Here is a 53,626-nt window from a genome sequence, read left to right as displayed (position 1 = left end):
GTATCGACAGCAATCGCGTGTTGACCCAGGTCGATGGCGTGCGCGTTCCGCAAAGCAACTTCTTCAGCCCGTTCCAGGACGTGCGCAGCAACTACGTCGACCTCGACACCATCAAGCAGGTCGAGATCATTCGCGGGCCGGCGTCTTCGCTATACGGTAGTGATGCCATTGGCGGAGCCGTCAGCTTCCTGACCAAGGACGCCGCCGATTACTTGGAGGAGGGCGACGACGCCTATGCCCGGTTCAAAACCGGCTACGACGGCAGCGATGACAGCTGGCAGCGCAGCGCCACTTTCGCCGGGCGAACCGGCACGGTCGACGGCCTGCTGCACCTGGGGCGCCGCGACGGTCAGTCGACCGACACCTGGGGTGGCAATGGCGGCGTGGGCAGCGCGCGTGAAGAGGCCAACCCACTCGACTACACCACCAAAAACCTGCTGGCCAAGCTCGGCTGGGACTATGCCGATGGCAACCGCTTGCAATTCACCTACGAGCGCTATCAGGACGATGCCGACAGCAACCTGCTGAGCGACATCACTTCGCGGGCGACCTCCGCCAGTCCCGCGATCCGTGGTTCGCAGTCCAAAGACAGCATCGACCGCGACCGCTACAGCCTGGAACACACCCTGAGCCTGGACAGCCTGTTGGCCGACCAGCTGAAATGGCAGCTCAACTATCAGGAAAGCAACAACAACCAGAAAACCCTGCAGCAGCGCCAGACCGTCACCGGCGTCAACCGCGTGCGCACGCGCGACTCGCAGTACGATGAGCGTCTGTGGAGCCTGAACACCCAGGCAGACAAGCAGTTCGTTGTCGGCGATACCCGCCATCACATGATCTACGGTGCCGAAGTCAAACGCATCGAGGCCAGCAACCTGCGCAAAGGCAATGAAGTACGCCTGGACACCGGCGCCAGCGCGCCGGCCACCGAGAACTTCCCGGTCAGCGACTTCCCGGACCCGACCAGCGAATCGCTGGGCCTGTTCGTTCAGGACAATATCGAGATTGGCCGCTGGACTTTGTTGCCGGGCCTGCGCTACGACTACTACCGCCAGACCCCGCACGTCACCGACGAATTCCTCAATGGCCTGCCGTCTGAAACCGACCCGTCGCGCATCACCGACGATCACATCTCGCCAAAATTCGCCGTCACCTACCAGCTGACCGAACATGAAAGCGTTTACGGCCAGTACGCTGCCGGCTTCCGCGCGCCGAGCCCGGTCAATATGTACGGCGAGTTCAGCAACCCGCAGTTCGGTTACCAGCAGATCGGCAACCCGGACCTGAAACCGGAAACCAGCGACAGCTACGAAATCGGCCTGCGGGGTCGCTACGACCAGGGCAGCTTCGGTGTGGCGCTGTTCTACAACAAGTACAAGGACTTCATTGACACCGGTACCGTGCCTGATCCTGACGGCAACGGCTTGCTGACCTTCCAGCCGCGCAACGTGGGCAAGGTCACCATTCGCGGTGCCGAGGCCAAGGGCGACATCAAGCTGGATGCCTTCATGCCGGTCGGTACCCGTGCCCTGGGCTCGATTGCCTATGCCCGTGGCAAGGATGAAGAAACCGGTCAGGCGCTCAACAGCGTTGACCCGCTCAAGGCCGTGATTGGCCTGGGTTACGATGCCCCGAGCGGTGTCTACGGTGGCCAGCTGACCTGGACCCTGGTGCAGGCCAAGGACCGTGTCGACCACACCGACGACGCCGATCTGCTGATCAACCGTCAGTTCGAAACCCCGGGTTACGGCGTGCTTGACCTCAATGCCTGGTGGCAGGTTACCGAGCAGGTGTCGATCAATGGCGGTCTGTTCAACGTCACCGACAAGCAGTACTGGAACTGGGGTGATGTGCAGGGCCGCGATGAAGATGCTGCGGGCCTGGGGCGTCTGACCCAGCCCGGACGTTATGCAGCGGTTAACGTGATCTGGGAAATCTGATCAGATAAAAAAGGCCGCGCTCACCGGTGAGGTGAGCGCGGCCTTTTTTTGTCGGTAGCAATCTGGCGCTAGCCATCAATCGTCGTCGTCATCATCCCGGTCGCGGCGGCGGTCGTTGTCGTAGCCGCGATAGCGGTCATTGTCGCGGTAGCGTTTGTCGTAGTTGCGGTGGTCGCGGTCATTGCGGTCGTCGTCCCAGTCGCGGGAGTAGCGGTGGTCGCGATCCCAGCGGTGATCGTCGCGGTCGTAATCGTGGTAATAGCAGCCGGCACTGGTGGCCAGTACGGCAGTGATTACGGCAAATCGGGTCAGGTGTTTCAGCACTGTGGTTCCTTGATCCGCACAGCGGTAGATAGGGTAATAGCTCAGACTGTGTTTTCTTGATTTTGTTTCAGTACCCGGCCTTCTGTAGGAGCAGGATCCCTGCAGGACCTGTGGGAGCGGGTTTACCCGTGATGAATTTCGGAAACTGGCGACAAAAAAAAGCCCACACGCGGTGGGCCGAAGAAAGTTCTGAAGGGAGCGGACCTACAGTGATGTCCTACAGTTAAGCGAGCGTTAACGCCGGTCAGTCATTGATACGCGGCAGCACGATACGCGCCCGCAAGCCGCCACCCGGTTGATTGCTCAGCTTCAGCTCACCACCTTGCTCACGCACCGCCGTGCGTGCCGAAGGCAAGCCCAGGCCGACGCCACCGGTATTGCGGTTGCGCGAGCTTTCCAGGCGAAAGAACGGCACAAACACCTCTTCCAGTGCGGCCTCCGGTATACCCGGGCCCTGGTCGCACACGTCAATGAACAGGCTGTGGGCATTGCTGCTCAAGCGAACCGCCGGTGGCTGGGCATACTTCACGGCATTGTCGATCAGATTTGTAATCGCACGTTTCAGCCCCAGCGGCCGCCCGAGGTACACCAGGTTCGCCGGACCTTTGAAGTCCACGGCAATCTGCTGGTCGCGATAATCGTCGACCAGGGTCTGCAGCAGCTCGGCCAGGTCGAACGGCGTGGCGGTTTCCAGGTGGGTTTCGTCGCGAAAGAAACCCAGCGCGGCGTTGATCATGGCCTGCATTTCATCGACATCGCGAAACAGCTTGCGCTGTTGCTCGGCATCTTCGATGAACTCGCCACGCAGGCGCATGCGCGTCAGTGGAGCACGCAGGTCGTGGGAAATGGCGGCGAGCATTTGCGTTCGTTCCGCTATGAAATGCTGGATCTGCGCCTGCATGGTGTTGAACGCAGTGATTGCCTGACGCAACTCATGAGGCCCCTCCAGGCGAATCGGCGGGGCGCGCAGGTCGCTGCCAAAGCGCCGTGCGGCGCGGGCAAAACGCTGCAGCGGGCCGGCCAGTTGCCGGGTACCGACCCAGGCCACCAGCAAGGCGGCCAGCAACGCCAGCAGGCCGATGATGGTAAAGCGCATGCCCGAACTCAGGCCCCAGCTGCGGTAAGGCGGAGTGAAATCCAGCCAACTGCCGTCGGCCAGTTGCATGACCAGCTTGTAGTGTGCCGTGGGGCTGTCTTCGGGCCAGTCGGCCGGTTGAAAACCTTCCACCTGGCGCGGGTGGCTTGCCAGTAGACCGCGCAATTCCGGCACCTCGTTCAGGTCAATCGGGGTACCGGGGCCGGGCAGGGCCAGGCTTTCCCGCTGCGTGCTCCAATGCACCTGCAACTGGGGATTGCTCGCTGCCTGCGCCAGGTGCTCGCGTTGATCGATGGGGGCCGCTTCAAGCATCCGGGTGGTGACGGCAATCTGTTCGAGCAAGCCGGTCTGGCTCAAGGGCGGGCGCGCCCAGACGCCCGCCAGCTGCACGAAGGCGATATTCAGCGCCACCGAGATCAGCATGGCGGCAATGATCGTCAGGGCAATGCGCCGGCTGATGCCGTCGCGGCGCAGGTCGAGGCGGATCATGAACGGCTGACCTTGGCGTCGAACAGGTAGCCGCCGTTACGCACCGTGCGGATCAGCGCCGGACGTTTGCTGTCGGGCTCGATCTTGCGGCGCAGACGGCTGACCTGCACGTCGATGCTGCGGTCATAAGCTTCGTGCCCCTGGCCTCGGGCGAGGTCGATCAACTGCTCGCGGGTGAGGATGCGCTGCGGGTGCTCAAGAAAAACCAGCAGCAAATCGAATTCACCGGCCGACAGCGGCACCATCACCCCGTCCGGGGTGCGCAGTTCACGACGGGTGACGTCCAGCTGCCAGTCGTCAAAGTGGATCAACGGCCGGGTCTCTTCACTCAGCGGGCGCTGTTGTTCTCCGGCGCGGCGCTGTACGGCACGCAGGCGGGCCAGCAGCTCGCGGGCATCGAAGGGTTTGCCCAGGTAATCGTCGGCGCCCAGTTCCAGGCCGACGATGCGGTCGCTCAGCTCGTCCATGGCGGTGAGCATGATGATCGGGATGCTGGTACTGCTGCGCAGTTTCTGGCACAGGTGCAGGCCGCTTTCGCCGGGCAGCATCAGGTCGAGAATGATGGTGTCCGGGCGCTGCTGCTCAATGGCCGCCCACATCGCCGTGCCGTTGGCGGCCAGGTCGACTTCATAGCCATGCATGACAAAGAACTTTTTCAGCAGGGCACAAATTTCCACATCGTCATCGACGATCAGCAGTCTGCTCACGATCAGGTCCCGTGGGGCGTGAAAAGGTGCGTATCTAAAACCATTCTGCGGCGCCGGTCATATATTTCAATCACGTAATAAAGCTGCAATCAGGAAACAAAGCGGACATCAGCCAGCAAAGGCCCTGGGCGATCCTGTCGGCCATCCAAACCAAAGGGAATTTTCCATGCCGGCACAACCTCCGATTGACGGCCTCGATTGCAGTCAGTCCCTGACCCTCGAACTGCCTGCCCAGGACCTGTGGCGCAACGCCTTGCTCAATTACCAGGATTCGCGCCTGGGATTGTGCAACGACGGCACCCACATGATCCTCGGTCACTACTTCGAGCGTTACAGCCCGAGCAACAGCCAGTGGATGGAATACACCTACAAGGTGTCGCTGTCCGAGCTGGTGCACTGGATCATGGCCAATGGTCAGCTGCATGTCGAACGTTCCGGCACCCCGCCAAGAGCGTCACAACCACAGCAAGGGAGCGCACAGCATGCGTAAACAACTCATCGCCCCGGTGCTGTGCATGTCGCTGCTGATCGCCGGTTGCAGCCAGAACAAGGTGGCGCCCAAGGACTATTCCGGCTTTTTGCGCAATTACGACCAGCTGAGCGAGCACAAGACCGCCTCCGGTGACTCGGTGTTGCGCTGGATCAGCCCCGACGTGCGCATGGAGCGTTACTCCCAAGTGTATATCGCGCCGAGCCAGTTCTACCCGCAACCCAAGGCTACAGCGCAGATTCCCGACTCAACCTTGAAGGCGGTCACCACCTATTATGATGCTGCGCTCAAGCGCGAACTGGGCAAGGTCTTGAACCTGGTCGAGCAGCCCGGGCCGAATACCTTGATCGTGCGCCCGGCCATTACCTCGGTGGGCGCCCATACCCAGTCACTGCACTACTATGAGTACCTGCCGGTGACCCTGGTGGCCGCCGGAGTCAGCAGCGCCATTGGCATTCGCGACCTGGACAGTGTGATCGCCACCGAGGCGGCGTTCCTCGATGGCGGCAGCCGCGCCGTGGTGGCCGAAGTGGTGCGCAAGGGCACCGGCCTGCCGCTGGAGAACGACGACCAGGTGATGACCGCCGAGAACCTCAAGCTGGTGCTCGACGGCTGGGCCCAGGACTGGCGCAACGCTGCGCAATCGCTCAAGCAGCAGAACGCCGCTGCCTTCACAGGGCAAATATCCACGGCACCATGAATACGCTGACTACCATCACCAGCAAGGTGAAGGGCACGCCGACTTTGATGAAGTCGGCGAAGCGGTACTGCCCGGGGCCCAGCACCAGGGTGTTGACCGGGGACGAGACGGGCGTCATGAACGCCGCCGAGGCCGCCAGGGCGACAATCATCGCGAACGGGTAGGGCGAGGCACCCAGTTGCTCGGCAGTGTTCACGGCCACCGGTGCCATCAATACCGCCGTGGCGGTGTTGGAGATGAACAGGCCGATGATCGCGGTGATGGCAAACAGGCTGGCGAGGATCATATAAGGCCCGGCGCCGCCAAGCGTTTGCACCAACCCGTTGACCGCCAGGGCGATACCGCCGGTTTTCTGCAGGGCCAGAGCAAACGGCAACATGCCGACGATCAGCACCAGGCTCTGCCAGTGGATCGCCCGGTAGGCACTGTTCATGTCGATGCAGCGCCCGGCGCCCATCAGCAGGCAGCCGATCAGGGCGGCAATGACGTTGGGCACCAGGCCACTGATCATCAACCCGACCATCACCGCCAGGCTGATCAGGGCATAAGGCGCCTGGGTCAGAGCGGGGGCGACATTGTCGACTTCGGCGGGCAGGCTCAGTACCAGAAAGTCCCGGGGTTGCGCCTGGAGCTGACGCACCGACTTCCACGGGCCGATCACCAGCAGGGTGTCGCCGAGCTTTAGTTTCTCCTCTACCAGTTGTTCTTCAATGGCGCTCTGACCACGGCGCAAGCCGACCACGTTCAGGTCCCAGCGGGTGCGGAAATTCAGTTCCAGGATGCTTTTGCCGATCAGTTGCGAGCCCGGCACCACGGCGACCTCGGCCATGCCCACGGCGTGGGACTGGTCGATAAAATAGGCCGCCTTGAAGTGCAGGGGCTCCAGCTTCATGCTCTGGCACAGGCTGCGCAGGTCATCGCGCGGGGCGAACAGGTCGAGCAGCAGCACATCGCCCTCGTGCACCGTGGTGCTGGAGTCGGGGCTGATCACCCGGGTGGTGAACTTGTGCTGGCGCTCGATGCCGACCACGTTGGCGCCGTGCACGGTGCGCAGTTTCAGCTCGCTCAGGCTGTGCCCGATCAGCGGCGAGTCCGGGCGCACCCGCAGGCGGCGTTCGCGGCCGGCCAGCTTGTAGTCGATGATCAGGTCGAGCAGGGTGCGGCGGGTTTGCGGGGTGCCGTCCTTGCGCACCTCGCCGCTGAGCCAGTGGCGAGTCAGCAGCATGTAACCGACGCCCAGCACCAGGATCACCAGGCCGAACGGGGTAAAGCTGAAGAAGCTGAAACCGGTCTCGCCGTGGCGCACCAGTTCACTGTGCACCACCACGTTGGGCGGTGTGGCGACCAGGCTGAGCATGCCGCTGATCAAGCCGGCAAAACTGAGCGGCATCATCAGGCGGCTGGGGGACACCTTCATGCGTGCGGCGATGCTCAGCACCACCGGAATGAAAATCGCGACCACCCCGGTCGAGCTCATCACCGAGCCCAGCCCGGCCACACAGACCATCAACAACACCAGCAAACGCACCTCACTGTTACCGGCGCGGTCGGCCATCCATTCACCGATGCGGTAGGCGATGCCGGTGCGCACCAGGCCTTCACCGATCACGAACAGCGCGGCGATCAGCACCACGTTGGGGTCGCTGAAGCCGGCGAGGGCTTCCTGCACGCTGAGAATGCCGGTGAGGGGTAGCGCCACGATCACCAGCAGGGCGACCACATCCATGCGCGGCCGGTTGGCAATGAACAGGGCCACGCTGGTAAACAGCAGGCCCAGCACCCAGAACAGTTCGTCGTTCATGCAATCTTCCTGATACGTGAGTGCACAGAGTCTGGCAGAAAGCACATGACGCTTCATTGATTTGTATGGGCGTGGCTAGTTGAGCTGTTGTAGTAATGCGGCCCCCTGATTCCGTACATTCCCCACCGCCTTGTCGACCCGGTACCAGGCGAACGCTTCCGACGGTTCGCCCAGGTTCAGCAGCATCTGTTCGGCCTCGGCCTTGTCGCACGCCGGGTTCAGCCAGGCCCGGGCCAGGTCCGGTGCGAACACGACAGGGCGGCGGTCATGGATATCCACCATGCCGCCGACGCTGTCGGCGGTGACGATGACAAAGCCGTCGTCGTCGGCCACATCCCATTGGCCGATACCGGCACAGAACGCCGGCAGGCCATCGCGGCGATGAATGTAGTAGGGCTGCTTTTTCGCCTCGCCTTCGTCGACCCACTCGAACCAGCCATCCACCGGCACCAGCAAGCGATGGCCCCAGATCGCCCGGAAGAATGGCGAGTGCGCGACTTTCTCTACCCGCGCATTGATCGGCGGTGCGCGATCGTGCGCCCAGTGCGGGCGCCAGCCCCAGCGTAACCATCGGGCCCGGCCGGGGGTGAACACGGCGACGTTGGTGCTGGGGGCGACATTGAAGTGCGCCAAGGGCTGATCACCGACTTCATTGGCCAGGGCGCCGGGCATGCTCAGGGCGTCGACGAAGTCGTGGATGCCATGGTACTGGCTCAGTCTTCCGCACATGTTGGCACCCTCATTCAGGGCGATTTCAGGTTCTGATACGGTATCAGAGGCTATCTTCGCTGAACGTGATGAAAAAGAACTAACAGGTATCGCCAAAAGTTATTGGTTTATAGCCGATGCTTCTTTGAATATGGCCATGAAGATTTTGTGGCTTTATTCGCATGGAAGCGTACGTATGAGCAAACATATTGTCGTCGTGGGCGGTGGGGTAGGCGGCACCCTGCTGGCCAATCAACTGGTGGTTAAGCTCTACCCGGAGATCCTCGCAGGCCAGGTGCGGATCACCTTGCTGTCCAGCTCGCCGGATCATTTCTACAAGCCGGCGTTCATGTATGTCGCCTTCGACTTGCACTTCAATGAAGAGCTTAAGCGCCCCGAGCGCTCGTTGCTGCGCCCGGAAATCGATTTTCAGGTGCAGGAGGTGACCCGCTTCGATTTCGCCGCACAGACGCTGCACACCCGCTCCGGCAAACGCTTTGGCTATGATTTTCTGGTGATTGCCACCGGTTGCGTGCCGGCGCCGGAGCGTATCGAAGGCTTGCAGCAGGGCGGCGATCATTTCTATCAGTATGCGCCTGCGCGCCAGCTCGCCCAGCGCCTGGCAACCATCCAGAAGGGGCGGATCTTCATCACCGTGACCTTCCCGCAAACCCCCAACGTGCCGCACCAATGTGGTATCGCGCCGGTGGAAACCACCTTGATGCTCGACGACTACCTGCGCCGGCGCGGGGTGCGCGACAAGGTCGAGATCATCTACACCTATCCGACCACCGCCCAGCTGCTACGCAATTGCCTGTTCCTGCAGCGGCCGACGGGGGAAATACTGCCGGGCATTTTCGCCCAGAAAAACATCCGCTTTGAACGCGGGTTCACCCTTGCCAAGGTTGACCCCGAGCAGCGCATTGCCTACTCCGAAGAGGGCCAGGCGCAGCCGTACGACATCCTTATGGCCACGCCGCCGATCCGCGCCGTGGATGCGGTGCTGCAAAGCGGTGCGTCGCAGGCGCCTAACCAGGAAGGCTGGCTGCCAACCAACCACGAGACCTTGCAGGTTTACGGGCTCGATGGCGTCTACGTGATCGGCGACACGGTCGATCTGCCGGTCAGCAAAGCGGGCGGGGCCTGCCATAACCAGGCGCCGGTGATCGTCAACAATATCGCCGGCGAGATTCGCCTGGGCAGAACAGTGGCGGTGTATGACGGCAAGGTGCAAGCCGCCGCACAGATGGGCCTGAATGCGGGGATGCCGTTGACCTACGACTATCAGCGCGATGTGCTGCCCACGCCGCCGACCAAGCTCGGAGGCCTGTTGCGCAACGGTTTCAACCGCGGCCTGTACTGGGCCGTCGCCCGCGGCATGCTGTGACCTGAACTGGCAAGGAGCCGATAGACATGAGTGTGATCGAATCGCCTGTACAGCAGGTCAGCAACCCGGGCCTCGAGGCCCTGTTGAACAAACTGCAACCGTTGCTCGACGGTGGCCGGCTGGACAATCTGGTGGACCTGGCCTCGTTGCTCTCCGACCTGGTGGACCTGCTGGATGCACCTTTGGTGGAAAAGCTCTCGACACAGTTCGAGGAGGCCACGGCGCTGAGCTGGAACCTGGGCAATGCCATCCGCCTGGCCAAAGCCCAGACCCGTGAGCAACCCACACCGCCCAGCCTGATCGGTTTACTGGCGCTGCTACGCGACCCGAATACCCGTCAGGGCTGTGCCTTGGTGCTGCGGGTGCTGAATGCCCTGGGCAAGCAAGGCTGATTAACTGCTGAACTTTATCGCGATCACCCGGTTGAGGCGCGGGTGTTGGCGCGCGGGCAATGGTAAAGTCGGTTTTTTTTCCGACGAGGGTGAGTCATGCGGGTAGTCATGGTGATGGTCGCTGCAGCAGTATTGGCCGGTTGTGCCTCTTCGGCCATGGAGGCGGCACGGGCCAAGGCACCGACCAAGCAGCTCACCTCGAGCAAGCCTGCCGACCGCGTGGCGCAGTGCATCCAGTTTGGCTGGCAGGACGAGTCGGTGTTTGGCGTCGACGCCAGCGGCTACCTGGAGCCAGGCAAGCAGGGCGGCTTTACCGTGTACACCCGCGAAGCCGAGTCGTTCGCCGACATCCAGCCACAAGGTGGCAACACCGCGGTCAGTTACTACGCCCAGCACAACGACAGCGTTGCCCTGCGCCGCATGGCCGCGTTGGCCACCTGCCTGTAATCCGCTAGCGGGGCATGTACCTGAGCTGCCAGCGCCGCGGAATGGTCAGCGAGACCAGCGCCAGCGCAGCAGCCAGCAAGGCGCTGAACAGCAAGGCGGCGATGCCGAAGCGTTGCTCCAGCAGCGCGCCGGCTACCGCGCCAGCGAACATCCCGGCCCAGGGAATCAGTTGCACGCGCCAGCCCTGACGGCGCTCGCCCAGCAGCGCCCGGCCAAGCCCGCGACCAAAGCGCGACAGTGCACCGGTGACGTAGGTCAGGCCGATGGGCAGGCCGTTCACTTCCTCAACCACCGCATTGATCATGCCCATGGCAGTCACCGCGGCGATCAGCGCCGGCAACTGCCAGGCAGCGGGCAGCAAAGCGGCCGACGCCAGCAGCGCAGCAATCAGCGAGAGCAGTGGCCAGGGCCTGCGGCCGCTCAGGCGGGCAACCACCACACCCAGCGCGTTACCCACCACGAAGGCCAGCAACAGCGCGCCGATGCGCAGCACCAGGCTGGTGTCACCTTCACCCAGCGACACGGCCAGGCGCGTGGTGTTGCCGCTCATGAACGAGACGAAATCGCCGGTGGCCATAAAGCCGATGGCATCGGTCATGCCGGCCAGCACCGACAGGGCAGCAACAAAGTACAGCCCGACCTTGCCGCGCAATCTGTTCGTGCGCATGGCCCGGGCTGACGCATATGAAGATCCTGGCAGCATCCCTTGCACTCCCGATCGACAAGGTGGGTATCAGGCGCGTTGCGCCAGCCTGGCCTCGAGTCCGGCGATATGCGCTTGCAGGCGTTCGCGTTCGCCACGCTCGGTGCTGATGTCTTCGAAGACGCTGATCAGGTGTTCCGGCTCACCGTCCTGACGTCGTTGCAGTGACGTACGTGCACGCACCCAAATGTAGCTGCCGTTTTTATGCCGCACGCGTTTTTCGACTTCGTAGCGCTCGGTTTCGCCGGCCAGCATGCGTTGCAGCAACTGTAGGTTGGCCGGCAAGTCGTCGGGGTGGGTGATCTGCTGGAAGGTCATGCCGTAGAGCTCTTCGGCGCGGTAGCCAAGCAGTTCGCAGAGGCTATTGTTGACCCGCTGCCAGGTGCCGTCCGGGTCGATGTAGGCGAGGGCGCCCCAGGCCAGTTCGAAGATGGCGCGAAAGCGTTCTTCGCTGATGCGCAGGGCGTGTTCGGCCACCTGGCGTTCGGTGTTGTCCATGCTGATGCCGACCATTTTCACCGAGCGGCCGACGCTGTCGCGCACCACCGTCGCCCGTGAGGAAATCCAGCGTTGTTCGCCATCTGGGCGGGTGATGCGAAAATCACATTCGCAACCGCTGCCATCGGCCACGGCCTGTGCGTACATGGCCTGCATGTGCGCAACGTCTTCGGCAGGCAGGTGCACCCAGAAATCTTCGTTGCGATGCACGGGCCAGCCGTACACCTGTTCGACGTTTGGCGAGTAGGTGACTTCGTCGCTGATCAGGTTCCATTCCCAGGTGACGATGCGCGCGCCTTCCTGGGCCAGCTTCATGCGCGTTTCGCTTTCCATGATTTCGGCGGTGTAGCGTCGGCGCAGGTCGGTCATCGGCAGCTCCACCACTTGTGGCTGCTGGATGTTCTGCAGGGCTTCTTCGCCGTAGCGCAACCAGATCCAGTTGACCTTGAGAAAGTCCGCCAGTTTGCGCAGGTTGTCGTAATCGATTTCGCCGCCGCGGGTCCATTTGTGCACGGCCGTGCGCGAGATGCCGAGTGCCGTCCCCACCGCTTGCAGGGTCAGCTTGTGGTGCTCGAGCAGTTCCTTGAGGCGGAAGGCGAAGCTGTTTTCCATCATGGGCGCAGGGTGTCCTGATCGGGGCCAAGAGCCTGCCAGTATACATAACCCGTTAACTTTGGGTTGACGGTGGGTGCAACGCAGGTGAGCGCTTTGCGCTCAATCGCAGGCTGTCGCCAGCTCCTACAGGTTGCCTGTAGGAGCCTGCGATCTGGGCAGCAATGCGTTACAGGTCGAGGACCAGGCGCGCCGAACGGGCCCGCGAGACACACAGCATCATGCTCTGCTGCGAGGCCTTTTCTTCATCGCTCAGGTACTGATCAAAGTGTTCCGCTTCACCTTCCAGAATCGCCGTTTCGCAAGTGCCGCACACGCCTTCGCGGCACAGGCACTCGACCTTGGCAGCCTTGGACTTCTCGATGGCCTGAAGAATGGTCATGCCTTCTTCTACCTGCAGTTCGATGCCCGACTGGGCCAGCACCACGGTAAAGGCCGCGCCAGTGACCGGGGTGGCAGCAAATTGCTCCCAGTGCACGCGCTGGTCGGCGATACCGGCTTTGGCGGCAGTGGCGATCACCGCGTCAATCAACGGTTTCGGGCCGCAGACGTACAGGTGCGCATCGTCTGCCAAGGACGCGCAGAGCGCAGCCAGGTCGAGTTTGCGATCCAGGCTGTCGATGTAGAAATGGGTGTTGTCGGCATGCGGGCCGCTGGCCAGCTGCGCCTGGAACGCGCCGTGCTCAGGGGCGCGGAACGCGTAGTGCAGTTCGTAGTCGGTGGCGCCGCCTTCGAGCTCATGCAGCTGTGCCAGGAACGGGGTAATGCCGATACCGCCGGCGATCAGCACGTGGCGACCGGCGCTGGGGTCGAGGGCGAAGAGGTTGTTCGGCGAAGAGATGGTCAACTGCGTACCGACTTCAACCTGCTGGTGCATGAACGCCGAACCGCCCTTGGATTGCTCTTCCAGGCGCACGCCGATCTGGTAGCTGCGGGTGTCGCGCGGGTCGCTCATCAGCGAGTAGGCGTTGCTGAACTGGCTGCCGTCGGCGCCCTGCATCTGCACGATGACATGGCTGCCACCGGTGAAGGCGGGCATCGGTGCACCGTCTTCACGGGCCAGGGTGAAGCGCTTGATCAGCGGCGTGGCCTGTTCCACTTCGGTTACGTGCACGCTGAACATTTCGTATTTGTTGGCCATGGTTCACCTCGACTGCAGGGGCAACGCGGCAGGCCCTGCCGCGTCCCGGAACCGGTGCTCGCTCAGACGGCGAGGCACAGGTATTTGATTTCCAGATAATCCTCGATGCCGTACTTGGAGCCTTCACGGCCCAGGCCCGATTGTTTGATGCCACCGAACGGCGCGACCTCGTTGGAGATCAGCCCGGTGTTGACCCCGACCATGCCGTATTCCAGCTGCTCGGCGACCTTGAACACGCGGGCGATATCGCGGCTGTAGAAGTACGCTGCCAGGCCGTACTGGGTGGCGTTGGCCAGGGCGATGACTTCGTCGTCGCTGGTGAAGCGCACCAGGGCTGCCACCGGGCCGAAGATCTCTTCTTCCAGCAGTTCCATGCCCGGGCCGACGTTGGCCAGCACGGTGGGCTCGAAGAAGGTTCCGCCCAGGGCGTGGGCCTGTCCGCCCAGCACCAGTTCGGCGCCTTTACCCACTGCGTCGTCGATCAGGCTGCGCACCTTGGCCACGGCCTTGTCGGTAATCAGTGGGCCGATCTGCGTGCCGGCGGCAGTGCCATGGCCAACGTCCAGCTGGCGCACACGTTCGACGAAGCGCTCGCTGAACTGCGCGTAGACGCTGTCATGGATATAGAAGCGGTTGACGCACACGCAGGTCTGGCCGGCGTTGCGGTATTTGGCAATCAGCGCGCCTTCGACGGCGGCGTCGATGTCGGCGTCGGCGAAGACAATGAACGGCGCGTTGCCGCCCAGTTCCAGGCTGACTTTCTTGATGGTTTCAGCGCACTGGCCCATCAGCAGGCGGCCGACCGGGGTGGAGCCTGTGAAGCTCAGCTTGCGCACGGCAGGGTGGCCGGTGAACTGTGCGCCGATCGCCGGTGCATCACCGGTGACCACGCTGAACGCGCCGGCCGGTACGCCGGCACGCTCGGCCAGCTCGACCAGGGCGAGGGCACAGAACGGCGTTTCGTTGGCTGGCTTGACCACCATGGTGCAGCCGGCGGCCAGGGCCGGGGCGACTTTGCGGGTGATCATCGCCGCCGGGAAGTTCCACGGGGTGATCGCGGTGCACACGCCGATGCCCTGCTTGATCACCAGCAGGCGTTTGTCGTTGGCCGGGCTCGGGATCACGTCGCCGTACACGCGCTTGCCCTCTTCGGCGAACCACTCGACGAAGGAGGCGGCGTAGCGGATTTCACCCAGGGCTTCGTGCAGCGGCTTGCCCTGTTCGAAGGTCATCAGCCGGGCCAGGTCCTGCTCGTGTTCGAGCAGCAATTCGAACCAGCGGCGCAGAATTTGCGCACGGTCTTTGGCGGTACGGGCGCGCCAGCCGGCCAGGGCTGCTTCGGCCGCTTCGATGGCGCGCTTGGCTTCGGCGCCGCCCATCAGCGGTACGCTGCCGAGCAACGTGCCATCGGCTGGGTCGGTCACCGCGAGGGTGCGGCCATCGTCGGCATTGCACCAGCGCCCGTCGATGTAGGCTTGCTGGCGCAGCAGGGTGTTGTCATTGAGTTGCATGCAAGGCACTCCGAAGATCGCCGCAGGCGGGAGGGCCTGCGGCGAGGGCTATCAGTCGTCGAGGTGGGCGACGGCGATCAGGTTGTGGAAGTGGGCGATGCCGTGCTCGCTCATGCCGCTGCGCTCACGGTCGGCCATGATCCGGCCCTGGCCACGGTAGCCGCGGGACTTCAGGCCTTTCTGCACGCTTTCCACCAGGCGCAGGTCTTCCGGGCGGAACACTTCGCGGTACCAGTCGATCAGCTTCTGCTGTTCTTCGGTGATGTCCTTGTTGAGGAAGTAGATGTCGTAGTGCTGCAGGGTGGTTTCGGCGTCGACCGGGAACTCGTAGATCACGGTCATGAAGTTCGCTCCTGGCGGCACGTTGAACATGGTGCACGGCCACGCCCAGAAACCGGCGAAGGACGGGTCTTTCACGCTCTCGTCAAATTTGAACGACTGCTCCGATGGCTTGGCCAGGCCGTATTGCAGGGTCCAGTTGCCATGCAGGTTATGGCTGTACTGGCCAACGTCCACCGAGTCGGCGAAGCCTGGGTGGGCAGGGGCGCAGTGGTAGCACTCGAGGTAGTTGTCGACGATCGACTTCCAGTTGGCCGGGGTGTCGCTGACAAAACGGGCCGCCAGGTGCAGGTCGTCGATCACGCCGCAGGCTTCGCGCATGCGCTTTTGCAGGCCTGGCAGCTGGTCTTCGACCGAGCCGGCTTCCATGTCCATGTTGATGAAGATGAAGCCTGCGTATTCTTCGACGCGCAGTTGCACCAGGGTGGAATTTTCTTTGTCGAAGTTCACCACGTTGTCGCAGTTGCGCGCGTGGGCCAGCTCGCCGTCGAGCTTGAAGGTCCAGGCGTGGTACGGGCAGGTGATGACGTTCTTGGCCTTGCCGCTGCCGCTGAGCAGCTGGTGGCCACGGTGCGGGCAGACGTTGTAGAAGGCGCGCAGCACGCTGTCGCGGCCACGCACGACGATGATGCTTTCGCCGATCACTTCGCGGGTGATGTAGGCGTTGTTCTCTGCCACTTCACTGCGGTGGCCGACGCAGATCCAGCTGCGTGCGAAGATCGCTTCTTTCTCGTGCTCGAACACTGCAGGCTGGGTGTAGAAGCTGGCAGGGATGGTGAAGGCCTCTTCGGCGTTGGCGCAGAAATCGGCGGGCAGGCGTTTGAAGTCATTCATGATCGGGTCTCACAAGCTCGGTTTTTAGTTGTCAGTTAACGCGTATCTATCAGTTAACAGGTCGGGCAAAAAAAGGTCCTGGCGCCTGCCCTTGCAGGACGCACAGGACTAACGAGGGTTTCGTTCTATTGAGCCGCAACCGGGGCAGGGGCTTCGTTCACGGCCTTGGGTTCTTCCCCGGCCATGCGCGCTGCCTCTTCTTCAATACGGTAGGCCGGCATCTGGCCGTAATCTTCGAACATCCATTTGAAGAAGCCGTAGATCTTCACCAGCAGGATCACCATGAACGGGATCGCGGTCAGCACTACGGCGGTCTTCATGGTCGACAGCGATGCCTTGGCAAACAGCATGGCCAGCGGCACCAGAGTCAGCACCACACACCAGAACAGGCGGTGGGTTGGCGTCGGGTCGTCACCTTCACGCAGGTTGCGGGTGCTGGTGGCGGCTACGGCATAGGCCGCGGCGTCCATGTGCGAGGCACAGAAGATCGCCATGATGAACAGGTACACACCCAGGAACACCTGGCCCCATGGCAGTGCCAGCAGCAGGTGGGTCACGGCCGATTCGCCGCCTTGCTCGCTGAGCATTTTCGGCACGTCCACGGCACCGGTAATGAACTGGTGCATGCTGTAGCTTTCCAGCGCGCCGAAGAAGAACCAGCAACCGAAGCTACCGCCCAGCAGCAGGGCCAGGACCACTTCCTTGATTTGCCGGCCACGCGAAACGCGGGTCACGAACATGGCCACGCCAGGTGCGTAAGACACCCACCACAGCCAGTAGAACACCGTCCAGTTGCGGGTGAAGGCACCGTCGCCCGCCGGGTCGGTGAACAGGCTCATGTGCACGTAGTTCTGGATCATCAGGCCAATCGAGTTGGCCGTGTTGTTGATGGTGAACTGGGTCGGGCCGACCAGCAGCACCACGCCGGCAAACACCAGTGCGCCGATGCAGACCATCTTGCTCAGGCGTTGCAGGCCACCGTCGATACCGATGTAAGAGCTGAGCGAGAACATGATCGCCACGGCGCCAATCACCATCAGTTGCACGGTGAAGGTGTCGGGGGTGCCGGTCAGGTCATGCAGGCCACGGGTCAGGGTCGAGGCGGTGAGGGCAAGGGAAACGGTCAGGGCGCCCATCATGGTCAGCAGGAAGATCAGGTCGACGGTGCGACCGACCGGGCCGGTGGCTTTGAAACCGGTGACGGCTTCAACGATCGAGGCCAGGTTCAGGCCGCTCTTCTTGCGCACGTGGAAATGGTAGGCCATGGCCAGGGAGGCCAGGGCATAGATCGACCAGGCGCTCACACCCCAGTGGAAGAACGAGTAGCTGATGCTGTACTCGAGGGCTTTAGGGGTAGCGGCGGCGATGTTCAGGCCAGGGGTCTGGTAGTAGTAGGCCCACTCCATGACGCCCCAGTAGAGGGTCGAGGAGCCCATACCGGCACAGATAAACATGAACACCCAAGTCGCTGTCGCGTACTCGGGTTTGCCACTGCCCAGGCGGATATTGCCGTACTTGCTGAAGGCCAGGTACAGCACGGCCAGCGAGCTACCGAACACCAATACCTGGACACTGGTACCGAAGGTGCGGGTGGACAGCTCGAACAACTGGTTGGCGGCGCTTTCAGCTTCGCTGGGGAAGGCTGCAAGGCCAATTACGGTGAGTAGCACGGCAATCAAACTCACAGTAATCAGGAACACATCAATCTTTTTATTTTTGTGCGACATCATCGTCTCCTGGACGTTGGCGTACTTATCTATACCCGGCAGGCATTCCGGGGTGTTGCGGTGCTGCTCCTTCCCTGGGTTGTTAACTAAAGGTTAACGTGAATCTTTGGGTTAACAGATTCTGCATTCAATCCACGCCGCTCGCAAGAGGGTGGGGCCGCTTTGTCTGACAATTCTGACAATTGGCCCCACTCAATCAGCCTTTGATCAACGCGGTGATCGCCTGGCCGACCTGCTGGGTCGACTGCTGGCCGCCCATGTCGCGGGTGGTCTGGCCGGCGGCGATGACCTGCTCGATGGCCTTGAGGATGTCATCGTGGGCGGCGCGGTAGCGTGGGTCGGCGCCGTCGTTGCCGAGGAAGTCGAGCATCAGGGCGCCGGACCAGATCATCGCGATCGGGTTGGCGATGTTCTTGCCGAAAATGTCCGGGGCCGAACCGTGTACCGGTTCGAACAGCGACGGGAACTTGCGCTCGGGGTTGAGGTTGGCCGACGGCGCGATGCCGATGGTGCCGGCGCAGGCCGGGCCGAGGTCGGAGAGGATGTCGCCGAACAGGTTCGAGGCCACCACCACGTCGAAGCGGTCGGGCTGCAGTACGAAGCGGGCACAGAGGATATCAATGTGCTGCTTGTCCCAGCTGATTTCCGGATAATTGGCAGCCATGGCGGCGGTGCGCTCGTCCCAGTAAGGCATGCTCACGGCCATGCCGTTGGACTTGGTCGCCGAAGTAACGTGTTTGCGCTCGCGGGTCTGGGCGACGTCGAAGGCGTACTTGAGGATGCGGTCCACACCACGGCGGGTGAACACCGACTCCTGCAGGACGAACTCGTTCTCGGTGCCTTCGAACATGCGACCGCCCAGGGACGAGTATTCACCCTCGGTGTTTTCGCGGATCACCACGAAGTCGATGTCGCCCGGTTCGCGACCGGCCAGCGGGCACGGTACGCCAGGGAACAGGCGCACCGGACGGATGTTCACGTACTGGTCGAAGTCGCGGCGGAACTTGAGCAGCGAGCCCCACAGCGAGATGTGGTCCGGCACCTTGTCTGGCCAGCCGACCGCACCGAAGTACAGCGCGTCAAAATCCTTGAGTTGTTCGAACCAGTCGTCCGGCATCATCTTGCCGTGGGCCAGGTAGTAGTCGCAGCTGGCCCACTCGAAGAATTCGAAGCTGATGTCCAGGCCGTGCTTGCGCGCCGCCGCTTCGACCACGCGGATACCTTCGGGGAGAACTTCGATGCCGATGCCGTCACCCGGGATGGCGGCGATTTTGAAAGTCTTGCTCATGGGGCGCACTCGTTGTCTAGGGAACAGGTGCTGGCCATGCTATAAGGGCTTTATTCAGAGATAATCTCGCCATTCATAGATTCTTAGTGCACGAAACGTGAATAATTTTCCGAGCCTCGACGACCTCAACATCTTTCTCCAGGTGGCCAAGCGCGCCAGTTTTGCGGCGGTGGCCGATGAGCTGGGCATGTCCGCCGCGTTCATCAGCAAGCGCATCCGCGTACTCGAACAAACCCTGGAGGTGCGCCTGCTGCACCGCACCACCCGACGGGTGACAGTGAGCGAGGAGGGTGAGCGGGTGTACCAATGGGCCCAGCAGATTTTCGACGCGGTGCAGCGCATGGGCGACGACATCAGCGCCCAACATCGCGAACCGACGGGCCAGCTGCGCATCGCCAGCAGCCTGGGCCTGGGGCGGCGTTTCGTTGCCCCGGCCCTGTCGGAGCTGGCCGAGCGTTTTCCGCGCCTGGACATCAGGCTGGATGTGCATGACAGGCTGGTCGATCTGATCGAAGAGGGCGTTGACCTCGACATTCGTGTGGGTAACGCGATTGCGCCCAACCTGATCGCCAAGCCCCTGGCCAAAAACCGCCGGGTACTGTGCGCCGCACCGGCGTACCTGGCGCGACGTGGCACGCCCAAAGCGCTGGCCGAGCTGGCCAGCCACGATTGCCTGGTGATCAAGGAACGTGACCATCCGTTCGGCATCTGGCAGCTGGAGGGGCCCCAGGGCGAAGAAAGCGTGCGGGTGACCGGCAACCTGTCGAGCAACCATGGCGAAGTGGCGCACCACTGGTGCCTGGATGGACGGGGGATTCTGCTGCGCTCGTGGTGGGATGTGCACGACAGCCTGGCGGAGGGGCGGCTGGTCCAGGTGCTGGGCGATTACCATCAGCCAGCGGACATCTGGGCGGTATACACCTCGCCCCTGGCCAGTTCAGCCAAGGTGCGGGTGGCGGTGGAGTTTTTCCGTCAGTACTTTGCCGAGCGTTACAGCTTGCCGGCCCTGGGCTGACCCCGGGGCTCAGCCCTGCTGCGTTTTGGCGCGCGGTTTACGCGGGGTTTTCGTCGCTGTCGCGCTGCGCTTGCGTTTCTTTTTCCATGGCGCGCCGCCACGCCCGGCCGGCGTCGCCGGACCGCTGATGGTCAGCTGCAGGCCCGCACAGCGCTCCACTTGCTTGCTCATCCAGGCCGATTGTTTGGCAACGAAAGTTTCAAGGCTCATCTCGCCGCTCTGGACCATGTCCAGCGCCTGTTCCCAGATCGCTGTGGTGCCTGGGTCGGCGATGGCTCGGGGTACGGCATCGATCAGGCTGAAGGCGGCCGGCGTGGCGCTGAGCGCCTTGCCCTGTTTGATCAGGTAGCCGCGATCGAGCAGGCCTTGAATGATGCCGGCACGCGTGGCTTCGGTGCCGATGCCGGTGGTTTCCTTGAGCTTCTGCTTCAGGCGCGGGTCGTCCACCAGCTTGGCGACGTTTTTCATGGCCTTGATCAGGTCGCCTTCGGTAAACGGCTTGGGCGGCTGGGTCCACAGGTCCTTGAGGTTGACCTCGGCCACCTGGCAGTCCTGGCCCTGATGCAAGGCCGGCAGCACCTGGGCAACGGGTGCTTCGCGGCCTTTGCCCGGGGTCAGGGCTTCGGGCAGGGCGCGGCGCCAGCCAGGTTCGACGATCTGCTTGCCGACGGCTCGCAAGGCCTGGCCGGCGCAGTCGAAGTCGGCCTGGGTGCGGTCATACTCGTGATTGGGCAGGAACTGCGCCAGGTAGCGGGCGCGAATCAGGGTATACACCGCCTTGTACTTGGGCGGCAGGCGAGAAGGGTCGCTGGCGGCGGCCGTGGGAATGATGCCGTGGTGGGCGCTGACCTTGGCGTCGTTCCAGGCCCGTGATTTGCGCTGGGCCTGCAGGTGCGGTTGCAGGGGCGCAAGGCCGGAGTCGGCACGCAGCAACGCAGCCAGAGTGCCTGGGGCCTCGGCGTGCTGGCTGACCGGCAGGTAGCCGCAATCGCTGCGTGGGTAGGTAATGAGCTTGTGGGTTTCGTACAGCGCCTGGGCGATGTCGAGGGTTTCCTGGGCGCCCAGGCCGAATTTTTTCGAGCACAGTTCCTGCAAGGTGCCGAGGTCGAAGGGCAACGGTGCCGCTTCGCGTACGCGCTCGGTAGCCACCTTGACCACCTGGGCGCTGTGGGCGTTGCCGATGGCCGCCGCTGCGTCCTGTGCCAGTGCCTGATTAAGGCAGCGGCCCTGGTCGTCGCAGGCATCTTCGCTGGCCCGCCATTGCGCGGTGAACCGGGTGCCGGCGCTGTCGAGCAGTACGTCAATGGCCCAGAACGCCACCGGTACGAAGTTGGCGATGCTGCGGTCGCGGTCGACCACCAGGCGCAAGGTCGGGGTTTGCACCCTGCCCACCGGCAGCACGCCCTGATAACCGGACTGCCGGCCCAGCAAGGTAAAGAGTCGGCTCATGTTCATGCCGATCAGCCAGTCGGCCCGTGAACGGCCCAGGGCCGAGTGATACAGGCTGAAGGTTTCGTTGCCTGGCTTGAGTGCGGCGAGGGCCTTGCGGATCGAGGCATCGTCCAGTGCCGACAGCCACAGGCGCTGGATCGGCCCGCGGTAGCGGCAGTGTTCGACCAGCTCACGGGCGATCATTTCGCCTTCGCGGTCGGCGTCGGTGGCGATCACCAGCTCGCTGGCCTCGCCGAGCAGGCGTTTGACGGCCTTGAACTGGCTGGCGGTTTTCGGCTTGACCAGCATCTTCCATTGGCTCGGAATGATCGGCAGGTCAGCCAGCACCCAGCGCTTGTAGCGGGCATCGTAGCTATCGGGCGGGGCGGTTTCGAGCAAGTGGCCGATGCACCAGGTCACAGTCACATTGCTGCCCACCCAGCAGCCATCACCGCGGCGGTTGGCGCCGAGGACCTTGGCAATATCCTTGGCCTGGGAAGGCTTTTCGCAGAGAAACAGGCGCATGCCGGCGGGGTGTCATTCTATGGCTGGGGTGGGCCATAGCATGCGCAGGATTGACAGGGCTGGCAAGTTTTATCTGTATAGATATACAGCTAATGTTGTCTGCTCAGCCCGCCTTGCGCAAAGTCAGGTTGATTCGCAGACTCCCAAGCACCGGGTGCGCACCTGGCTTGAGCGGCAGCACACCATGAAAACGCAAACGGTCTTCGCCGCCCCACACCAGCACATCGCCGTGGCGCAGGCCGATACGCTGGGTGGGCTCGTTTCGCCGGTGTCCGCCGAGCAGGAACACCGCCGGCAAACCGAGCGATACCGACACGATCGGCTGGCTGAAGTCTTGCTCGTCGCGGTCCTGATGCAGGCTCAGGCGGTTACCGGGGCGATAGCAGTTGACCAGGCAGGCGTCGGGGCTGAAGTCGGCAAACCCCGCCAGGGCTGCCGCGTGTCCGGCCAGGTCGAGCAATACCTCCGGCATTGCCGGCCATGGTCGGTTGCTCAGCGGATCGACCGGGCTGTAGCGGTAACCCTGACGGTCACTGACCCAGCCCAGTGCGCCACAGTTGGTAAGCCCTACGGCCATTTTAAGACCGCCGGGTGTGAGCATATGGCGAAATGGCGCCGAGGCCACCACCTGGCGCAGGGCCGGCAACATCGCCTCAACCTGAGGCAGGGCAAAGCCCGGCAGCAGCACCGCGTGTGGGCCGACCCATTGCGGTTGCTGCGGGCTTTGAGGATCGAACAGGTCCAGTTCGGTTTGCATCGTAAACAGCCATTAATGAAGCGGGCAGGGGAAAGACGCTTTATGATAAGACCCTTTGCCGGGCCCGCGTCACCCTGTACGTTGCGCTTGAACCCCCGCATCGCGGCACTTCAGCGCCCTTGAAAGAAAAAAATAAACTTTTTGAATTCAAGGGGTTGCCAGCTCAATCGAATGAGTCCATAATTGCGTCCATCGAAAACGAGGCAGCTGAAAAGCTTAGCGTTTTCAAGGAGATAGCGGTTTTATCGAGTTGTTTCCTTAAAGAGTTGTATATGTTTGAGATTGCTGTTTAGAGGATCTCGGGCATTTGAGGCCGAGTAGCAAAGTGGTTATGCTCCGGATTGCAAATCCGTCTACGCCGGTTCGATTCCGACCTCGGCCTCCATTATTGAAAGCCCCGCAGATTAACGTCTGCGGGGTTTTTCTTTGCGTGCTCGAAAAGCGCGGAGTTCCAATACTTTCCATATTGACCAACCGTTGAGCCCAGCCATTGCGCTGGGCTTTTTGCATCCGGAGCGCTCAGTGACCTCTAAACCACGCTACCTGACGGCAGGTACTCTTTCGAGTGCGTCGGGCCAAGCAGCTATCGATTTTGAGGCGGGCGCTATTGTCAACAAGTACGCAGCGGCAGGAAGAGTTCGTCAGGGTTACGTGACTCCATATTCATTTTTGCGCACGCGGCATCTGCCGTCGCCTTGGCTGTATAGCTTGGCTTGAGGCGTAATTTTTCCTGGTTGTCGTAGATGTCGAATCCTCCCGGCACCGTGTTGGCGTAGAAGCGAGCGCCTGATCGGAAAGATTCTTCTTCAATCGGAACGGCCGGAATAGTAACGAATCGCTTTTGCATTTTTCGTGCCTCCCCAGGCAGATATAGACTTTAGTAGTAGTCGTCTGTTTCGTAGGCTGCAAGAAAGCATTGAGCGAAGTGACCGGTGGCGTTGAGATGGCGCAGGAGGAGGCGAGCGCCCATGCAAGGTCGTAGGGGCAGAGAAGTTACTTTAAATTCTCTACTAGCCAGCCAGTGCCGTTCCAGGTTGCAGCGAGAATTGAAACACCAATCACGCTTATAAGAACCCGTTTTCCTAACCCTTCATCTTTACTAAAGATGACCAAGGTGCAGCCGATTCCAATAATGGAAAGAAACAGTACCCCTATTACCAAAACTGCCCAGATCATGGTTACTCCTGTATGTTCAATGGTTGCGGCTTGAGCGTGGCCCGCACTGGGAGGCGCGCCAATTTAGCAGACTTCTATCTTTTGGGTCAGGCGGCGAAAGCAGGAGCACCTGCCCAGGTAGCCGGTCTTACCTGTACTGCCGCCTCTACTTTCTGATTTTGAAGGCGTGGGCATTAAGTCGGCAATGGAATTGGCAAAGGCTGATGCTGGATGCTGCCACCAGGCTCGACCAGCTGTGGATGGTCACGTGCAGCTGATTTTTGGCGGTCGGCAGGGCGCCGGGAGAGGGATTGTAATGCTTCGCGATATTTGCGTGACTCCACGCGACCGTTAGTAGCAATACGTACCTCGACGTACCCTGTCTTTCCCTGCTGACAAAAAAACTTCACATTGGAAGATTAGAACTTGGACGCCCTGAAATTTATAAAAGAAAAAGCTAACGTGCTCAAAGAGGGCGCAGGCAAAAAGACAGATGAGCTCATTGAGAAGGCAGCTGAGCTCAGGAAAGAGTACGATGAAAACCAGCGCCGGAAACTGGAAGACTGGGTGTATAAAAAGGAAGAAGAGCTAAAAAACCTTGAGCAATCGCTGAAGGAGCGCGAAAAAATAATCGCCACTAAAGAGCTAAAACTCAAGGCTAAGTTTTTCATCCGCTTCATTGGGGTTATCGCAGTATTATCTGTGCTCGGGGTGGTTGTGCTCTTATATACCATTGTGAAAGATATGCCTCACGGAAATCCCCCATCCCATTTTACGCCGGCCTCCGAACTCGTTGATGATAAGGGCTTGTCGTCCACGTCAACCTCAACCTCACCCTCCACTCCGAGAGAAAGAGACGCGTACAGCACCTTCAGCGACATTGATGCCGATAACCCTAATTTTGACGTTGGAGGCTATTGCTTGGAGAAGGAGAAGCACGGGAACATTACCTTCGAAGAGTGTCTAGGTATTGCAACTGCCAGGATTATCAAAGGAAAAAACTAGGCCGCCGTAGCGCTTACGCGCACACAAGCACGCACGCGCGCTCGAAAAAAACTGATCATTTCTGCATAAAAGGCCTGGTTGAATCTGCTTCCCTCTGCGCGCGCGGCGCCTGGCGGCTATATTCAGTTGGGGCGGGATCAAGGAAGGGGCGCGCTATGGATAAGGCATTTCGAAATGGTGTTTTTGTGGTCGGGGTTATGCTGCTGATGGTCGGGGCCGGTGTAACGCTGAATTTCATTTTGCGAGAAAAAAGTAATGATGCCCCGGTGGTCATCCTTTTGATCATTGGTGCCGTTATGGTTGTAGCAGGCTGGAAACAGAGTCAGAAAGAGTAGTCCGCCCAAGCCTTTTGCTTGGCGGCCCTCGTTCCGCCTGCTGAATAGCGTTACCCTTTTGCCGGGTCGTATCAACACGGAAAGTCATATGCTCAAACGTTCTACCGCACTTGTCGTTGTGACGATGGCGCTGTCTGCATGCCAGCCGAAATGGAAGCCGATGACAGAAGAAGAGGCCAGGCAGCAGCGGGAATTTGCTGAAGCACTTTGGGCCAAAGATAGCGCTAAATATCCCAGCCTCGAAGAATGGCTCAATGATCAGGTCAGCCCCAGTCGTTCAGCAGAGCAAAATGTGGTGAAACTGATGTCTCAATCACTTGAACGCTGCCTGAACGGGCGCGCCGACACGTCTCCAGTCGGCTGCAGCAAGCGCTCGATGCCCATCGTCGACAGCTATTACTTCGACCATTACTACACATCGAGCAAGAAGCCACCGGCGGGCTACCTGACTGTTAGCCATGCTTATTTGAAGTGGACGTCGGCCATGGAAGCGATTGCGCTTCCGGCTTCCCGGGATGTGGTTTCTGAGCGTGCACTGCAAGCGCGTGAGGCAATTCAGCGAGCATCCTTCCCCGGGTTATAAAATCAGTTGATGTTGGCCGGTTCAGCTTGAGCGGCTGTTCCCAGGCGGGCGTCATCCGTCAGGCTATGAAGCTCGGCACGCACAGCTGCAGGAATGGGCACGGACACGTTACTGGACCGCTCGACGTACACATAAACAATATGCGCGACCGCTGAGGCGTGCACATCGTCACCCCGAAACAGTGCCACTTCATAACGCGCACTGCTGTTGCCCAAATGGGATATCCGTACGCCAACTGCAATCCGCCCGGGAAACTCGATAGGGGAGAAGTAGGTGCAGCCTGAGTTCACGATCAGCCCGATCACCGGGCTGCCGGTGATATCCAGCGTGCCGCGGGCTACCAGGAACTCACTGATTGCCGCTTCGCAATAGGAGTAATACACGACGTTATTAACGTGTCCGTAAGGGTCTTGATCACCCCAGCGTGTTGTTACTTCGGTGAAGTACTTGAATTCTGCCCGGCTGGCGGGTGTGGCGCGGTTGCTCATAGTGTTTCCTGAGGGCGGGAGCGAATGCCGGGCCACTTTAGCAGCGGCTATTCCCGCCAGACCCTCTCCAAGAGAGGGGGCGAGTTCGGCTGTTCAGGTTAGTGCGAGGCTATCGACTGCTTTTCCGGTCTCTGGATCGCTCATGGTCGACCGCTGGAAAAGGCCGGTACTCACCAGGTCGTCGATCACAGCGGCAACCACTTGTTTTGTGTCAGGTGTTTTGGCATAGCGCGTGCGAAGCAGGAAGTCCAGAGAGTGGGTTTTTACTTCCGCAAGCCCTTTGTGGATTCCACCAATGACCTTCTCCCGCACACCTTCCTGATTGAACGCATCAACGAGGCGGCCAACATAAAATCCGGCCTGACTTCCGCCATGCGGCAGGTTGATCCATTGCAGGTCCGCAGGCGATTCAGGTACTTCAGTGTTGCGCGCTTCCAAGGCTTTCTCCAATTGATTCATTGTTGAGTTGATTGAGTTGATTGAGTTGATTGAGTGTGGGATATAGGTGGGCTCAACGGACTTGCTGGTGATTTTTTGCAAGTTCGACTGCTGCGGTAATGGCAGCTCGGGCTTGAGGGCTGTTCTTCCAGCAGGTCGAACCTAATGCGGCAGCTGCTTGCCCCAGGATGTCACTGACATTCGACCTGGCAAGTTCCTGCAGCGATTCAATACCCATTTGCTCAAGCCGTGTAATCACCGTCGGCCCTACGCCCTTGAGGGCTAGCAGCGCGGTGCGCTCCTTCGATGGAAATGGCACGTGTGAACTCCTTTTCAACGCAATGATGCTCTGGAAGATAGCCTTAAGTTCAAGTTCGCTTCAACAAGGCCGTTGATGGCTGGCGTGCCACACAAAGTCTGGCCTTTGTGGTGCTGCCGGACTCCTGTTGCTGGTCAAGGGTCAAAATGCCATCATTTGAATGCTCCTGCGGCAGCATGACGGTCCAGTGCTGGCTGACAGACGCGGCGGGCTTAAACCAGGTAATTAAGGAAGCATGATGAGCATCGTAACGGTCAGAACAAAGGAAGAGCTGGCAACAGCCAGGCAGTCAGGCGTAGAGCGGATTGTCGTACAAGGCGAGCTTGCTGAAAAAGTGAAAAGGTCGAAGAAAATTGCGCTGGCCGGCTCAGTCACCCTCGGCACATTAGCCGTTGCGCTTGCCGCCATGCCCCTGACCGGCGGTCTGTCGATGTTCGCCGCGGCGCCGGTTGCCGCACTCACCGGGCTTGAAATTGCCGCCATCATCGCCGCGGCGTCTGTGGGCCTGGCGCTGATCATTGCGCTGTTCAAAGACTATGAAGAAGTTTCCTATGACGCCGGGAAGCTGGTGCTCAAAAAGCGGCAGTCATGATTGCGTGCCAGCTGGGCTACCCCGCAGATTAACGTCTACGGGGCATTTGTAGGGAGCTGCAAAGGCCAGCGTTGTGGGCAGGGTCGAAGTGCCAGGCTAGCTCGGTATCAAGCAAGCTGCATCAGTTTCCGGGACGCAGCTGTGTTCAGCGTTCATGCGCTCGCAGTGAGTAATGGCTTCTTCTTTAACGGGATAGCTGGGTTTAAGCCGGATTTTTTCCTGGTTATCGTAAATGTCGAATCCTCCCGGCACTGTGGTTGCATAGTACCGGGCGCCTGCGCGGAAGGACTCCTGCTCGATTGGCACCGCCGGAACAATAACGAATCTTGGTTGCATTTTTGCGCCTCCCCAGGCAGACATGTAACTATTAGTCATCGATTTGCCTTGCTGCAACCAGGCGATGAGGGAAACGACAGGAGGTAGAAAAAGCCGCGTCATGGCGTGGCGGTACTCATCAGCAGATGATTCTTGTTAAGCATCCAGGTTTTTATTTCAATTGATAATGAAAACTGTTCTCATGGCTTTCACTCTCCTGTAATCTTGCCGGCGCTTTGGCGGCAACCCGCATTGCTGCCTGTTTAACGGCCAGTTGGGGATGGAGATGGAAGACAGAAAAGGGGCTGTTGCAATACTGCAATGGCGCGCAACGTTCCTTGGCGAGGGAGTTTTGCAGGAAGAAGCGTACGACCAGGCATTGATGGCCGCAGACCGTCTGGAGCAATCGGGCGCGGTCAGCGCTGGCGAATGGCTGCAGATGGTGCGTCAGGCCAATGCTGCGTTGTTGCACCAGCCCTGAACGCGACTCAACCCAGCACCCACACCAGCATCGACAGGGCCAACGCCAGCAGCGTGCCCAGCACGGCGGCGTATTCGATCTTCGAATGCTGGGCATGCACACGCACGTCCTCAAGGTACTCGGACTGAGCGGGGGCATGCGCGTAATGACGCAAATCTTCGGTCATGCTCTGCAGGCGAGCATCGACAATGGCCCCGACGGCATAGAATGAAGCGATGTAGCTGGTGAGGACGATCAGCAGATACTTCATGGTGGCTCCCTGGCGTTGACGATTTTGAATCCCTGGCTTATACAAGCGTCCCTTTTGCCAAACGCGCTGCCACAGGTACTGATGATGCATGACGAGCCGGACATTCACGAACCTGAACACGACCACCTGCTCGATCATGAGTTCTATGACCTTGACCCCGCCCAGCAGGACGAAGTCGACCCGCTGTTCGACCCGCAGGACGATGAGTCGGCCGACACCCTGGATGAAATGGATTGGGACGAGGGTGTCGATCCGCTTGACGACTGCTAGGCCGAGCGCCGGTTTATCGGCCGTCCGCCGAGAATCTGCCAGCGCCGGTCACTGACAGCAACAGCAAGCCGCCGCAAATACTCAGGTTCTTGAAAAACTGCACACTGTTGGCGGCGCGGGCCGCCTCATCGGTCATGGTCCAGAACGGGTGGCCAATCAGCGCCGTGCCGATCACGAACAAGGCGAACAGAAACGCCAGTGGCCGGGTGTAGAAGCCGATGATCAGCAAGATGGCGACAAAAAACTCCATGATCACGGCGACTCCGGCTGCCACCGTGGGCATGGGTGCGCCCAGCGAAGCCAGGTAGCTGACGGTACCGTCGAAGCCGGTCAGTTTGCTCCAGCCAGACATGACAAACAGGATCATGAGCAGGATACGCGCCAGCAGGATGATCACATCGCGCTGGTTATCGAACAGGGTATAGCGCATGGCCGCCTTCCTTTGTAATGGGGCCATTTCACCATAGCAGCTGGTTATCGTTTTTGCCCCGACGGACGGCGGCAGGCAATAAAAAAGGCGCCTGCAAGGCGCCTTTCAAGAAGATGGTGCGAGTGGCGGGACTCGAACCCGCAAGGCTCACGCCGGCAGATTTTAAGTCTGCTGTGTATACCAATTCCACCACACTCGCACAGGTTTGAAAGGGTCTGGCGACCGGGCGTGTCGTTGGATCGAAGCCCTGGGGAAAATGAGTTTCCGCCGCAATCAAGCGTGCTTTATAACTCATCGTTATATTTGAGTCAACCGCAGCCAAGGCCTTGTAGCCGCCATGGGCTGCGCCTTTGGGGGCTGCGCCCGGCTATTGAACCGGTGCTTTTCATTGGAAATATCGATCTGCTGGAATTGCCAGGCCCGCGGGCTGTCTATGCTTGAATAAGTCTGCGTATTGCGTGGGGGTTGCATGAGTTCTTCTGATCGCCCGGACACCCTGCAAGCCAGTCCTTATGAGCAGTTGGTGCAGGCTGTGGTGGACTACGCCATCTACATGCTCGACCCTCAAGGGCATATCGTCTCCTGGAACGCAGGTGCGCAGCGCATCAAGGGGTGGCGCGCCGAAGAAGTGATAGGCAAGCATTTCTCACTGTTTTTTACCGACCAGGATCGTATCGAAGGCAGACCGGCCATGCTGCTTGAACGGGCCCTCAGGACCGGCGTTGCCCAGGACGAGGGCTGGCGTGTGCGCAAGGATGGTACGCGTTTCTGGGCCTTGGCAGCACTGGATGTGATCCGTTCGCCAGACGGCGAGATCATCGGCCTGGCGAAGATAACCCGGGATATCACCGACCGTCTCGAAGCTGCTCAGCAACTGGATGCCATGCGCGCGCAACTGTTTCAGGCGCAGAAGCTCGACGCCCTCGGCCAGTTGACGGGGGGCATGGCGCACGACTTCAACAATCTGCTGACCATTATCATCGGTTCGGCGAAGCTGGCCCTTGGCAGTCAGGATTCGCTGCGTGTTCATCGTCTGCTGGAACATATTGTTGATGCCGGTGAGCGCGGCGCGCAGATGACGCAACAGTTGCTCAGCTTTGCCCGGCACAAAGTACTGAAGTCAGGGCGGGTGCAACTGTTAGCGTTGATCGAATCGAGTCGTTTGCTGCTGGCGCACGCACTGCCCAAAGGTGTCGAGTTGCAGGTGCAGCTGGGGGAGGGCTTGCAGGATGTCATCGTGGATGGCGGCCAGTTGCAGATGGTACTGGTGAATCTGATCCTCAATGCCCGTGATGCGCTGGAGGGCGAAGGGGTTATTTGTTTGCAGGCATGCAACTGTCAGCTGGCGGGAGAGGTCGAAGACTTGCACGGTGCGTTTGTACGGCTGGACGTCAGCGATGACGGTCGAGGTATCGCCCCGAGTGTATTGCCGCGGATCTTCGAGCCTTTCTTCACCACCAAGGCATTTGGCAAGGGAACTGGATTGGGGTTGAGTCAGGTCTATGGCTTTATCAAGCAGAGCAATGGCGCCGTTACGGTGGCCAGCGTGCAAGGCGAAGGCACGCGTATGACCTTGTATCTGCCGGTTTTTGAGGCAAACACTGCGGCGTCCAATTGAACGGGTGAGCGTATCGTGGAACAACTCAAGCGCCTTGTAAGCGGTATTGATGGTCTGGATGCATTGCTCAAGGGCGGCTTGATTGCCGGTGCGTCCTATATCGTTCAAGGGCCGCCTGGCTCGGGCAAGACTATTTTGGCCAACCAGTTGGCGTTCAATCATGTCGGGCAGGGCGGGCGGGTGCTGGTCGCTACTTTATTGAGCGAGTCGCACGAACGCCTGTTCCAGTACCTCTCTACCCTGAGCTTTTTTGACCCGAACCGGGTCGGCAATCAGATCCAGTTTGTCAGCGCTTTCGATACGCTCGAGCGTGAAGGCCTGGACCCGGTGGTAAAGCTGCTGCGCGGCGAAATCAGTCGCCACCAGGCAACCTTGCTGATTGTCGATGGCTTGTTGACCGCCAGGTCACGGGCAGATACGCCGCTGGACACGAAAAAATTCATTGCCGATCTACAGGGGCATGCAGCGTTTTCCGGTTGCACGGTGCTGTTTCTTACCAGTTCGCGATTGGACGATGGCAGCCCGGAACACACGATGGTCGATGGCGTGATCGAGCTGGGAGAGGTGCTGGTCGGGAGTCGTTCGGTGCGCCGCATCCAGTTACGCAAGACCCGCGGCAGTGGTGCGTTGTCAGGCCTGCATGACTGCGAAATCACCGAGGATGGCCTGCAGGTGTATCCGCGGCTTGAGTCGCTTTACAGCCACCCCAGTGGCAGCGGCAGTGACGAGCAGGGGCGTGTCAGCAGTGGCATCAAGGTGCTTGATGAGTTGCTCGGTGGCGGCTTGCCTGGCGCTTCGGTAACGCTGGTCATGGGCCCCTCGGGGATCGGCAAGACGTCGCTGGGTGTGAGTTTTCTGGCGGCAGCCACGCCGGAGGCGCCCGGGCTGCATTTCGGCTTTTACGAAACACCGCATCGATTACGTCTCAAAGCCAGTGCTTTGGGACACGATTTTGCTGAAATGGAGCGCCATGGTGCGTTGCACATAGGTTGGCAGCCGACCACCGAAGGCGGGCTGGATGAGGTGGGTGCGCGCCTGCTGAGCCAGGTTCAGGCACACGGTATTCGTCGTGTGCTGATCGACAGCCTGGGGGCCTTCACTCGCCTTGCGAGCAACCCGGCGCGGCTGAACGAGTTTTTCCGGGCTTTGACCGGTGAGCTGCGGGCCCGGGATGTGAGTGTCATGGCCACTTGGGAAATGCGCGATATCTTCGGCTCGGAAATCAATGCACCTGCCCCGGACTTGTCGAGCATTGTCGATAACCTGCTGCTGATGCGCTTTGTCGAGCTGGAGTCGGAACTCAAGCGCCTGCTGTCGATCCTCAAGGTGCGTGACAGTTACTACGATCCGGCGCTGCTGGAATTGATCATCAGCGCGCATGGCATCGACCTGCAAAAAGCCTTCACCCAGGCGACAGCCGTGCTCTCTGGCACCCCGTCGCCGGTGCCGGGCGCGTGAACGTGCAGGTGGTACAGTCATGAGCACGATTCTGGTCGTCGACGATGAATACCTGATCGCCAATATTCTCAGTTATGCCCTGGAGGATGAAGGGTATCAGGTGGAAACGGCCAGCAACGGGCAAAAAGCGCTGGATATTCTCAAAGGCAAGCGCGTGGAGCTGGTCATCACCGACTACATGATGCCGCAGTTGAACGGGGAGGAACTGGCAGTGGAAATCCGCAGGCAGCCCCTGTTGCAGACCCTGCCGGTGATACTGATGAGTGGCGCCCAGGCGCATGAAGGACGAGGCAATCCTGACTTGTTCGTGGCGGTATTCGACAAGCCCTTCGACATTCGCGAGATGATAGCCAAGGTCAAGGAGCTGGTCGGCGCGCCCAAATCATCGTGAGGCCATTGCGGCCGGCCGCGAGGCAGACGAGATCAGGGTCAAGCGCATCCGTGCGACTTGAATCGGCGCGCTTCACTCGTGGTGAGTGTCTCCTTTTTCCGGTGCCGGGCTGCCGGCCTGAATGCGCTTGTAGATCTCTTCGCGGTGCACCTGGACATCTTTAGGCGCGTCGATGCCGATCCTCACTTGCATACCTTTAACGCCCAGAATGGTGACTTTGATGTCATCGTTGATGACGATGCTTTCGCCAACCTTGCGGGTGAGTATCAGCATGTATTTCTCCTTGGTAACGTAAGTTGCTGTGCAAACTGTGCTCGCACTAGCCGGGAACCCGCGCTGCGTGTTCCTCTTTTCCTTCATTAAAGACGTTTTCGGCGGATATTAATTCCCCCGAATTCACAATCTGTGCCGAGCCTTTGGTCACAGGTGCCCCACGGGGCAAATGTACGCTGCGATCCCATGATTTCGGCTCACACACGCAAGCATAGGGGGCTTGAGCGAATATGGGAAATTTCTCTGCATGATAGGGGAATTGGGGCCTGTTGTATCGATCTTCAAGGGCCATCCAGGCTTTTCAGAAACACCGCCAGGCGGACTTCCTCGACGTTCAAGCCCTTGCGTTTACGCGCGCGCGGCAGGGTGGCCAGTTCGCCGCGGGCAAAGCATTCGAGCAAGGCCGGGTGGATATAGCAGCGCCGGCACACGGCGGGCGTGTTGCCCAGGCGCAAGGCGACCTGCTTGACAGTGTCGACGATCTGTCGGCGCGCTTCGGGTTCCGGTTGCCATTGCAGTTTGCGCAGCAGGTTCAACGCCAGCGCACTGCCGGCCCACGTGCGGTAGTCCTTGGCGGTGAAGTCACTGCCGGTCAATTGTTGCAGGTAGGCATTGATATCGGCAGAGCCGACGCTGTGGCGATTGCCTTGTTCGTCCTGATACTGGAACAGGTCCTGGCCGGGCAGGTCCATGCAGCGCTTGATCAGGTTGGCCAGGCGTCGGTTGCGCAGGGTTACCTGGTGCTCGATACCGCTTTTGCCGCGAAACTGAAAGCGTATGGCAATGCCCTGGACCTTGACGTGGCGGTTGCGCAAGGTGGTCAGGCCGAAGGAGTTGTTGTCGCGGGCGTACTGGCGGTTGCCCACGCGGATCAAGGTGGTGTCGAGCAGGCTGACCACCAGGGCCATGATTTTCTCGCGGTCCATGCCCGGGCGTGCCAAGTGGCTTTCCAGCTGACTGCGCAGCTTGGGCAGCAGGCTGGCGAAGGCTTGCATGCGACCGTACTTGTGGCTGTCGCGAAAATCGCGCCAGCCGGGATGATAGCGGTACTGCTTGCGGCCACGGGCATCGCGTCCGGTGGCCTGCACATGGCCTTGCGGGTCGGCGCAGATCCACACATTGGTATAGGCCGGGGGAATGGCCAGGGCCTTGATCCGCTCCAGGGTGACGGGGTCGTTGATTCGCTGGCCGTCAGCATCCAGGTAGACAAAGCGGCCGCGCAGGGTTTTACGGCGCAGGCCCGGCTGGTTGTCATCGACGTAATGCAGGTTGTCGGGAAGGGCGATTTCGTCCATGGCACATATCCGCTGACCGAATCTGTACTATGGACCGCGCGATCAGCCCAGCAGTGCCACCGACTTGATCTGTGCGATCAATTGCTGGCCGCCGTGCAGGCCCAGTTGGTCGGCCGAGTAGCGGGTGATACGCGCCAGCAGCACGCTGCCGGCAGCATCGAGGCTGACCAGCACGTGGGCACTGTTGTCTGCAGCCTGGTGACCGCTGACCGTTACCGGCAGCCGATTGAGGATGCTTGAACTGGCATCTTCGGCCAGGCTCAGGCTGACATCACGCGCCTGGACCTTGAGTCGTAATGGCGTGCCCAGGGCCAAGGGCGCGTGAGCCAAGCGCAGTTCCAGCGTACTGCCTGGCAGTTGCAGGCCCAGTAACTGGTAGTGGCTGTCGTAGCTGCTGACCAGGCCTTCGATGATCACCCCGGCATCATCGCCCTGTGCCAGCGGCAGGTCGAGGCGAGCGAGGGTGGCGGCAATCGGGCCGCTGGCCTGGACATTACCTTGATCCAGCAGGACCAGATGATCCGCCAGGCGCGCCACCTCATCCTGGGCATGGCTGACATAAATCAGCGGTATTTCCAATTCGGCATGAAGACGCTCCAGGTACGGCAGGATCTCGCGCTTGCGCGGTCCGTCGAGGGCCGCCAGCGGTTCGTCCATCAACAGCAGCTGCGGGCTGCTAAGCAAGGCGCGGGCGATGCCTACCCGTTGTGCTTCGCCGCCGGAAAGGGTGGCAGGCTTGCGGTTGAGCAAATGCTCGATACCCAGCAGCTCGCAGGCTTGATCGAGGCTGACCTTGCGCGACTGCGCCGGGATACGCCGCCAGCCGAAGGTCAGGTTGCCTTGCACGGTCAGGTGTGGAAACAGGCTGGCTTCCTGGAACACGTAGCCGATCGGGCGCAGGTGCGGGGCAATGAAATGATTGCGTCGTGAGTCTTGCCAGACCTGCCCGTTGACCTCGATGTAGGCATCGGACGCGCGCTCGAGACCGGCAAGGCAGCGCAGGCAGGTGGTTTTGCCTGAGCCGGAGTGGCCGAACAGGGCGCTGATGCCGCGACCGGGCAATTGCAGGTCGACATCCAGTTTGAAGTCGTTGCGGGTCACCTTCAGCCGGGCATGAATCATTGACTGCACCGCTCAGCTCCAGGCCGATTTGCCCCGGCGGCTGGAGTACAGCGCCAGTAGCACGAGGAAGGAAAACACCAGCATGGCTCCGGCCAGCCAGTGGGCTTGCTGGTACTCCATGGCTTCGACATGATCGAAAATCTGTACCGACACGACGCGGGTTTTGTCGGGGATGTTGCCGCCGATCATCAGTACCACACCGAACTCACCCACGGTATGGGCGAAGCCGAGGATGCTGGCGGTGATGAAACCGGGCCGTGCCAGGGGCAGCACGACATGGACGAAACAGTCCCAGGGGCTGGCCCGCAAGGTGGCGGCCACTTCCAGCGGACGCTCGCCAATGGCAGTGAAGGCGTTTTGCAGCGGTTGCACGACAAAGGGCATGGAGTAGATGACCGAGCCGATCACCAGGCCGGTAAAGCTGAACACCACGGTGCCCAGCCCCAGCGCTTCGGTGGTCTGGCCAATCCAGCCGTTGGGCCCCAGGGCCAGCAACAGGTAGAAGCCGATCACCGTCGGTGGCAGCACCAAGGGCAGTGCCACCACGGCGCCCACCGGCCCGCGCAGCCAGGAGCGCGTGCGCGCAAGCCACCAGGCGATGGGCGTCCCCACCAGCAGTAAAATCAGGGTGGTCAGGCTGGCCAGTTTGAAGGTCAGCCAGATGGCACCCAGGTCGCTGGCGTCCAGTGGCATCAGATTTCGTAGCCGTAGGATTTGATCAGTGCGGTGGCTTTCGGGCCTTTGAGGTATTCGACCAAGGCTTTGGCGGCGGCGTTGTCCTTGCCCTTGTTGAGGATCACGGCATCTTGCTTGATCGGCTCATGCAGGCTGGCGGGCACGATCCAGGCCGAGCCCTCGGTGACTTTGCCATCCTTGTAGATCTGCGACAGGGCGACAAAGCCCAGTTCGGCATTACCGGTGGATACGAACTGGAAGGCCTGGGTGATGTTCTGACCCTCGACGAGTTTGCCTTTGGTGGCGTCGGTCAGCTTGAGTTTGTCCAGCACCTGGGTCGCGGCCAGGCCGTACGGTGCGGCTTTGGGGTTGGCGATGGACAGGTGCTTGAATTCATTTTTCTTTAGCACCTCACCTTTGTCATCGACGTAGCCAGGCTTGGCCGACCACAGGGCCAGGGTGCCGACGGCATAGGTAAAGCGTGAGCCTTTGACGGTATCGCCTTCGCTTTCCAGCTTGGCCGGGGTGCTGTCGTCGGCGGCGAGGAATACTTCGAATGGCGCACCGTTCTTGATTTGCGCGTAGAACTGCCCGGTCGCCCCGTAGGCGGCGACCAGCTTGTGCCCGGTGTCTTTCTCGAAGTCTTTGGCGATGGCCTGGATCGGCGCTGTGAAGTTGGCTGCAACAGCCACCTGAACCTCATCGGCCCAGGCGCTGTTGAAAGTCATGAACGTGGCCAGGGCGGCCAGGGCAAAACGGGGGGCGCACTTACTCATGAAACACAGCTCCATGGGCTGAAGGGAATCGTTGTATACAAGAATATATAGCGATTTCCCGACAAACGGAAAGCGCTGCGTTAACGGCGCAGTTGAGTAAGTGCTTTTTCAGCCAGGCTGCGGGTCAGCTCGCCGGCCGGCAAGGCCCGGGCCAGACGCGCCGCCTGTCCCGACCAGAGGTTGCTGAAATCGCTGCTGCCGTTGGGTTCGCTGATGGCCCGCAGCGGCATCAGGGCGCCGCCGGCCAGCGGAAAACGCGGTGCCAGGTCACTGATGGGGCCGAGTTCACGCATGATCCGGGTGGTAATACCCCGGGCCGGGCGGCCGGTGAACAGGTTGGTCAGTGCAGTTTCGCTGTCCTTGGAGGTCTGCAGGGCCTGGCGATGGGCGGCCGAGACCTTGGCTTCCGGGCACAACAGGTAGGCGGTGCCCAGTTGCACGCCCGACGCACCCAGCGCCAGGGCGGCGACAATGCCGCGGTGGTCGCCAATACCGCCGGCTGCGATTACCGGCACGCTTACGGCATCGACCACCTGCGGCACCAGGGCCAGGGTACCGACCTGGGTGTTGAGGTCGGTGCTCAGGAACATCCCGCGGTGGCCGCCGGCTTCATAGCCCATGGCAATGATGGCATCGCAACCGTGCTGTTCCAGCCAGATGGCCTCGTCGACAGTGGTGGCACTGGACAGCACCTTCGCCCCGGTGGCCTTGACCCGTGCCAGCAAACTCGCCTCGGGCAGGCCGAAGTGGAAGCTGACGACGGCGGGCTTGAAGGCTTCGACCAGGCTGCAGGTGGCGTCGTCGAACGGCGCGCGGTTGGACACCGGCGTTGGCGCATCGAAGTCGGCGCCAAGCTCTGCATAGTAGGGCTTGAGTGCCTGTTTCCAGGCCGCATCGCGGGCCGGGTCAGGTTCAGGCGGCTGGTGGCAGAAAAAGTTGAGGTTGAGCGGGCCGTTGCAGGCCTGTTTGAAGGCCTGCAACTCGGCGCGGATCTGCTCCAGGTTCAAGGTTGCACACGGCAACGACCCGAGGCCGCCGGCATGGCTCACGGCAATGGCCATGGCCGAACCGGTGGAGCCGGCCATGGGCGCTTGAATAATCGGCAGCTCGATCCCCAGCAGGTCGAGAAGGCGGGTGTCTGGCCATTGACTCATCCTGGAACTCCTTGTGCGCAGGCAACCTTTACAGCGCTTTGCTTACCTTGATGTCGGTGATGTTTTTAGCGTCTTCGCCGTGGAGCTTCTGCAGGGCGGCCTGTACTTCTTCGGGCGCGTCGCTGCTCAACTGGGCAAAGTCGAAACGACGCTCACCGTCGATCTTGTACTTGATGACGTACTTGGTGGTCTGGCTCATGGCTTATCTCAGTTTCGACGACGAACGGCGGATGAACTTGATCTTGTGGGTGAAGGTCGGCTTGGTCACGGCCGACAGCGCGCGCGGGCCAACGGTGTCGATGGTGATGTTCCAGAAGCCGGTGCTGGGCACGGTGATCTTCGCCGGGAAGTCGACAAACGCGCCGCCATGATAGGTGTGGCGGCCGCCGTTCTTGAAGCTGCGGAAGTTGGCGTCGTTCATCAGGCGGATGTTGCAGCGCTGGGAACACTCGATGACGACAATGTCGTCTTCGTTGAGGTGTTCGCGCTGGTGTACGAATTTCATGTTGCTCTCCGCAATGGATCTTTGGGCAAATCAAAACGATACCATGATCACAGGTTACACTCCCGCCCTTCGTGCCTGGGCCAAGATAAATCTGCCAATCAAGGGAGCAAAATGGTCTTGGCGCGGTCAGAGTGTTTTTCCGTGGTGGAGGTGTAGCTTGATGAAGTGGGTTGTAGTGGCGTTGGCGGCAACACTGGGCGGGTGTGTCAGCGTGTCGGAGCTTGAGCGCTCGCCAGAAACCTTGAACGTGATTTCCGGCAAGAAGCCCAAGGCATACGCTGATTGCGTACAGAAGCAACTGGCCGAAACCCGCGGCCCGCTGGAAGTGGAGCCGTACCATGACGGCTTGCGCCTGGTGGTACCGCAAAAGCTCGGTAGCGGCCCTGCGGCCCTGGTGGACATCAACGAGCGCGGTAGCGGCAGCAGCATCAAGCTGTACGAACGCCTGAACAATTTCCCCCTGCGCCTGGGTGACGTGAAAACTGCGGCGACTCGCTGCATTTCTGGCTAAGGCTTCAGCGCGCCAGCCCCTGCTTGATCAAAATGGGCTGCCCGGCAGCCCCGCCTTCAGCCTGACATCCGCTCTATCAGCGTCCACAACCGCGCATCCTCGAAATCTGCCACGACCAGTTGCGCGCCCGCCGCCAGCAGGGCGTCGGCCGGTTGGCTGGTGGACAGCCCGACGGTAAAGATCCCGGCCCGGCTGGCGGCAGTCACCCCCGGTACCGAATCCTCGAACGCCAATGCCTGCCCGGCGCGGGCCTGCAAACGCTCAAGCGCGCTCAGGTAGGGCAGCGGATCGGGCTTGGCGCGCAGCAGTTCCTCGGCGACCAGTACATGTTCAAAACGCCCGCCCAGGCCCATGGCGTCGAGCATGTGCACGGCATTGGCGCGGGGCGCGTTGGTCACTACGGCCATGCCGATACCGGCCTGCTCGGCATGTTCAAGCAGGCGCAGCAACCCGGCGGTGGGCTGCAAGGTCGGTGACAAGGCGCGAAAGCGCGCTTCTTTGCGGTCGGCAAAGGCCTGGTGCTCGGCCAGCGGGCGCCCAGGGAACAGGTAGCGGCACAGGTCGGCATTGGCACGGCCGCTGACGTGGGCGTCGAATTCTGCTTCGGTCAGTACCCGGCCTTCTTCGAGCAGCAGTTGTTGCATGGCCAGCAGGTGAAGTTTGTCGGTATCGGTCAGGGTACCGTCGAGGTCGAACAACAGGGCTTCAAGCATGTAAGGCATCCCTTGCAAAGGCCGCTCATCATAACCCGATCGAGGGGGCTGGTCAGTGCGCGCACAAAAGAGTACAAATGTACTCCATGAGCACACTATCTCCCAAACGCAGTGCGATCCTCACGTTCATTCGCGAGCGTATCGCCGACCATGGCCAGCCCCCGAGCCTGGCCGATATCGCCACGGCCTTCGGTTTTGCCTCGCGCAGCGTGGCGCGCAAGCACATCCAGGCGTTGTGCGAGGCCGGTTTCATCGAAGTCACCCCCAACCAGGCCCGCGGCATTCGCCTGGCCGGGGTGTTGCGCCGCCCCGAGGTGCTGGAAATCCCGGTGCTGGGGCAGGTGGCCGCCGGGCGGCCGATTGGCCCGGACGTCGACATCCACGAGCAACTGATGCTCGACGCCCAGCTGTTCAGCCGCTCACCTGACTACCTGCTCAAGGTGCGCGGCGACTCGATGCTCGAAGACGGCATCCTCGACGGCGACCTGGTGGGCATCAAGCAACAGGCCGAGGCCCGTGACGGGCAGATCATCGTCGCGCGCCTCGATGGCGAGGTGACGATCAAGCGTTTCGAGCGGGTCAGCGCCGCGCACTACCGCTTGCTGCCGCGCAACCCGGCTTATGCGCCCATCGAGGTGGGCCCGGGGCAGGACTTCGCGATCGAAGGCGTGTTCTGTGGCCTGGTGAGGCGCGGCTGATGGGCGCGCTGATCAGCCTCGACGGGCTGCTCGACCAGCAACGGGTCTGGAAGGGCCGCCCGCAGGTCCAGTGCAAGGGTTTGCAGCCCACTGGCCATGCCGTGCTCGACAGCGCCTTGCCGGGCGGCGGGTGGCCGCCCGCCGCCCTGACCGAGGTATTGCTGGCCGCTGAGGGCTGCGGCGAGCTGCAATTGCTCTGGCCAAGCCTGGCGCGCCTGACCACCAGCGGTGAGCGGGTGGTGCTGATTGCGCCGCCGTTCATTCCCTACGCCCCGGCCTGGCAGGCCGCCGGGGTCGATCTGCAGCAGCTGGCGCTGGTCGAGGCGGCGGCCGACGAGGTGCTCTGGGCGGCCGAACAATGCTTGCGTTCGGGCAGTTGTGGCGCGGTGCTGTGCTGGCCGCACAAGGCCGACGACCGTGCCTTGCGCCGCTTGCAGGTGGCCGCCGAAAGCGGCCAGACCCTGGCGTTTGCCTTGCGCCCCCTGCAGGTGGCGCTGAACCCTTCACCCGCTGCCTTGCGCATTGCCGTCGATGCCCGCCCGGCCCAATGGCGGGTGCTCAAGTGCCGCGGCGGCCTGGCTCCGGCGGCACCCATTGCCTGCCCCGGGCGAGGCTGATGGATCATGCTCTGGGCTTGTATTGTGCTGCCGCAGCTGGCACTCGACGCCGTGCTGCGCGGGCGCGACGATCCTGACACGCCGCTGGCGTTGCTCAGTGGCCCTCCGCAACGCCGGGTGTTGCAGGCGGTCAACCCGGCGGCGGCAGCGCTTGGCCTGCGTGCCGGTCAGGCACTGACCACGGCCCAGGCGCTGGCTGGGCATTTCACCTGTGTCGACCATGACCCGACGGCTATCAATGGGTTGCAGCAACTGCTTGCGGCCTGGGCGTACCGCTTCAGTTCCCAGGTCAGCCTGCATTACCCACGGGTATTGTTGCTGGAAGTCGAATCCAGCCTGGGGCTGTTTGGCCCCTGGCCTGCGTTCGAAGCGCGCTTGCGCGCCGAGCTGAGCGCCCTGGGGTTCCGGCATCGCATTGTCCTGGCCAGCAACCCGGTCGCCGCGCGGATGCTCGCCAACTGCCATGACGGGTTGGCACTCGATTGCCCCGAACAGACCCGCGCAGCGCTGGAGCAACTGCCCATTGAGCGGGTCGGGCTGCCCGCCGAGGCGGCCAGTGCCTTTGCCCGCATGGGCCTGCGCCGGCTCGGCCAGGTCATGGCGTTACCGCGTCAGGCGCTGGCCCTGCGCTTTGCCGCAGCGGTGCAACTGCACCTGGATCGCCTGCTGGGGCTGCGGCCCATGGCGTTGACTTTCTACCTGCCACCGGATCGCTTCGATGCCCGGCTGGAGCTGAATTTCGATGTCGAGTCCCATCAGGCCTTGCTCTTCCCCCTGCGCCGCCTGATCAACGACCTGGCCGCGTTTCTGGCCGGTCGCGACAGTGGCGTGCAGCGTTTTACCCTGCACCTGGAACATGCCGAAGTGGCCGATACCTGCGTGGCCGTAGGCCTGCTGGCCGCCGAGCGCGATCCGCTGATGCTGTTCGAGCTGGCCCGGGGGCGCCTGGAGCAACTGCAGCTGGGCGCGCCGGTGCGCAACTTGCGGTTGCTGGCCGAAGACCTGCCGGCCTTTGTGCCGCAGCACCGTGAACTGTTCGACCCGCGCCCGCAGCAGAACCAGCCCTGGGAGCAGTTGCGCGAACGTCTGCGTGCGCGCCTGGGCGACAACGCGGTGCGCGGTCTGGCGGCCCAGGCCGACCATCGTCCGGAGTGCGCCTGGCAACTCGACAGCGGCATGACACGGGCGCCAGCCACACCACCGTCGCCGCGCCCAGGCTGGTTGCTGGCCGCGCCCCAGGCCTTGCCTGGGGTAGGTGTGCAACTGCTGACCGGCGCCGAGCGGATCGAATCCGGCTGGTGGGATGGCGGCGATGTGCGCCGCGACTACTACCGGGTGCAGACCCCGACCGGGTTGTACGCCTGGGCTTACCGTAACCTGGGCGAAGACGGGCCGTTGTGGCTGCAAGGCTGGTTTGCATGACGACACCGGTGGCCTATGCCGAGCTGCACTGCCTGTCCAACTTCAGCTTCCAGCGTGGTGCTTCCAGTGCCCAGGAGCTGTTTCGCCGCGCCCGCCACCAGGGCTATCAGGCGTTGGCGATCACTGATGAGTGCACCCTGGCCGGGATCGTCCGCGCCTGGCAGGCAGCCAAGGCGGTGGAGCTGCCGTTGATCGTCGGCAGTGAAATCCGTGTGCACGAGGGGCCCAAGCTGGTGCTGCTGGCCGAGAACCTGACGGGCTACCAGCACCTGTGCCGGCTGATTACCCTGGGGCGACGGCGGGCGGAGAAGGGTGCCTATCAGGTCCTGCGTGAAGACTTTGATGGCCCGCTGGACGGCCTGTTGGCACTGTGGCTGCCAGACGGCGATGCGCATGACCTGCAGGTCGGTCAGTGGCTGCAAGCGCGCTTTGCAGAGCGCCTGTGGCTGGCGGTGGCGTTGCACCGCGGTGCCGACGATGGCCAGCGCCTGCAACAACTGCTGGCCCTGGCAAAGAGCCTGGGCATCGCCGCGGTGGCGAGCGGCGATGTGCACATGCATGCCCGCGGGCGTCGGGCGCTGCAAGACAGCATGACCGCCATCCGTCATCACTGCACCGTGGCGCAGGCCGGGCAACGCCTGTTCGCCAACGGCGAGCGCCACCTGCGGCCGCTGGCACAGCTGGCCGAGCTGTATCCGCCGGCCTTGCTCGAGGAAACCTTGCGCATTGCCGCCCGTTGCCGTTTCGACCTGAGCCAGTTGCGTTACCAGTACCCGCGCGAGCTGGTCCCCGAGGGGCACACGGCCAGTGCCTGGCTACGTCATCTGTGCGAGAAAGGGGCAGGCTGGCGCTGGCCGGGCGGCATTGAGGCGAAAGCGCGCCAGGCCCTGGAGCACGAGCTCGGGCTGATTGCCGAGTTGAACTACGAAAGCTATTTCCTCACCGTCCACGACATCGTCAACTTTGCCCGTGGCCAGGGCATTCTCTGCCAGGGGCGTGGCTCGGCGGCCAACTCGGTGGTGTGTTTCGTGCTGGGCATTACCGAGCTCGACCCGATGCGCAGCCACCTGCTGTTCGAGCGTTTCCTGTCCCGTGAACGCGACGAACCGCCCGATATCGATGTCGATTTCGAACACGAGCGCCGCGAAGAAGTCCTGCAGTATGTGTTCAGTCGCTACGGTCGCCATCGTGCCGCCCTGACTGCCGTGGCCAGTACCTACCATGCCGCAGGCGCGGTACGCGATATCGCCCGGGTGTTGGGCCTGCCGGTGGCGCAGATCAATGCCCTGGCCGATTGCTGTGGCCGCTGGAGTGACCGCTTGCCTTCAGCCGAACAACTGGCCGAAGCCGGTTTCGACGCCGACAGTCCGTTGCTGCACCGGGTGCTGACGCTGACCGGGGAATTGATCGGCTTTCCCCGGCACCTGTCGCAGCACCCGGGTGGTTTTGTTATCAGCGAGCAGCCGCTGGACACCCTGGTGCCGGTGGAGAACGCTGCCATGGACGGCCGCACGGTGATCCAGTGGGACAAGGATGACCTCGACCTGGTTGGCCTGCTCAAGGTCGATATCCTCGCCCTGGGCATGCTCAGTGCCTTGCGCCGCTGTTTCGACCTGTTGTACCGCCACCGCGGGCGCCGGCTGAGCCTGGCGCAGATCCCTGCCGATTGCGCGGCCACCTATGAAATGATCGGCCGCGCCGACACCGTCGGCGTGTTCCAGATCGAGTCGCGGGCGCAGATGGCCATGTTGCCGCGGCTCAAACCGAAGAATTTCTACGACCTGGTGATCGAGGTGGCCATCGTCCGGCCCGGGCCGATCCAGGGCGACATGGTCCACCCTTACCTGCGCCGGCGTCAGGGCCTGGAGCCGGTGAGCTATCCGTCACCCGAGCTGCGCGCAGTGTTCGAGCGCACCCTGGGCGTGCCGTTGTTCCAGGAGCAGGTGATGGAGCTGGCGATGGTCGCCGGCGGCTATTCGGCGGGCGAGGCCGATCAGCTGCGGCGGGCCATGGCCGCCTGGAAACGTCACGGTGGCCTGGAGCCGCACCGTGAACGACTGATCAAAGGCATGCTCGGCAACGGTTACAGCAGCGAGTTCGCCGAACGCATTTTTGAGCAGATCAAAGGTTTTGGCAGTTATGGCTTTCCGGAGTCCCACGCCGCCAGCTTCGCCTTGCTGACCTACGCCAGTTGCTGGCTCAAGTGCCATGAGCCGGCGATCTACGCCTGCGCGCTGATCAACAGCTGGCCCATGGGCTTCTACAGCCCCGACCAGATCCTTCAGGATGCGCGCCGTCATCGCATCGAGATTCGTCCGGTGGACGTTTGCCACAGTGACTGGGACTGCAGCCTGGAGCCGGGGGCGGGGCAGGCGTTGGCCCTGCGCCTGGGGTTGCGGCAGGTTCGCGGCTTTCGCCAGGAGGATGCCCGGCGCATCGAGCAGGCGCGGGCCGAGGCGCGCTGGCGTGATGTCGGTGACCTCTGCCAGCGAGCGCACCTCGATGCCCGTGCGCGCGAGCTGCTGGCCGATGCGGGCGCCTTGCGCGGGCTGGCCAGTGATCGCTACCGGGCGCGCTGGAGTGTGGCGGCGGTGCAGGCGCAGTTGCCGCTGTTTGCCGGGGTCGAGGCGCCTGAGGAGGCGCCGGTGAGCTTGCCGCAGCCGTCGGTTGGCGAGGACATGTTCGCCGACTATGCCAGTGTCGGTACGACGCTGGGGCCGCATCCGCTGACGTTATTGCGTCGCCGTCTCGCGGTGTTGGGCTGTCGCAGTTCGCTGGAGCTGGAGCAGGCCGAGCATGGTGACAAGGTCAGTGTGGCCGGGCTGGTAACCGGCCGGCAGCGCCCGCAGACGGCCAGTGGCGTGACCTTTGTCACCCTTGAGGACGAGTTCGGCAACGTCAACGTGGTGGTCTGGCGTGAACTGGCCGAGCGTCAGCGCCGGGCCCTGATAGGCGCCCGGTTGCTGCGGGTGAGTGGACGGCTTGAGTGTGAGAGCGGCGTGCGCCACCTGATCGCCCAGCGCCTGGAAGACCTCAGCCACCTGTTGCAGGGGCTGGATGTGCGGAGCCGGGATTTCCACTGAAGCGCTTCTATTCCGGGGCCGCGCAACGGTCGCCATCCCTCTACGCAACTATCGAACTCAAACCATGGCCAGGTGCTGCTTGCGGGTTGGCGCCGGGAAGGCGCGGTCAATCGCGCGCAGGTCTTCGCTGCTCAGGCTCAGGTTGGCTGCTGCCGCATTCAGGCGTACATGTTCGGGCGTCACCGCCTTGGGGATGGCAATCACGCCGTCCTGACGGGTGACCCAGGCCAGGCACACCTGGGCCGGGGTGGCACCATGACGCTCGGCAATTTCCTGCAACGTCGGGTGCTTGAGCAGGCGGCCGGCCTGCGCCAGCGGACAGTAGGCCATGATCGGCAACTGGCGTTTGCGGCTCCAGGGCAGCAGGTCGAATTCAATGCCGCGTTGCGACGGGTTGTACAGCACCTGGTTGGTGGCGCAGTTGTCGCTGTATTGGTACAGCTCACGCAGGTCGTCGACATCCAGGTTCGACACGCCCCAGCGCCCGATCTTGCCGGCTTCACGCAGGCGCTCGAAGGCTTCGACGGTTTCTTCCAGCGGATACTGGCCACGCCAGTGCAGCAAGTACAGGTCGATGTAATCGGTGCCCAGGCGTTTGAGGCTGCGTTCGCACGCGGCGGGCACACCGTTGCGGCTGGCGTTGTGCGGGTAGACCTTGCTGACCAGGAACACCTGGTCGCGACGCCCGGCAATGGCCTGGCCCACCACCTCTTCCGCACCGCCCTCGGCATACATCTCGGCGCTGTCGATCAATGTCAGGCCCAGCTCGATACCCTGTTGCAGGGCCGCCACTTCATGGTTGCGCTGGCCTGGGTCCTCACCCATGTACCAGGTACCTTGGCCGATGGCCGCTACGGTTGTGCCGGCAAACTTCACTGTACGCATTTCACCTCCTGGGAGCGGGTTGATTGCTGTAGTACATCGAGCAGCGCCTGGGCTGCAGCCGAGAGTTTATGATCAGCCAGAAGGAACACGCCAAGGCGTCGTTCGATGACCGGTTCGACCAGGGCCACGCAATGGGCGCCGAGCTCTTCCATCTGGCGAATGCACAAGGCCGGTACTGCACTGACGCCCAGGCCATTGGCAACCATGCGGCCGATGGTCGACAGCTGGTGACTCTCGAACGCCACTGCCAGCTTGCCATGTTCGGCCGCCAGGTGCTGCTCCAGTAACAGGCGCACCGCCGAAGGCCGTTGCAGGGCGATGAAGTCTTCGGCCAGCAGTTCGCGCCAGGTGACCTGTTGCTGCCGGGCCAGGGGCGAGTCGGTGGGGACCACCGCGACGAAGCGGTCCAGGTACAACGGTTTGAACAGCATCGGCTCGCTGGCCTCCGGTTCAAAGCCGATGCCCAGTTCGACGCGGCGATGGCGCACCAGTTCCAGTACCTGCTCGTTGATGACGTCGTGCACGGTGACGTTGACCCGCGGGTAGCGCTGGCGAAACTCCTTGAGTGTGGCCGGCAGCAGGTTGCCGGCAAAGGCCGGCATGGCGGCGATGGACACCCGGCCCAGTTGCAGGGTGAAGCGCTGGCGCAGCAGTTCTTCAGTGTTGTCCCAATCAGCCAGTAGTTGCCGGGCCAGGGGCAGCAATACTTCACCTTCGGGGGTCAGGCTGACACTGCGGGTGGTACGGCTGAGCAGGGCACCGCCCAGATTGTCTTCAAGGGCCTTGATCGTCAGGCTCAGGGCCGGCTGCGAGACGTGCAGGTGCTCGCCGGCCTGAGCGAAGCTCTGGAATTTGGCGACGGTGACAAAGGCGCGCAGCTGTTTGACGTTCATCAGGGTGGGCTATTCTTTTGAAAAATTAATTAAACGATCACAAAAACAAAATTAACAAATAAGTGCAATGGGGTGAAGATGGCGCAAACGCTCGCCGACACCCTTGTCGGATCAACAACTACAAAAGGCGGATCAGCATGGCCGGACTGGACAAGCGCGTAGCAACCTATGAACAGGCTCTTGAAGGCCTGACCGACAACATGACAGTACTGGCCGGCGGTTTTGGCCTGTGCGGCATCCCGGAAAACCTCATCAACGAGATCAAGCGCCGCGGCGTCAAGGGCCTCACCGTGGTTTCCAACAACTGCGGCGTCGATGGCTTTGGCCTGGGCGTGCTGCTCGAAGACCACCAGATCCGCAAGATGATCGCCTCCTATGTCGGCGAAAACGCCGAATTCGAGCGCCAGTTGCTCAGCGGCGAGCTGGAAGTCGAACTGACCCCGCAAGGTACCCTGGCGGAAAAAATGCGTGCAGGCGGCGCGGGCATCCCGGCGTTCTTCACCGCTACCGGTTACGGCACCCCGGTTGCCGACGGCAAGGAAGTGCGTGAGTTCAACGGTCGCAAGTACATCATGGAAGAAGCCATTACCGGCGACTTCGCCATCGTCAAAGGCTGGAAGGCTGACCACTACGGCAACGTGGTGTACCGCAACACCGCCCAGAACTTCAACCCGCTGGCTGCCACCGCCGGCAAGATCACTGTGGTCGAGGTCGAGGAGATCGTCGAGCCGGGTGTGCTGTTACCTACCGAGATCCATACCCCGGGTATCTATGTCGACCGGGTGATTGTCGGCACCTTCGAGAAGCGTATCGAAAAACGCACCCTCAAAGCCTGACCCATCCCCGAACAGAACAACAAAGAGATCCTGACCATGGCACTTACCCGCGAACAAATGGCTCAACGCGTCGCCCGCGAACTCAAGGACGGTTACTACGTCAACCTCGGCATCGGCATTCCAACCCTGGTGGCCAACTACGTCCCGGCGGACATGGACGTGATGCTGCAATCGGAAAACGGCCTGCTGGGCATGGGCGAATTCCCGACCGAAGCGCAGCTTGATGCCGACATGATCAACGCCGGCAAGCAAACCGTGACGGCCCGCCGTGGCGCGTCGATTTTCAGCTCCGCTGAATCCTTCGCCATGATCCGTGGCGGTCATGTCGACCTGACCGTGCTGGGCGCCTTCGAGGTCGACGTCGAAGGCAACATCGCCTCGTGGATGATCCCCGGCAAACTGGTCAAGGGCATGGGCGGGGCGATGGACCTGGTGGCCGGCGCCGACAACATCATCGTCACCATGACCCATGCCTCCAAAGACGGCGAGTCCAAACTGCTGTCGCGCTGCAGCCTGCCGCTGACCGGCGCCGGTTGCATCCGCAAGGTGCTGACTGACCTGGCCTACCTGGAAATCGAAAACGGCGCTTTCATCCTGCGCGAAACCGCACCGGGTGTGACCGTCGAAGAGATTATCGAGAAGACCGCAGGCAAGCTGATCGTCGCCGACGATGTCAAAGAGATGACCTTCTGATCTGATTTTCCGTGTTGTAAATGCAGGCCTAATCGCCGGCATGATGGGCTCCCGCAGTGCGAACCACGCATTCCTCTGCAGGAGCCGGTTGTACCCGTGAAAGGCTTGTGCAAAAAAAAAACGCCCTGCAATGCAGGGCGTTTTTTATTGTGCTGGCGACTCAGCCCGGAATCATCGCAAAGCCGACGCCAAAACGGTTCCAGGCGTTGATGGTGGCAATGGCCAGAGTCAGGTTGACCACCTCGGCTTCGCTGAAGTGTTCGAGCAAGGCGCGGTACTGGTGGTCCGGTGCATGCCGCTCGGGCAGGCGGGTCAGGCTTTCGGTCCAGGCCAGGGCGGCGCGTTCGCGCGGGCTGAAGAAGGCGGTGTCTTCCCAGACGCTCAGGGTCTGCAGGCGCGCTTCGGTTTCCCCGGCCTTGCGCGCATCGTTGGCGTGCATGTTGACGCAGTAGGCGCAGCCATTGATCTGCGAGGCGCGCAGGCGGATCAGCTCGAGCAGCGAGTTTTCCAGCCCGGACTTGCCCAGGGCCATTTCCAGGCCGACCATGGCTTTATAGGCTTCAGGTGCGTGTTTGGCCCATTCGATACGGTTGCTCATCAGTGCTCTCCAGTCAGTTCCGCATCAGGCGGCGATGGCACTACCTTAGCGCTACGGCGTTGCAGCTTGGATAGCCAATCGCGGCAAATCCGAGGGGGCCAATTAGCCCAGGGTCTGCAACGTGTCCCGTACCCGGTCCAGGGCCGGGTCGATGTCGAGCAGCTCGATCGCGCCAAAGCCCAGCAGCAAGCCCGGCCGCGGCGGCGCCATGACATAGAAGCGGTCCAGCGCGTACAAACCGACGTCGACCTTGCGCGCCATGTTGATCAGGAACGCCACGTCGAGGTCGCCCTTGGCCAGGGCGCTCAGGTGATAGCCGGCGGTGGCCGGCACCGCCTCGAACCAGGGCGCCAGATCGCCACGAAGGCGCTGCAGGATCCGTTCGCGGCGTGCGGCATACACCTCGTGAACGCGGCGGATGTGCTTGAGCAACGCACCTTCACTGATAAAGCGTGCCAAGGCCCACTGGTTGAGGGTCGGGGTGTGCCAGTCGGTCAGCTGCTTGGCGACGCCAATCGCTTCGCGCAGCGCTTCGGGGACGATGGCATAGCCCAGGCGCAATTCCGGCAACAGGGTTTTCGAAAAGGTCCCGACATAGGCCACCAGGCCATGGCGATCCATGCTCTGCAGCGAGTCGGTGGGGCGCCCTTCGTAGCGAAACTCGCTGTCGTAGTCGTCCTCAATGATGATTGCGCCCAGTGCTGCGGCGCGTTCAAGCAAGGCCAGGCGACGTGCCTGGCTCATGGGCAAGCCCAGGGGAAACTGGTGCGAGGGCGTGACGTAGATCAGCCGGGTGCCTTCGGCGATCTGCTCGACGCACAGGCCCTGGTCATCCACGGGCACGTACTGCACGTCGGCACCCTGGGCCAGAAACAGCTGGCGCGCGGGGGTGTAGCCGGGGTCTTCCATGGCTACCCGGCTGCCGGGTTCGATCAGTATCCGGGCAATCAGGTCCAGGGCTTGTTGGGCACCGTTGCACACCAGTACATCGGCACTGCTACAGCGCACGCCACGGGCGAAGGCGATATGCCGGGCAATGGCTTCGCGCAGTTCCGGCAAGCCCTGGTGGCTGGCATAGCGGGCACTGCTGCGGCGGATCTGGCGCAAGGCGTACTGGTTGCAGCGGCGCCAGTCATCGAACGGAAACTGCGCCTTGCTCGAGGCGCCGCCGATGAAGTCATAGCGTGCGGTGCTCGGTGCCATGTCTGCCAGCGGGTTGGTGCGGGCTCGCCAGCTCGCCAGGGTCTGGGCGCTGGCCAGGGGCACGCTGCTGGCGGGCGACGGGGCGTGGGTGGGGGCAGGGGTGATGAAGGTGCCTTTGCCAACCTTGCCACTGAGCAGGTTGTCGTAGGTCAGGCGGGAATAGGCATCGGTCACGGTCTTGCGCGACACCCCCAGTTGTTCGGCCAGCAGCCGTGTCGGCGGCAGCTGAGTGCCAGCGGCCAGGCGCCCACTGTCGATGCCTTCGCGCAGTTGCCGGTAGAGCTGTTCGGCCAGGCCCTTGCTGCCTTGCAGGCTGATATGAAGTTCCATGCTGGGGCAAATCCGCAGGCGATTGACTGACGCCGAGATTAACCGATTTGCCCGCAAACTGCCGTTGATCCCTTCGCCCGACGCTTGCGCCTGCACGCGCCACACTTTAGGAGTCGGGGTTCGCCGGCTTGCCAGCGAACCTTTTCGCACACCCACAGGAGCGTCGCTATGTACCTGCGAACTCTACTGGGCCTGGCGCTGTTGCTCTCGGCAACAGCTCAGGCTTCCGAATCGATCGCTGAATACCACTACGGCATGCCGCTGGATGTCGCCCAGGTGGTCAACCTCAGCGAGCCTGCAACCGAAATCTGCGATGTGGTACAGGCCAGCATGGTCTATGTCGACTCAGCCGGCCAGCAGCACACGTTGCACTACCTGAAGCTGGCGCAGGTATGCACTGACCGGGGTTAGTCCCAGGCCGGTGCCAGGCTTTCCGGGTTGGTCAGGCGCAAGCCGCTGTCCAGCGTAGCGATCAGGGCCATGTCGTCGGCACTGAGCGTGAGGTTCTGGGACTTGAGGTTGCCCGCCAGGTTCTCGCGCCGGGTCGAGGAGGGGATGACCGCATAGCCAAGCTGCATCGCCCAGGCCAGGGTGACCTGTGCCGGGGTGGCGTTGTGCTGCCCGGCAATTTTCTCGATGACCGGGTCGCTAAGCACCTTGCCGTAGCCCAGGGTCATGTAGGAGGTCACCGCAATGCCCTGGTTTTGCATGAACTCGACCAGCTTGCGGTTTTGCAGGTAAGGGTGCAGTTCGATCTGGTTGGTGGCAATCGCCTCCTTGCCAACCACGTCGATGGCTTGGCGCAACAGGTCGATGGTGAAGTTGGAAACGCCGATCTGGCGGGTCAGCCCCTGGGCCTTGGCTTCTGCCAGGGCGCCCATGAACTCGCTGACCGGTACGGCGCCCTTAGGCGAAGGCCAGTGGATCAGGGTCAGGTCCAGGTAATCGGTGCGCAGTTTGCTCAGGCTTTCTTTCAGGCTCGGGATCAGCTTGTCGGCGCCGAGGTTCTCGGTCCAGATCTTGCTGGTCAGGAACAGCTGGTCGCGGGCGATGCCACTGGCGGCAACGGCCTGGCCGACTTCGGCTTCGTTACCGTAGATCTGTGCCGTGTCGACCGCCCGGTAACCGAGCTCCAGCGCCTGGCTGACCGAATCGATTACCACCTGGTCCTTGAGGCGAAAGGTACCCAGGCCGAACAGGGGAATAGACATGTGAGGGCTCCTTGAAAAGGGCTTGAGGAAAAGAGGTGCGCAGTATTGCGACTGCGCAGCCCGGGAAACATCCCCGTTACAACACAACTTTTTTGCCGCCAGCGCACGAATTGCCGGCGCCTGGTGTAGCCTTGCAGGGTCAGTCGCAATGGATTTGGTCATGACCGGGCACAAGCACAGCATTCGTCAACGCAATGTTGACAACATCCTTCTGGCTGCCGAACAAGTATTTGCCGAAAAAGGCTTTGCCGGTACTGCCATGGCCGATATTGCCGAGGCGGCGCATTTGCCGCGCAGCAATGTGCACTACTACTTCAGCACCAAAACCGAGCTTTACCAGGCGGTGTTGTTCGGCCTGCTTGAAGTGTGGAAGCAGGATGCGCTGTGTTTCGAGCTTTACGATGATCCGCGCATCGTCCTCAGCAGCTATATCCGCGCCAAGATGAATCACTCGCGCACGCGGCCTTTTGGCTCGAAAGTCTGGGCCAACGAGATCATCCACGGTGCGCCCAACCTCGGTTCGGCGCTGGATGATCCGCTGTACGACTGGGCGAAAATGAAGGAGGCGAAGATCCGTCAATGGATCGACGACGGCCGCATTCTGCCGGTAGAGCCTTCCGGGCTGCTGTACATGATCTGGGCCTCGACCCAGCATTACGCCGACTTCAGCCACCAGGTCGGCTTGCTCAACGATCACCAGCCACTGACCGACCTGCAGTTCGAGCGGGCGGTGCAGACAGTGACCAGTGTCATCCTGCGGGGTATCGGGTTGGCGCCGTGACCTTACACTGCCCCAGCTTTTTCGCGGGTAAACCCGCTCCCACACAACCATTGCACTCTCTACCTGTGGGAGCGGGTTTACCCGCGAATGTCAGAACTGCGGCGTGTATTTCACGCTGAACATGAAGTTGCGCGGCTCGCCAAAGTTGTTGTTGCCACTGAGCTGATTGTAAGCCGCCACGTAGTAGCGTTTGTCGAACAGGTTCTTGCCGTTCACTGCCAGGCTCACCTCAGGCGTCAGCTGGTAGGCCAGGCGCGCATCCCACACGGCATAACCCGCTACGTCGTAGGTAGACTCGTAACCCAGTGTGTGGCTTTGCGCAGTAAAGCCCAGGCCGGCGCTAACCTTGCTCCAGTCACCCG

Annotated in this window: 62 protein-coding genes and 2 tRNA genes (2 of these 64 only partly in view); 26 read left to right on the top strand and 38 right to left on the bottom strand. The window is 61.7% G+C overall.

Annotated features, from left to right (window positions below; all coding sequences use genetic code 11):
- A protein-coding gene (locus DM813_RS12590) for a TonB-dependent hemoglobin/transferrin/lactoferrin family receptor (protein ID WP_128323721.1) crosses the window boundary here: on the top strand, positions 1-1,940 show its 3' portion. It extends 289 nt beyond the left edge of the window; 1,940 of the gene's 2,229 nt are visible here — the last part of the coding sequence; its start codon lies beyond the left edge, outside the window; the stop codon is at positions 1,938-1,940.
- Between the two features lie 75 nt (positions 1,941-2,015).
- Here DM813_RS12590 and DM813_RS12585 read toward each other — a convergent pair whose 3' ends face one another.
- From DM813_RS12585 to DM813_RS12575, 3 genes are all read right to left on the bottom strand, one after another.
- Positions 2,016-2,264 (bottom strand): hypothetical protein, encoded by a 249-nt coding sequence (locus DM813_RS12585; RefSeq protein ID WP_164897239.1) that lies wholly within the window; start codon positions 2,262-2,264, stop codon positions 2,016-2,018.
- Between the two features lie 244 nt (positions 2,265-2,508).
- The gene (locus tag DM813_RS12580; RefSeq protein WP_128323719.1) at positions 2,509-3,849 is read right to left on the bottom strand and encodes a sensor histidine kinase; all 1,341 of its coding nucleotides are present in this window, start codon (positions 3,847-3,849) and stop codon (positions 2,509-2,511) included.
- On the bottom strand, positions 3,846-4,556 hold the full coding sequence (locus tag DM813_RS12575) for a response regulator (RefSeq protein ID WP_128323718.1): 711 nt from the start codon (positions 4,554-4,556) through the stop codon (positions 3,846-3,848). Before DM813_RS12575 ends, DM813_RS12580 begins: the two co-directional genes overlap by 4 nt.
- 166 nt (positions 4,557-4,722) lie before the next feature.
- On the opposite strand from DM813_RS12575, the gene DM813_RS12570 reads away from it, so the two are divergent.
- Together DM813_RS12570 and DM813_RS12565 are read left to right on the top strand one after the other, a co-directional pair.
- Positions 4,723-5,046, top strand: coding sequence for a hypothetical protein (locus tag DM813_RS12570; RefSeq protein WP_128323717.1), 324 nt, complete (start codon positions 4,723-4,725; stop codon positions 5,044-5,046).
- Complete coding sequence (locus DM813_RS12565; RefSeq protein ID WP_128323716.1) at positions 5,039-5,746, top strand: DUF3313 domain-containing protein; 708 nt, start codon at positions 5,039-5,041, stop codon at positions 5,744-5,746. The genes DM813_RS12570 and DM813_RS12565 overlap by 8 nt, the downstream gene beginning before the upstream one ends.
- Here the strand turns inward: DM813_RS12565 and DM813_RS12560 are convergent.
- Together DM813_RS12560 and DM813_RS12555 are read right to left on the bottom strand one after the other, a co-directional pair.
- Positions 5,718-7,547, bottom strand: coding sequence for an SLC13 family permease (locus tag DM813_RS12560; protein WP_128323715.1), 1,830 nt, complete (start codon positions 7,545-7,547; stop codon positions 5,718-5,720). The genes DM813_RS12565 and DM813_RS12560 overlap by 29 nt on opposite strands.
- A 75-nt stretch (positions 7,548-7,622) precedes the next feature.
- A complete protein-coding gene (locus DM813_RS12555) occupies positions 7,623-8,276 on the bottom strand; it encodes an SOS response-associated peptidase (RefSeq protein WP_128323714.1) in 654 nt (217 codons plus the stop codon).
- Between the two features lie 175 nt (positions 8,277-8,451).
- Between DM813_RS12555 and DM813_RS12550 the strand changes: the two genes are divergently transcribed.
- The 3 genes from DM813_RS12550 to DM813_RS12540 all read left to right on the top strand — a co-directional run bounded on the left by DM813_RS12550 (position 8,452) and on the right by DM813_RS12540 (position 10,481).
- Positions 8,452-9,642 carry an NAD(P)/FAD-dependent oxidoreductase gene (locus DM813_RS12550; RefSeq protein WP_128323713.1) on the top strand — a complete coding sequence of 397 codons (1,191 nt, stop codon included), beginning with the start codon at positions 8,452-8,454 and terminating at the stop codon, positions 9,640-9,642.
- Positions 9,643-9,668: 26 nt separating this feature from the next.
- On the top strand, positions 9,669-10,034 hold the full coding sequence (locus tag DM813_RS12545) for a DUF1641 domain-containing protein (protein WP_128323712.1): 366 nt from the start codon (positions 9,669-9,671) through the stop codon (positions 10,032-10,034).
- A 96-nt stretch (positions 10,035-10,130) separates the two neighbouring features.
- Complete coding sequence (locus DM813_RS12540) at positions 10,131-10,481, top strand: hypothetical protein (RefSeq protein WP_128323711.1); 351 nt, start codon at positions 10,131-10,133, stop codon at positions 10,479-10,481.
- A gap of 4 nt (positions 10,482-10,485) precedes the next feature.
- Here DM813_RS12540 and DM813_RS12535 read toward each other — a convergent pair whose 3' ends face one another.
- From DM813_RS12535 to DM813_RS12505, 7 genes are all read right to left on the bottom strand, one after another.
- Positions 10,486-11,184: a YoaK family protein gene (locus DM813_RS12535; protein WP_128323710.1), complete on the bottom strand. Its 699-nt coding sequence runs from the start codon at positions 11,182-11,184 to the stop codon at positions 10,486-10,488.
- Positions 11,185-11,214: 30 nt separating this feature from the next.
- Positions 11,215-12,297: a PAS domain-containing protein gene (locus DM813_RS12530; protein WP_128323709.1), complete on the bottom strand. Its 1,083-nt coding sequence runs from the start codon at positions 12,295-12,297 to the stop codon at positions 11,215-11,217.
- Between the two features lie 166 nt (positions 12,298-12,463).
- Positions 12,464-13,435: a PDR/VanB family oxidoreductase gene (locus DM813_RS12525; RefSeq protein WP_128323708.1), complete on the bottom strand. Its 972-nt coding sequence runs from the start codon at positions 13,433-13,435 to the stop codon at positions 12,464-12,466.
- A gap of 62 nt (positions 13,436-13,497) precedes the next feature.
- On the bottom strand, positions 13,498-14,946 hold the full coding sequence (locus DM813_RS12520; RefSeq protein ID WP_128323707.1) for an NAD-dependent succinate-semialdehyde dehydrogenase: 1,449 nt from the start codon (positions 14,944-14,946) through the stop codon (positions 13,498-13,500).
- Between the two features lie 51 nt (positions 14,947-14,997).
- Positions 14,998-16,119: an aromatic ring-hydroxylating oxygenase subunit alpha gene (locus DM813_RS12515; RefSeq protein ID WP_128323706.1), complete on the bottom strand. Its 1,122-nt coding sequence runs from the start codon at positions 16,117-16,119 to the stop codon at positions 14,998-15,000.
- 125 nt (positions 16,120-16,244) lie between these two features.
- Positions 16,245-17,846, bottom strand: coding sequence for a BCCT family transporter (locus tag DM813_RS12510; RefSeq protein ID WP_128323705.1), 1,602 nt, complete (start codon positions 17,844-17,846; stop codon positions 16,245-16,247).
- 196 nt (positions 17,847-18,042) lie between these two features.
- On the bottom strand, positions 18,043-19,134 hold the full coding sequence (locus tag DM813_RS12505; protein ID WP_128323704.1) for a tartrate dehydrogenase: 1,092 nt from the start codon (positions 19,132-19,134) through the stop codon (positions 18,043-18,045).
- 97 nt (positions 19,135-19,231) lie between these two features.
- On the opposite strand from DM813_RS12505, the gene DM813_RS12500 reads away from it, so the two are divergent.
- Positions 19,232-20,149 (top strand): LysR substrate-binding domain-containing protein, encoded by a 918-nt coding sequence (locus tag DM813_RS12500; RefSeq protein ID WP_128323703.1) that lies wholly within the window; start codon positions 19,232-19,234, stop codon positions 20,147-20,149.
- A gap of 9 nt (positions 20,150-20,158) precedes the next feature.
- On the opposite strand, the gene DM813_RS12495 is transcribed toward DM813_RS12500, so the two are convergent.
- Together DM813_RS12495 and alkB are read right to left on the bottom strand one after the other, a co-directional pair.
- Entirely contained in the window at positions 20,159-22,105 is a 1,947-nt protein-coding gene (locus tag DM813_RS12495) for a DNA topoisomerase III (RefSeq protein WP_128323702.1), read from the bottom strand.
- A 103-nt stretch (positions 22,106-22,208) separates the two neighbouring features.
- Complete coding sequence (gene alkB / locus DM813_RS12490) at positions 22,209-22,862, bottom strand: DNA oxidative demethylase AlkB (RefSeq protein WP_128323701.1); 654 nt, start codon at positions 22,860-22,862, stop codon at positions 22,209-22,211.
- A 311-nt stretch (positions 22,863-23,173) separates the two neighbouring features.
- Here alkB and DM813_RS12485 point away from each other — a divergent pair.
- Positions 23,174-23,247: transfer RNA gene (locus DM813_RS12485), tRNA-Cys, on the top strand.
- Positions 23,248-23,472: 225 nt separating this feature from the next.
- Here DM813_RS12485 and DM813_RS12480 read toward each other — a convergent pair.
- Together DM813_RS12480 and DM813_RS12475 are read right to left on the bottom strand one after the other, a co-directional pair.
- On the bottom strand, positions 23,473-23,709 hold the full coding sequence (locus DM813_RS12480) for a hypothetical protein (RefSeq protein WP_128323700.1): 237 nt from the start codon (positions 23,707-23,709) through the stop codon (positions 23,473-23,475).
- A 146-nt stretch (positions 23,710-23,855) separates the two neighbouring features.
- A complete protein-coding gene (locus DM813_RS12475; protein WP_128323699.1) occupies positions 23,856-24,038 on the bottom strand; it encodes a hypothetical protein in 183 nt (60 codons plus the stop codon).
- Between the two features lie 405 nt (positions 24,039-24,443).
- On the opposite strand from DM813_RS12475, the gene DM813_RS12470 reads away from it, so the two are divergent.
- The 3 genes from DM813_RS12470 to DM813_RS12460 all read left to right on the top strand — a co-directional run bounded on the left by DM813_RS12470 (position 24,444) and on the right by DM813_RS12460 (position 25,940).
- A complete protein-coding gene (locus tag DM813_RS12470) occupies positions 24,444-25,022 on the top strand; it encodes a hypothetical protein (RefSeq protein ID WP_128323698.1) in 579 nt (192 codons plus the stop codon).
- Positions 25,023-25,177: 155 nt separating this feature from the next.
- Positions 25,178-25,357 carry a hypothetical protein gene (locus DM813_RS12465; protein WP_128323697.1) on the top strand — a complete coding sequence of 60 codons (180 nt, stop codon included), beginning with the start codon at positions 25,178-25,180 and terminating at the stop codon, positions 25,355-25,357.
- An 88-nt stretch (positions 25,358-25,445) separates the two neighbouring features.
- Positions 25,446-25,940 carry a hypothetical protein gene (locus DM813_RS12460; RefSeq protein WP_128323696.1) on the top strand — a complete coding sequence of 165 codons (495 nt, stop codon included), beginning with the start codon at positions 25,446-25,448 and terminating at the stop codon, positions 25,938-25,940.
- Positions 25,941-25,942: 2 nt separating this feature from the next.
- On the opposite strand, the gene DM813_RS12455 is transcribed toward DM813_RS12460, so the two are convergent.
- The 3 genes from DM813_RS12455 to DM813_RS12445 all read right to left on the bottom strand — a co-directional run bounded on the left by DM813_RS12455 (position 25,943) and on the right by DM813_RS12445 (position 27,185).
- A complete protein-coding gene (locus DM813_RS12455; protein WP_128323695.1) occupies positions 25,943-26,428 on the bottom strand; it encodes an acyl-CoA thioesterase in 486 nt (161 codons plus the stop codon).
- Positions 26,429-26,521: 93 nt separating this feature from the next.
- Positions 26,522-26,968, bottom strand: a complete 447-nt coding sequence (locus DM813_RS12450) for a hypothetical protein (protein ID WP_128323694.1) — start codon at positions 26,966-26,968, stop codon at positions 26,522-26,524.
- Complete coding sequence (locus DM813_RS12445) at positions 26,940-27,185, bottom strand: helix-hairpin-helix domain-containing protein (protein ID WP_128323693.1); 246 nt, start codon at positions 27,183-27,185, stop codon at positions 26,940-26,942. The genes DM813_RS12450 and DM813_RS12445 overlap by 29 nt, the downstream gene beginning before the upstream one ends.
- Before the next feature lie 238 nt (positions 27,186-27,423).
- Here DM813_RS12445 and DM813_RS12440 point away from each other — a divergent pair, with 238 nt between their 5' ends.
- Positions 27,424-27,777, top strand: coding sequence for a hypothetical protein (locus DM813_RS12440; protein WP_128323692.1), 354 nt, complete (start codon positions 27,424-27,426; stop codon positions 27,775-27,777).
- A 96-nt stretch (positions 27,778-27,873) separates the two neighbouring features.
- Here the strand turns inward: DM813_RS12440 and DM813_RS28645 are convergent, their stop codons facing one another.
- Positions 27,874-28,113, bottom strand: coding sequence for a hypothetical protein (locus DM813_RS28645; RefSeq protein ID WP_128323754.1), 240 nt, complete (start codon positions 28,111-28,113; stop codon positions 27,874-27,876).
- A 265-nt stretch (positions 28,114-28,378) separates the two neighbouring features.
- Between DM813_RS28645 and DM813_RS12430 the strand changes: the two genes are divergently transcribed.
- Complete coding sequence (locus DM813_RS12430) at positions 28,379-28,573, top strand: hypothetical protein (protein ID WP_128323691.1); 195 nt, start codon at positions 28,379-28,381, stop codon at positions 28,571-28,573.
- 7 nt (positions 28,574-28,580) lie between these two features.
- On the opposite strand, the gene DM813_RS12425 is transcribed toward DM813_RS12430, so the two are convergent.
- Positions 28,581-28,823 (bottom strand): hypothetical protein, encoded by a 243-nt coding sequence (locus DM813_RS12425; RefSeq protein ID WP_128323690.1) that lies wholly within the window; start codon positions 28,821-28,823, stop codon positions 28,581-28,583.
- Between the two features lie 54 nt (positions 28,824-28,877).
- Between DM813_RS12425 and DM813_RS12420 the strand changes: the two genes are divergently transcribed.
- On the top strand, positions 28,878-29,093 hold the full coding sequence (locus DM813_RS12420; RefSeq protein WP_431311958.1) for a hypothetical protein: 216 nt from the start codon (positions 28,878-28,880) through the stop codon (positions 29,091-29,093).
- 13 nt (positions 29,094-29,106) lie between these two features.
- Here DM813_RS12420 and DM813_RS12415 read toward each other — a convergent pair whose 3' ends face one another.
- Together DM813_RS12415 and DM813_RS12410 are read right to left on the bottom strand one after the other, a co-directional pair.
- Positions 29,107-29,523, bottom strand: a complete 417-nt coding sequence (locus DM813_RS12415; protein WP_128323689.1) for a DoxX family protein — start codon at positions 29,521-29,523, stop codon at positions 29,107-29,109.
- A gap of 114 nt (positions 29,524-29,637) precedes the next feature.
- Positions 29,638-29,722 (bottom strand) — tRNA-Leu (locus DM813_RS12410).
- A gap of 270 nt (positions 29,723-29,992) precedes the next feature.
- Between DM813_RS12410 and DM813_RS12405 the strand changes: the two genes are divergently transcribed.
- From DM813_RS12405 to DM813_RS12395, 3 genes are read left to right on the top strand one after another with little or no spacing between them, the layout of a single operon-like run.
- Positions 29,993-31,141 carry a two-component system sensor histidine kinase NtrB gene (locus DM813_RS12405; protein ID WP_128323688.1) on the top strand — a complete coding sequence of 383 codons (1,149 nt, stop codon included), beginning with the start codon at positions 29,993-29,995 and terminating at the stop codon, positions 31,139-31,141.
- Between the two features lie 12 nt (positions 31,142-31,153).
- On the top strand, positions 31,154-32,599 hold the full coding sequence (locus DM813_RS12400) for an ATPase domain-containing protein (protein WP_128323687.1): 1,446 nt from the start codon (positions 31,154-31,156) through the stop codon (positions 32,597-32,599).
- A gap of 19 nt (positions 32,600-32,618) precedes the next feature.
- On the top strand, positions 32,619-32,990 hold the full coding sequence (locus tag DM813_RS12395; protein WP_128323686.1) for a response regulator: 372 nt from the start codon (positions 32,619-32,621) through the stop codon (positions 32,988-32,990).
- 72 nt (positions 32,991-33,062) lie between these two features.
- Here DM813_RS12395 and csrA read toward each other — a convergent pair whose 3' ends face one another.
- From csrA to DM813_RS12360, 8 genes are all read right to left on the bottom strand, one after another.
- The gene (gene csrA, locus DM813_RS12390) at positions 33,063-33,263 is read right to left on the bottom strand and encodes a carbon storage regulator CsrA (protein ID WP_128323685.1); all 201 of its coding nucleotides are present in this window, start codon (positions 33,261-33,263) and stop codon (positions 33,063-33,065) included.
- Between the two features lie 281 nt (positions 33,264-33,544).
- Positions 33,545-34,558, bottom strand: coding sequence for a DNA topoisomerase IB (locus tag DM813_RS12385; RefSeq protein ID WP_128323684.1), 1,014 nt, complete (start codon positions 34,556-34,558; stop codon positions 33,545-33,547).
- A gap of 42 nt (positions 34,559-34,600) precedes the next feature.
- Positions 34,601-35,689: a molybdenum ABC transporter ATP-binding protein gene (gene modC, locus DM813_RS12380; RefSeq protein ID WP_128323683.1), complete on the bottom strand. Its 1,089-nt coding sequence runs from the start codon at positions 35,687-35,689 to the stop codon at positions 34,601-34,603.
- A gap of 3 nt (positions 35,690-35,692) precedes the next feature.
- Entirely contained in the window at positions 35,693-36,373 is a 681-nt protein-coding gene (modB, locus tag DM813_RS12375) for a molybdate ABC transporter permease subunit (protein ID WP_128323682.1), read from the bottom strand.
- Complete coding sequence (modA, locus tag DM813_RS12370) at positions 36,373-37,131, bottom strand: molybdate ABC transporter substrate-binding protein (RefSeq protein WP_128323681.1); 759 nt, start codon at positions 37,129-37,131, stop codon at positions 36,373-36,375. Before modA ends, modB begins: the two co-directional genes overlap by 1 nt.
- Before the next feature lie 80 nt (positions 37,132-37,211).
- Positions 37,212-38,285 (bottom strand): NAD(P)H-dependent flavin oxidoreductase, encoded by a 1,074-nt coding sequence (locus DM813_RS12365; protein ID WP_128323680.1) that lies wholly within the window; start codon positions 38,283-38,285, stop codon positions 37,212-37,214.
- Between the two features lie 28 nt (positions 38,286-38,313).
- The gene (locus DM813_RS28435; protein WP_164897238.1) at positions 38,314-38,484 is read right to left on the bottom strand and encodes a hypothetical protein; all 171 of its coding nucleotides are present in this window, start codon (positions 38,482-38,484) and stop codon (positions 38,314-38,316) included.
- 3 nt (positions 38,485-38,487) lie between these two features.
- The gene (locus DM813_RS12360) at positions 38,488-38,790 is read right to left on the bottom strand and encodes a DUF1883 domain-containing protein (protein ID WP_038612501.1); all 303 of its coding nucleotides are present in this window, start codon (positions 38,788-38,790) and stop codon (positions 38,488-38,490) included.
- 160 nt (positions 38,791-38,950) lie between these two features.
- On the opposite strand from DM813_RS12360, the gene DM813_RS12355 reads away from it, so the two are divergent.
- Positions 38,951-39,301 carry a hypothetical protein gene (locus DM813_RS12355; RefSeq protein WP_128323679.1) on the top strand — a complete coding sequence of 117 codons (351 nt, stop codon included), beginning with the start codon at positions 38,951-38,953 and terminating at the stop codon, positions 39,299-39,301.
- Positions 39,302-39,357: 56 nt separating this feature from the next.
- Here DM813_RS12355 and DM813_RS12350 read toward each other — a convergent pair whose 3' ends face one another.
- On the bottom strand, positions 39,358-40,014 hold the full coding sequence (locus tag DM813_RS12350) for an HAD family hydrolase (protein WP_128323678.1): 657 nt from the start codon (positions 40,012-40,014) through the stop codon (positions 39,358-39,360).
- A 77-nt stretch (positions 40,015-40,091) separates the two neighbouring features.
- Between DM813_RS12350 and lexA the strand changes: the two genes are divergently transcribed.
- The 4 genes from lexA to DM813_RS12330 are packed head-to-tail and all read left to right on the top strand — an operon-like array spanning position 40,092 to position 45,834.
- Positions 40,092-40,712, top strand: coding sequence for a transcriptional repressor LexA (gene lexA / locus DM813_RS12345; protein ID WP_128323677.1), 621 nt, complete (start codon positions 40,092-40,094; stop codon positions 40,710-40,712).
- Positions 40,712-41,329 (top strand): translesion DNA synthesis-associated protein ImuA, encoded by a 618-nt coding sequence (gene imuA, locus DM813_RS12340; RefSeq protein ID WP_128323676.1) that lies wholly within the window; start codon positions 40,712-40,714, stop codon positions 41,327-41,329. Before lexA ends, imuA begins: the two co-directional genes overlap by 1 nt.
- A gap of 6 nt (positions 41,330-41,335) precedes the next feature.
- Positions 41,336-42,751 (top strand): Y-family DNA polymerase, encoded by a 1,416-nt coding sequence (locus DM813_RS12335; protein ID WP_128323675.1) that lies wholly within the window; start codon positions 41,336-41,338, stop codon positions 42,749-42,751.
- The gene (locus tag DM813_RS12330) at positions 42,727-45,834 is read left to right on the top strand and encodes an error-prone DNA polymerase (protein WP_206617380.1); all 3,108 of its coding nucleotides are present in this window, start codon (positions 42,727-42,729) and stop codon (positions 45,832-45,834) included. Before DM813_RS12335 ends, DM813_RS12330 begins: the two co-directional genes overlap by 25 nt.
- Positions 45,835-45,891: 57 nt before the next feature.
- On the opposite strand, the gene DM813_RS12325 is transcribed toward DM813_RS12330, so the two are convergent.
- Both DM813_RS12325 and DM813_RS12320 read right to left on the bottom strand, forming a co-directional pair.
- Complete coding sequence (locus DM813_RS12325) at positions 45,892-46,719, bottom strand: aldo/keto reductase (protein ID WP_128323673.1); 828 nt, start codon at positions 46,717-46,719, stop codon at positions 45,892-45,894.
- Positions 46,707-47,612, bottom strand: coding sequence for a LysR family transcriptional regulator (locus DM813_RS12320; protein WP_128323672.1), 906 nt, complete (start codon positions 47,610-47,612; stop codon positions 46,707-46,709). Before DM813_RS12320 ends, DM813_RS12325 begins: the two co-directional genes overlap by 13 nt.
- A 137-nt stretch (positions 47,613-47,749) precedes the next feature.
- Here DM813_RS12320 and DM813_RS12315 point away from each other — a divergent pair, with 137 nt between their 5' ends.
- The gene (locus DM813_RS12315; RefSeq protein ID WP_128323671.1) at positions 47,750-48,448 is read left to right on the top strand and encodes a CoA transferase subunit A; all 699 of its coding nucleotides are present in this window, start codon (positions 47,750-47,752) and stop codon (positions 48,446-48,448) included.
- Positions 48,449-48,484: 36 nt separating this feature from the next.
- Complete coding sequence (locus tag DM813_RS12310) at positions 48,485-49,141, top strand: CoA transferase subunit B (RefSeq protein WP_128323670.1); 657 nt, start codon at positions 48,485-48,487, stop codon at positions 49,139-49,141.
- A gap of 160 nt (positions 49,142-49,301) precedes the next feature.
- Here DM813_RS12310 and DM813_RS12305 read toward each other — a convergent pair whose 3' ends face one another.
- Positions 49,302-49,739, bottom strand: coding sequence for a carboxymuconolactone decarboxylase family protein (locus DM813_RS12305; protein ID WP_128323669.1), 438 nt, complete (start codon positions 49,737-49,739; stop codon positions 49,302-49,304).
- A gap of 102 nt (positions 49,740-49,841) precedes the next feature.
- Entirely contained in the window at positions 49,842-51,272 is a 1,431-nt protein-coding gene (locus tag DM813_RS12300) for a PLP-dependent aminotransferase family protein (protein WP_128323668.1), read from the bottom strand.
- Between the two features lie 168 nt (positions 51,273-51,440).
- Here DM813_RS12300 and DM813_RS12295 point away from each other — a divergent pair, with 168 nt between their 5' ends.
- Positions 51,441-51,683 carry a DUF2790 domain-containing protein gene (locus DM813_RS12295; RefSeq protein WP_128323667.1) on the top strand — a complete coding sequence of 81 codons (243 nt, stop codon included), beginning with the start codon at positions 51,441-51,443 and terminating at the stop codon, positions 51,681-51,683.
- Here DM813_RS12295 and dkgB read toward each other — a convergent pair.
- Positions 51,680-52,483, bottom strand: coding sequence for a 2,5-didehydrogluconate reductase DkgB (gene dkgB, locus DM813_RS12290; protein ID WP_128323666.1), 804 nt, complete (start codon positions 52,481-52,483; stop codon positions 51,680-51,682). The genes DM813_RS12295 and dkgB overlap by 4 nt on opposite strands.
- Positions 52,484-52,643: 160 nt before the next feature.
- Between dkgB and DM813_RS12285 the strand changes: the two genes are divergently transcribed.
- Positions 52,644-53,264 carry a TetR/AcrR family transcriptional regulator gene (locus DM813_RS12285; protein ID WP_128323665.1) on the top strand — a complete coding sequence of 207 codons (621 nt, stop codon included), beginning with the start codon at positions 52,644-52,646 and terminating at the stop codon, positions 53,262-53,264.
- A gap of 90 nt (positions 53,265-53,354) precedes the next feature.
- Here the strand turns inward: DM813_RS12285 and DM813_RS12280 are convergent, their stop codons facing one another.
- Positions 53,355-53,626, bottom strand: the final stretch of a protein-coding gene (locus tag DM813_RS12280; protein WP_128323664.1) for a TonB-dependent siderophore receptor. 2,170 nt of this gene lie beyond the right edge of the window; 272 of the gene's 2,442 nt are visible here — the last part of the coding sequence; its start codon lies beyond the right edge, outside the window — the gene reads right to left on this strand; the stop codon is at positions 53,355-53,357.

The sequence above is a fragment of the Pseudomonas alkylphenolica genome, assembly GCF_004025535.1.
GTDB lineage: Bacteria > Pseudomonadota > Gammaproteobacteria > Pseudomonadales > Pseudomonadaceae > Aquipseudomonas > Aquipseudomonas alkylphenolica_A.
The sequence above is the reverse complement of the archived record's forward strand: the minus strand, read 5'-3'. Positions and strand labels throughout refer to the sequence as shown.

Bases quoted from the DNA above. Each gene is read 5' to 3' on its own strand.
- DM813_RS12580 (WP_128323719.1), bottom strand. From the start codon at position 3,849: ATGATCCGCCTCGACCTGCGCCGCGACGGCATCAGCCGGCGCATTGCC.
- DM813_RS12570 (WP_128323717.1), top strand. From the start codon at position 4,723: ATGCCGGCACAACCTCCGATTGACGGCCTCGATTGCAGTCAGTCCCTG.
- DM813_RS12565 (WP_128323716.1), top strand. From the start codon at position 5,039: ATGCGTAAACAACTCATCGCCCCGGTGCTGTGCATGTCGCTGCTGATC.
- DM813_RS12560 (WP_128323715.1), bottom strand. From the start codon at position 7,547: ATGAACGACGAACTGTTCTGGGTGCTGGGCCTGCTGTTTACCAGCGTG.
- DM813_RS12555 (WP_128323714.1), bottom strand. From the start codon at position 8,276: ATGTGCGGAAGACTGAGCCAGTACCATGGCATCCACGACTTCGTCGAC.
- DM813_RS12550 (WP_128323713.1), top strand. From the start codon at position 8,452: ATGAGCAAACATATTGTCGTCGTGGGCGGTGGGGTAGGCGGCACCCTG.
- DM813_RS12545 (WP_128323712.1), top strand. From the start codon at position 9,669: ATGAGTGTGATCGAATCGCCTGTACAGCAGGTCAGCAACCCGGGCCTC.
- DM813_RS12540 (WP_128323711.1), top strand. From the start codon at position 10,131: ATGCGGGTAGTCATGGTGATGGTCGCTGCAGCAGTATTGGCCGGTTGT.
- DM813_RS12535 (WP_128323710.1), bottom strand. From the start codon at position 11,184: ATGCTGCCAGGATCTTCATATGCGTCAGCCCGGGCCATGCGCACGAAC.
- DM813_RS12530 (WP_128323709.1), bottom strand. From the start codon at position 12,297: ATGATGGAAAACAGCTTCGCCTTCCGCCTCAAGGAACTGCTCGAGCAC.
- DM813_RS12525 (WP_128323708.1), bottom strand. From the start codon at position 13,435: ATGGCCAACAAATACGAAATGTTCAGCGTGCACGTAACCGAAGTGGAA.
- DM813_RS12520 (WP_128323707.1), bottom strand. From the start codon at position 14,946: ATGCAACTCAATGACAACACCCTGCTGCGCCAGCAAGCCTACATCGAC.
- DM813_RS12515 (WP_128323706.1), bottom strand. From the start codon at position 16,119: ATGAATGACTTCAAACGCCTGCCCGCCGATTTCTGCGCCAACGCCGAA.
- DM813_RS12510 (WP_128323705.1), bottom strand. From the start codon at position 17,846: ATGTCGCACAAAAATAAAAAGATTGATGTGTTCCTGATTACTGTGAGT.
- DM813_RS12505 (WP_128323704.1), bottom strand. From the start codon at position 19,134: ATGAGCAAGACTTTCAAAATCGCCGCCATCCCGGGTGACGGCATCGGC.
- DM813_RS12495 (WP_128323702.1), bottom strand. From the start codon at position 22,105: ATGCGCCTGTTTCTCTGCGAAAAGCCTTCCCAGGCCAAGGATATTGCC.
- alkB (WP_128323701.1), bottom strand. From the start codon at position 22,862: ATGCAAACCGAACTGGACCTGTTCGATCCTCAAAGCCCGCAGCAACCG.
- DM813_RS12480 (WP_128323700.1), bottom strand. From the start codon at position 23,709: ATGCAAAAGCGATTCGTTACTATTCCGGCCGTTCCGATTGAAGAAGAA.
- DM813_RS12475 (WP_128323699.1), bottom strand. From the start codon at position 24,038: ATGATCTGGGCAGTTTTGGTAATAGGGGTACTGTTTCTTTCCATTATT.
- DM813_RS12465 (WP_128323697.1), top strand. From the start codon at position 25,178: ATGGATAAGGCATTTCGAAATGGTGTTTTTGTGGTCGGGGTTATGCTG.
- DM813_RS12460 (WP_128323696.1), top strand. From the start codon at position 25,446: ATGCTCAAACGTTCTACCGCACTTGTCGTTGTGACGATGGCGCTGTCT.
- DM813_RS12455 (WP_128323695.1), bottom strand. From the start codon at position 26,428: ATGAGCAACCGCGCCACACCCGCCAGCCGGGCAGAATTCAAGTACTTC.
- DM813_RS12440 (WP_128323692.1), top strand. From the start codon at position 27,424: ATGAGCATCGTAACGGTCAGAACAAAGGAAGAGCTGGCAACAGCCAGG.
- DM813_RS28645 (WP_128323754.1), bottom strand. From the start codon at position 28,113: ATGCAACCAAGATTCGTTATTGTTCCGGCGGTGCCAATCGAGCAGGAG.
- DM813_RS12430 (WP_128323691.1), top strand. From the start codon at position 28,379: ATGGAAGACAGAAAAGGGGCTGTTGCAATACTGCAATGGCGCGCAACG.
- DM813_RS12425 (WP_128323690.1), bottom strand. From the start codon at position 28,823: ATGAAGTATCTGCTGATCGTCCTCACCAGCTACATCGCTTCATTCTAT.
- DM813_RS12415 (WP_128323689.1), bottom strand. From the start codon at position 29,523: ATGCGCTATACCCTGTTCGATAACCAGCGCGATGTGATCATCCTGCTG.
- DM813_RS12405 (WP_128323688.1), top strand. From the start codon at position 29,993: ATGAGTTCTTCTGATCGCCCGGACACCCTGCAAGCCAGTCCTTATGAG.
- DM813_RS12395 (WP_128323686.1), top strand. From the start codon at position 32,619: ATGAGCACGATTCTGGTCGTCGACGATGAATACCTGATCGCCAATATT.
- csrA (WP_128323685.1), bottom strand. From the start codon at position 33,263: ATGCTGATACTCACCCGCAAGGTTGGCGAAAGCATCGTCATCAACGAT.
- DM813_RS12385 (WP_128323684.1), bottom strand. From the start codon at position 34,558: ATGGACGAAATCGCCCTTCCCGACAACCTGCATTACGTCGATGACAAC.
- modB (WP_128323682.1), bottom strand. From the start codon at position 36,373: ATGCCACTGGACGCCAGCGACCTGGGTGCCATCTGGCTGACCTTCAAA.
- modA (WP_128323681.1), bottom strand. From the start codon at position 37,131: ATGAGTAAGTGCGCCCCCCGTTTTGCCCTGGCCGCCCTGGCCACGTTC.
- DM813_RS12365 (WP_128323680.1), bottom strand. From the start codon at position 38,285: ATGAGTCAATGGCCAGACACCCGCCTTCTCGACCTGCTGGGGATCGAG.
- DM813_RS28435 (WP_164897238.1), bottom strand. From the start codon at position 38,484: ATGAGCCAGACCACCAAGTACGTCATCAAGTACAAGATCGACGGTGAG.
- DM813_RS12360 (WP_038612501.1), bottom strand. From the start codon at position 38,790: ATGAAATTCGTACACCAGCGCGAACACCTCAACGAAGACGACATTGTC.
- DM813_RS12355 (WP_128323679.1), top strand. From the start codon at position 38,951: ATGAAGTGGGTTGTAGTGGCGTTGGCGGCAACACTGGGCGGGTGTGTC.
- DM813_RS12350 (WP_128323678.1), bottom strand. From the start codon at position 40,014: ATGCTTGAAGCCCTGTTGTTCGACCTCGACGGTACCCTGACCGATACC.
- lexA (WP_128323677.1), top strand. From the start codon at position 40,092: ATGTACTCCATGAGCACACTATCTCCCAAACGCAGTGCGATCCTCACG.
- imuA (WP_128323676.1), top strand. From the start codon at position 40,712: ATGGGCGCGCTGATCAGCCTCGACGGGCTGCTCGACCAGCAACGGGTC.
- DM813_RS12335 (WP_128323675.1), top strand. From the start codon at position 41,336: ATGCTCTGGGCTTGTATTGTGCTGCCGCAGCTGGCACTCGACGCCGTG.
- DM813_RS12325 (WP_128323673.1), bottom strand. From the start codon at position 46,719: ATGCGTACAGTGAAGTTTGCCGGCACAACCGTAGCGGCCATCGGCCAA.
- DM813_RS12320 (WP_128323672.1), bottom strand. From the start codon at position 47,612: ATGAACGTCAAACAGCTGCGCGCCTTTGTCACCGTCGCCAAATTCCAG.
- DM813_RS12315 (WP_128323671.1), top strand. From the start codon at position 47,750: ATGGCCGGACTGGACAAGCGCGTAGCAACCTATGAACAGGCTCTTGAA.
- DM813_RS12310 (WP_128323670.1), top strand. From the start codon at position 48,485: ATGGCACTTACCCGCGAACAAATGGCTCAACGCGTCGCCCGCGAACTC.
- DM813_RS12305 (WP_128323669.1), bottom strand. From the start codon at position 49,739: ATGAGCAACCGTATCGAATGGGCCAAACACGCACCTGAAGCCTATAAA.
- DM813_RS12300 (WP_128323668.1), bottom strand. From the start codon at position 51,272: ATGGAACTTCATATCAGCCTGCAAGGCAGCAAGGGCCTGGCCGAACAG.
- DM813_RS12295 (WP_128323667.1), top strand. From the start codon at position 51,441: ATGTACCTGCGAACTCTACTGGGCCTGGCGCTGTTGCTCTCGGCAACA.
- dkgB (WP_128323666.1), bottom strand. From the start codon at position 52,483: ATGTCTATTCCCCTGTTCGGCCTGGGTACCTTTCGCCTCAAGGACCAG.
- DM813_RS12285 (WP_128323665.1), top strand. From the start codon at position 52,644: ATGACCGGGCACAAGCACAGCATTCGTCAACGCAATGTTGACAACATC.